The sequence below is a fragment of the Anaerobacterium chartisolvens genome (assembly GCF_003337415.1).
Taxonomy (GTDB): Bacteria; Bacillota; Clostridia; order Acetivibrionales; family DSM-27016; genus Anaerobacterium; species Anaerobacterium chartisolvens.
The window spans coordinates 15,974-73,644 of sequence record NZ_QPJT01000002.1 but is presented as its reverse complement, the minus strand read 5'-3'; the positions used below and the strand labels follow the sequence as shown (position 1 = coordinate 73,644).

The 57,671-nt window shown below is 42.6% G+C and carries 53 protein-coding genes (1 of these 53 cut by a window edge); 10 read left to right on the top strand and 43 right to left on the bottom strand.

The genetic code is table 11. The features are described from left to right. Nucleotides 1-345, top strand: the 3' portion of a protein-coding gene (locus DFR58_RS01930) for an L-lactate dehydrogenase (RefSeq protein WP_114296126.1). The gene continues 606 nt to the left of window position 1, outside the view; the window shows 345 of its 951 coding nt (coding positions 607-951); its start codon lies beyond the left edge, outside the window; the stop codon is at nt 343-345. Between the two features lie 47 nt (nt 346-392). Here the strand turns inward: DFR58_RS01930 and phoU are convergent, their stop codons facing one another. The 6 genes from phoU to pstB form a co-directional block, all read right to left on the bottom strand. Next, nucleotides 393-1,046: a phosphate signaling complex protein PhoU gene (gene phoU / locus DFR58_RS01925; RefSeq protein ID WP_114296125.1), complete on the bottom strand. Its 654-nt coding sequence runs from the start codon at nt 1,044-1,046 to the stop codon at nt 393-395. Nucleotides 1,047-1,088: 42 nt separating this feature from the next. Continuing rightward, nucleotides 1,089-1,850 (bottom strand): phosphate ABC transporter ATP-binding protein, encoded by a 762-nt coding sequence (locus tag DFR58_RS01920; RefSeq protein ID WP_114296124.1) that lies wholly within the window; start codon nt 1,848-1,850, stop codon nt 1,089-1,091. Nucleotides 1,851-1,860: 10 nt separating this feature from the next. Then, entirely contained in the window at nt 1,861-2,697 is an 837-nt protein-coding gene (pstA, locus tag DFR58_RS01915; protein ID WP_114296123.1) for a phosphate ABC transporter permease PstA, read from the bottom strand. 7 nt (nt 2,698-2,704) lie between these two features. Next, entirely contained in the window at nt 2,705-3,550 is an 846-nt protein-coding gene (gene pstC, locus DFR58_RS01910; protein ID WP_114296122.1) for a phosphate ABC transporter permease subunit PstC, read from the bottom strand. After that, complete coding sequence (locus tag DFR58_RS01905; RefSeq protein WP_114296121.1) at nt 3,547-4,395, bottom strand: phosphate ABC transporter substrate-binding protein; 849 nt, start codon at nt 4,393-4,395, stop codon at nt 3,547-3,549. Before DFR58_RS01905 ends, pstC begins: the two co-directional genes overlap by 4 nt. 169 nt (nt 4,396-4,564) lie before the next feature. Further along, complete coding sequence (gene pstB / locus DFR58_RS01900; protein ID WP_114296120.1) at nt 4,565-5,362, bottom strand: phosphate ABC transporter ATP-binding protein PstB; 798 nt, start codon at nt 5,360-5,362, stop codon at nt 4,565-4,567. A gap of 417 nt (nt 5,363-5,779) precedes the next feature. Between pstB and DFR58_RS01895 the strand changes: the two genes are divergently transcribed. The 3 genes from DFR58_RS01895 to DFR58_RS01885 are packed head-to-tail and all read left to right on the top strand — an operon-like array spanning nt 5,780 to nt 10,554. Continuing rightward, nucleotides 5,780-6,721: an AAA family ATPase gene (locus DFR58_RS01895; RefSeq protein ID WP_114296119.1), complete on the top strand. Its 942-nt coding sequence runs from the start codon at nt 5,780-5,782 to the stop codon at nt 6,719-6,721. A gap of 21 nt (nt 6,722-6,742) precedes the next feature. Then, nucleotides 6,743-7,942, top strand: a complete 1,200-nt coding sequence (locus DFR58_RS01890) for a DUF58 domain-containing protein (protein ID WP_114296118.1) — start codon at nt 6,743-6,745, stop codon at nt 7,940-7,942. A 2-nt stretch (nt 7,943-7,944) separates the two neighbouring features. After that, nucleotides 7,945-10,554, top strand: a complete 2,610-nt coding sequence (locus tag DFR58_RS01885; RefSeq protein WP_207659094.1) for a transglutaminase-like domain-containing protein — start codon at nt 7,945-7,947, stop codon at nt 10,552-10,554. A gap of 43 nt (nt 10,555-10,597) precedes the next feature. Here DFR58_RS01885 and DFR58_RS01880 read toward each other — a convergent pair whose 3' ends face one another. The 8 genes from DFR58_RS01880 to DFR58_RS01845 all read right to left on the bottom strand — a co-directional run bounded on the left by DFR58_RS01880 (nt 10,598) and on the right by DFR58_RS01845 (nt 20,142). After that, complete coding sequence (locus DFR58_RS01880) at nt 10,598-10,795, bottom strand: PspC domain-containing protein (RefSeq protein WP_114296117.1); 198 nt, start codon at nt 10,793-10,795, stop codon at nt 10,598-10,600. Between the two features lie 109 nt (nt 10,796-10,904). After that, nucleotides 10,905-11,336, bottom strand: a complete 432-nt coding sequence (locus tag DFR58_RS01875; protein WP_114296116.1) for an ACT domain-containing protein — start codon at nt 11,334-11,336, stop codon at nt 10,905-10,907. Between the two features lie 32 nt (nt 11,337-11,368). Further along, entirely contained in the window at nt 11,369-12,670 is a 1,302-nt protein-coding gene (locus tag DFR58_RS01870; RefSeq protein WP_114296115.1) for a phenylacetate--CoA ligase family protein, read from the bottom strand. A 23-nt stretch (nt 12,671-12,693) separates the two neighbouring features. After that, nucleotides 12,694-13,266 carry an indolepyruvate oxidoreductase subunit beta gene (locus DFR58_RS01865; RefSeq protein WP_114296114.1) on the bottom strand — a complete coding sequence of 191 codons (573 nt, stop codon included), beginning with the start codon at nt 13,264-13,266 and terminating at the stop codon, nt 12,694-12,696. Continuing rightward, nucleotides 13,253-15,004: an indolepyruvate ferredoxin oxidoreductase subunit alpha gene (gene iorA, locus DFR58_RS01860; RefSeq protein WP_114296321.1), complete on the bottom strand. Its 1,752-nt coding sequence runs from the start codon at nt 15,002-15,004 to the stop codon at nt 13,253-13,255. Before iorA ends, DFR58_RS01865 begins: the two co-directional genes overlap by 14 nt. A 339-nt stretch (nt 15,005-15,343) precedes the next feature. Next, nucleotides 15,344-16,642: a phenylacetate--CoA ligase family protein gene (locus DFR58_RS01855; protein WP_114296113.1), complete on the bottom strand. Its 1,299-nt coding sequence runs from the start codon at nt 16,640-16,642 to the stop codon at nt 15,344-15,346. 95 nt (nt 16,643-16,737) lie between these two features. Next, nucleotides 16,738-18,330 carry an L-lactate permease gene (locus tag DFR58_RS01850; RefSeq protein WP_114296320.1) on the bottom strand — a complete coding sequence of 531 codons (1,593 nt, stop codon included), beginning with the start codon at nt 18,328-18,330 and terminating at the stop codon, nt 16,738-16,740. Nucleotides 18,331-18,516: 186 nt separating this feature from the next. Beyond that, nucleotides 18,517-20,142, bottom strand: a complete 1,626-nt coding sequence (locus DFR58_RS01845) for an MBL fold metallo-hydrolase RNA specificity domain-containing protein (protein WP_114296112.1) — start codon at nt 20,140-20,142, stop codon at nt 18,517-18,519. Between the two features lie 391 nt (nt 20,143-20,533). On the opposite strand from DFR58_RS01845, the gene DFR58_RS01840 reads away from it, so the two are divergent. Then, complete coding sequence (locus tag DFR58_RS01840) at nt 20,534-20,926, top strand: helix-turn-helix domain-containing protein (RefSeq protein WP_170137997.1); 393 nt, start codon at nt 20,534-20,536, stop codon at nt 20,924-20,926. A 144-nt stretch (nt 20,927-21,070) separates the two neighbouring features. On the opposite strand, the gene DFR58_RS01835 is transcribed toward DFR58_RS01840, so the two are convergent. The 7 genes from DFR58_RS01835 to xylB form a co-directional block, all read right to left on the bottom strand. Beyond that, on the bottom strand, nt 21,071-22,531 hold the full coding sequence (locus DFR58_RS01835; RefSeq protein WP_170137996.1) for a xylulokinase: 1,461 nt from the start codon (nt 22,529-22,531) through the stop codon (nt 21,071-21,073). A 141-nt stretch (nt 22,532-22,672) separates the two neighbouring features. Then, the gene (locus DFR58_RS01830; RefSeq protein WP_170137995.1) at nt 22,673-23,458 is read right to left on the bottom strand and encodes a DeoR/GlpR family DNA-binding transcription regulator; all 786 of its coding nucleotides are present in this window, start codon (nt 23,456-23,458) and stop codon (nt 22,673-22,675) included. 269 nt (nt 23,459-23,727) lie between these two features. Beyond that, nucleotides 23,728-24,045, bottom strand: a complete 318-nt coding sequence (locus DFR58_RS01825) for a type II toxin-antitoxin system RelE family toxin (RefSeq protein WP_114296108.1) — start codon at nt 24,043-24,045, stop codon at nt 23,728-23,730. Further along, nucleotides 24,045-24,374, bottom strand: coding sequence for a type II toxin-antitoxin system Phd/YefM family antitoxin (locus DFR58_RS01820; RefSeq protein ID WP_114296107.1), 330 nt, complete (start codon nt 24,372-24,374; stop codon nt 24,045-24,047). The genes DFR58_RS01825 and DFR58_RS01820 overlap by 1 nt, the downstream gene beginning before the upstream one ends. 204 nt (nt 24,375-24,578) lie before the next feature. Then, entirely contained in the window at nt 24,579-25,898 is a 1,320-nt protein-coding gene (xylA, locus tag DFR58_RS01815) for a xylose isomerase (RefSeq protein WP_114296106.1), read from the bottom strand. Nucleotides 25,899-25,925: 27 nt separating this feature from the next. Continuing rightward, entirely contained in the window at nt 25,926-27,122 is a 1,197-nt protein-coding gene (locus DFR58_RS01810; RefSeq protein WP_114296105.1) for an ROK family transcriptional regulator, read from the bottom strand. An 87-nt stretch (nt 27,123-27,209) separates the two neighbouring features. Continuing rightward, nucleotides 27,210-28,742: a xylulokinase gene (xylB, locus tag DFR58_RS01805; RefSeq protein ID WP_114296104.1), complete on the bottom strand. Its 1,533-nt coding sequence runs from the start codon at nt 28,740-28,742 to the stop codon at nt 27,210-27,212. Between the two features lie 308 nt (nt 28,743-29,050). Between xylB and DFR58_RS01800 the strand changes: the two genes are divergently transcribed. Next, complete coding sequence (locus DFR58_RS01800) at nt 29,051-29,221, top strand: DUF1540 domain-containing protein (RefSeq protein WP_114296103.1); 171 nt, start codon at nt 29,051-29,053, stop codon at nt 29,219-29,221. A gap of 47 nt (nt 29,222-29,268) precedes the next feature. On the opposite strand, the gene DFR58_RS01795 is transcribed toward DFR58_RS01800, so the two are convergent. Then, nucleotides 29,269-30,942 carry a nucleoside kinase gene (locus tag DFR58_RS01795; RefSeq protein ID WP_114296102.1) on the bottom strand — a complete coding sequence of 558 codons (1,674 nt, stop codon included), beginning with the start codon at nt 30,940-30,942 and terminating at the stop codon, nt 29,269-29,271. A gap of 253 nt (nt 30,943-31,195) precedes the next feature. Here DFR58_RS01795 and DFR58_RS01790 point away from each other — a divergent pair, with 253 nt between their 5' ends. Beyond that, a complete protein-coding gene (locus DFR58_RS01790; protein WP_114296101.1) occupies nt 31,196-32,791 on the top strand; it encodes a peptide chain release factor 3 in 1,596 nt (531 codons plus the stop codon). 89 nt (nt 32,792-32,880) lie between these two features. On the opposite strand, the gene DFR58_RS01785 is transcribed toward DFR58_RS01790, so the two are convergent. The 16 genes from DFR58_RS01785 to speE all read right to left on the bottom strand — a co-directional run bounded on the left by DFR58_RS01785 (nt 32,881) and on the right by speE (nt 48,044). Next, entirely contained in the window at nt 32,881-34,920 is a 2,040-nt protein-coding gene (locus DFR58_RS01785; protein ID WP_114296100.1) for a bifunctional 4-hydroxy-3-methylbut-2-enyl diphosphate reductase/30S ribosomal protein S1, read from the bottom strand. Beyond that, a complete protein-coding gene (locus DFR58_RS01780) occupies nt 34,921-35,505 on the bottom strand; it encodes a lysophospholipid acyltransferase family protein (protein ID WP_114296099.1) in 585 nt (194 codons plus the stop codon). After that, nucleotides 35,502-36,179, bottom strand: coding sequence for a (d)CMP kinase (gene cmk, locus DFR58_RS01775; protein WP_114296098.1), 678 nt, complete (start codon nt 36,177-36,179; stop codon nt 35,502-35,504). Before cmk ends, DFR58_RS01780 begins: the two co-directional genes overlap by 4 nt. Before the next feature lie 109 nt (nt 36,180-36,288). Then, the gene (aroH, locus tag DFR58_RS01770) at nt 36,289-36,645 is read right to left on the bottom strand and encodes a chorismate mutase (protein ID WP_114296097.1); all 357 of its coding nucleotides are present in this window, start codon (nt 36,643-36,645) and stop codon (nt 36,289-36,291) included. Between the two features lie 42 nt (nt 36,646-36,687). Next, nucleotides 36,688-37,107: a HutP family protein gene (locus DFR58_RS01765; RefSeq protein WP_114296096.1), complete on the bottom strand. Its 420-nt coding sequence runs from the start codon at nt 37,105-37,107 to the stop codon at nt 36,688-36,690. A gap of 123 nt (nt 37,108-37,230) precedes the next feature. Continuing rightward, nucleotides 37,231-37,740: a hypothetical protein gene (locus DFR58_RS01760; RefSeq protein ID WP_114296095.1), complete on the bottom strand. Its 510-nt coding sequence runs from the start codon at nt 37,738-37,740 to the stop codon at nt 37,231-37,233. A gap of 87 nt (nt 37,741-37,827) precedes the next feature. Continuing rightward, nucleotides 37,828-39,057, bottom strand: coding sequence for a BaiN/RdsA family NAD(P)/FAD-dependent oxidoreductase (locus DFR58_RS01755; protein WP_114296094.1), 1,230 nt, complete (start codon nt 39,055-39,057; stop codon nt 37,828-37,830). 109 nt (nt 39,058-39,166) lie between these two features. Beyond that, nucleotides 39,167-40,066 carry a MurR/RpiR family transcriptional regulator gene (locus DFR58_RS01750; RefSeq protein WP_114296093.1) on the bottom strand — a complete coding sequence of 300 codons (900 nt, stop codon included), beginning with the start codon at nt 40,064-40,066 and terminating at the stop codon, nt 39,167-39,169. Nucleotides 40,067-40,117: 51 nt separating this feature from the next. Next, nucleotides 40,118-40,285, bottom strand: a complete 168-nt coding sequence (locus tag DFR58_RS01745; protein WP_114296092.1) for a YpmA family protein — start codon at nt 40,283-40,285, stop codon at nt 40,118-40,120. A gap of 343 nt (nt 40,286-40,628) precedes the next feature. Continuing rightward, a complete protein-coding gene (locus DFR58_RS01740; protein ID WP_114296091.1) occupies nt 40,629-42,170 on the bottom strand; it encodes an oxaloacetate decarboxylase subunit alpha in 1,542 nt (513 codons plus the stop codon). A 23-nt stretch (nt 42,171-42,193) separates the two neighbouring features. Further along, nucleotides 42,194-42,574: a biotin/lipoyl-containing protein gene (locus tag DFR58_RS01735; protein ID WP_114296090.1), complete on the bottom strand. Its 381-nt coding sequence runs from the start codon at nt 42,572-42,574 to the stop codon at nt 42,194-42,196. 91 nt (nt 42,575-42,665) lie between these two features. Next, nucleotides 42,666-44,216, bottom strand: a complete 1,551-nt coding sequence (locus DFR58_RS01730) for an acyl-CoA carboxylase subunit beta (RefSeq protein WP_114296089.1) — start codon at nt 44,214-44,216, stop codon at nt 42,666-42,668. A gap of 215 nt (nt 44,217-44,431) precedes the next feature. Next, nucleotides 44,432-44,998, bottom strand: a complete 567-nt coding sequence (gene mnmM, locus DFR58_RS01725) for a tRNA 5-(aminomethyl)-2-thiouridylate-methyltransferase MnmM (RefSeq protein WP_114296088.1) — start codon at nt 44,996-44,998, stop codon at nt 44,432-44,434. 237 nt (nt 44,999-45,235) lie between these two features. Beyond that, nucleotides 45,236-46,117, bottom strand: coding sequence for an N-carbamoylputrescine amidase (gene aguB, locus DFR58_RS01720; RefSeq protein ID WP_114296087.1), 882 nt, complete (start codon nt 46,115-46,117; stop codon nt 45,236-45,238). Nucleotides 46,118-46,132: 15 nt separating this feature from the next. Then, complete coding sequence (locus DFR58_RS01715; RefSeq protein WP_114296086.1) at nt 46,133-47,167, bottom strand: agmatine deiminase family protein; 1,035 nt, start codon at nt 47,165-47,167, stop codon at nt 46,133-46,135. A gap of 49 nt (nt 47,168-47,216) precedes the next feature. Continuing rightward, nucleotides 47,217-48,044 carry a polyamine aminopropyltransferase gene (gene speE / locus DFR58_RS01710; protein ID WP_114296085.1) on the bottom strand — a complete coding sequence of 276 codons (828 nt, stop codon included), beginning with the start codon at nt 48,042-48,044 and terminating at the stop codon, nt 47,217-47,219. Nucleotides 48,045-48,289: 245 nt separating this feature from the next. Between speE and DFR58_RS01705 the strand changes: the two genes are divergently transcribed. Both DFR58_RS01705 and DFR58_RS01700 read left to right on the top strand, forming a co-directional pair. Continuing rightward, entirely contained in the window at nt 48,290-48,763 is a 474-nt protein-coding gene (locus DFR58_RS01705) for a DUF5362 family protein (RefSeq protein WP_114296084.1), read from the top strand. A gap of 179 nt (nt 48,764-48,942) precedes the next feature. Then, nucleotides 48,943-49,119 (top strand): DUF1540 domain-containing protein, encoded by a 177-nt coding sequence (locus DFR58_RS01700; RefSeq protein ID WP_114296083.1) that lies wholly within the window; start codon nt 48,943-48,945, stop codon nt 49,117-49,119. A gap of 77 nt (nt 49,120-49,196) precedes the next feature. Here the strand turns inward: DFR58_RS01700 and DFR58_RS01695 are convergent, their stop codons facing one another. The 3 genes from DFR58_RS01695 to DFR58_RS01685 all read right to left on the bottom strand — a co-directional run bounded on the left by DFR58_RS01695 (nt 49,197) and on the right by DFR58_RS01685 (nt 52,222). After that, nucleotides 49,197-49,952: a pseudouridine synthase gene (locus tag DFR58_RS01695; protein ID WP_114296082.1), complete on the bottom strand. Its 756-nt coding sequence runs from the start codon at nt 49,950-49,952 to the stop codon at nt 49,197-49,199. Nucleotides 49,953-49,965: 13 nt separating this feature from the next. Beyond that, nucleotides 49,966-50,622 carry a PilZ domain-containing protein gene (locus DFR58_RS01690; RefSeq protein ID WP_170137994.1) on the bottom strand — a complete coding sequence of 219 codons (657 nt, stop codon included), beginning with the start codon at nt 50,620-50,622 and terminating at the stop codon, nt 49,966-49,968. A gap of 187 nt (nt 50,623-50,809) precedes the next feature. Then, the gene (locus DFR58_RS01685; RefSeq protein WP_114296080.1) at nt 50,810-52,222 is read right to left on the bottom strand and encodes a cellulase family glycosylhydrolase; all 1,413 of its coding nucleotides are present in this window, start codon (nt 52,220-52,222) and stop codon (nt 50,810-50,812) included. 1,108 nt (nt 52,223-53,330) lie between these two features. Between DFR58_RS01685 and DFR58_RS01680 the strand changes: the two genes are divergently transcribed. Next, a complete protein-coding gene (locus DFR58_RS01680) occupies nt 53,331-54,809 on the top strand; it encodes an Lsa family ABC-F type ribosomal protection protein (RefSeq protein ID WP_114296079.1) in 1,479 nt (492 codons plus the stop codon). Nucleotides 54,810-54,945: 136 nt separating this feature from the next. Here DFR58_RS01680 and DFR58_RS01675 read toward each other — a convergent pair whose 3' ends face one another. Further along, nucleotides 54,946-57,378 (bottom strand): rhamnogalacturonan lyase family protein, encoded by a 2,433-nt coding sequence (locus DFR58_RS01675; RefSeq protein WP_114296319.1) that lies wholly within the window; start codon nt 57,376-57,378, stop codon nt 54,946-54,948. A gap of 74 nt (nt 57,379-57,452) precedes the next feature. Next, nucleotides 57,453-57,671, bottom strand: a 219-nt coding sequence (locus DFR58_RS21725; protein WP_207659093.1) for a dockerin type I repeat-containing protein, incomplete at its 5' end; no start/stop codon positions are given.

Genomic DNA, 57,671 nt, shown 5'->3' with positions numbered 1-57,671 from the left:
TTTAACATATGCAGCGACAGCCTTTCAAAGAATGATATATATGAGAATGTCAAAAACGCGGCGTATAATATAATAGAGCGAAAGGGAGCAACCTATTACGCTGTTGCTCTAGCGGTAAGGAGAATAGTCGAGGCAATTGTAAGAGACGAAAGCTCTATTCTTACAGTATCCAGCCTGCTTGACGGGCAGTACGGATTAAAAGATATATGCCTGAGTGTTCCGACGGTTGTAAACAAAAAGGGCATAGACAGGATACTGGATATTTCGTTAAGTGAGTATGAGTCCGAGCAGCTCGCGAGGTCGGGACAGGCCCTAAAGAATATATTGAAGCAGCTCGATCTGTAAAAACTCAATAAAAGCATAGTTAAAGGAAATAAATTAGAGTCATGACTCTAATTTATTTCCTTTAACTCACCTGTAATCATATATATCGTTCTTTCACATATATTTGTAGAATGGTCAGCCATTCTCTCAAGATACCGCCCTAAGAACAAAAGTTTCATCCCTTGTTTTGTAAGTTCCCTTTTTTCTGTGATGATGTTAAGGATATCATTTATAACGGTTTCATAGAGCCTGTCAACCTCTTCGTCCCTCTTAGCCGCCTCTTCTGCAAGGGCAATATCCTCTTTTATAAAGGCATCAAGACTCATTTTTAACATTTCCCGAGTAATTTCCGCCATCCTTGGAATATCTATAAGGGAATTAATAATGCCTTCCTTGCCTATCTCAAGTGTCACCTTTGAAATGTTTACCGCGTTGTCGCCCATTCTTTCAAGATCCGTTATAATTTTCAGAATCGATGCAATTGTCCTTAAATCCTTGGCGAGAGGCTGCTGAAGGGCAAGAAGCATTATACATTCCTTTTCGATTTCAAGTTCTAACTGATCTATTTCGTCATCTTTATCATAAACCTTCCTTGCAAGATCAATATTTTGTGTCTTTAAAGCAGTCACTGCCATGTCAATAATATTCTCAACCATGGCCCCCATTCTTAATACCTTTTGTTTAACGTCAAATATCTCCTGTGTAAAATGTTCCCTAACCAAAATCCCATCTCCTTTTGCAAAAAATTATAAAACATACACATTTCAGCCAAACCTTCCGGTAAGGTAATCGTTAGTACGATTATCTTTCGGGAATGCAAAAACTTCTTTGGTATAACCCTGTTCTATTAAATCTCCCATAAGCATGAATGCAACACGGTCAGCGATACGCCCAGCCTGCTGAACGGTATGCGGTGCAATGATAATGGTGTATTGCTCCTTAAGCTGCATTAAGGATTCCTCAATCTTGGCTGTTGATATTGGGTCAAGAGCCGAACAGGGTCTGTCCAGCAAAATAACCTCCGGCTCAAGAGCCAAAACCCTGGCAATACACAAGCGCTGCTGCTGACCACCCGATAACCTGGCTGCAGGAGTATTCAGCCTATCCTTGACTTCATCCCAGAGGGCGGACATACGCAGAGCCTTTTCTACTTTCTCCGCCAAATCTCTCTTAGCTTTCATTCCGCCCATACGGGGGCCCAATGCCACATTGTCAAAGATGGACATAGGCAGAGATGTCGGTACATCAAAGACCATCCCTACCCTGCGGCGCAGCTCTGTCATATTAATGTCAGGATCAAAGATGTTTTTCCCATCTAAGAGTATCTCACCCTCCTGACGTACTCCCACAATCAAGTCACTCAGACGGTTTAATGTGCGAAGCAGTGTCGTTATACCACTGTTGGCTGGACCAAAAACAGCCAAAATCCGATTTTCAGGTATCTCCAGGTTAAGTCCTTTAATAACCTGTTTTTGTTGATAATAGAAGCTTAATTCTTTTATTTCCATTTTTGATTTCTGTATCATTTTTCACCTCTTAACGGCCTTTAGCTATGAATCTATTGACCAGCATATTGAAACCAACATTAATCAGAAGAATAAGAATAATCAAGAGCGCTGCTGTTCCATAAGCGTTATCCATGGATATTCCCTCCCTCGCCAGTATATAAAAATGAACTGCCATCGTTCGAGTTGGGGAGAGGAGTGATGCAGGCATACGCAATGCTGAGCCGGCTGTTAAAATAACAGCAGCTGTCTCAGCCACACACCTGCCTATGCTCAAAATTACCCCATTAACTATACCGGGGATCGCTGATGGGAGCACCGTCCTTATTATTGCCTGCCACTTAGTAGCTCCCAAAGAGAAGCCTACCTCGCGGTATAGCTGTGGCACAGTACGAATCGCCTCTTCTGATGTACGTATGATAGTAGGCAGAATCATTATCGCCATGGTTAATCCGCCGGACAAGATTGACCATCCCATTCCTAAGTATATGACAAAGAATATAAAACCAAAAAGTCCATATACAATGGATGGTATCCCTGCCAGTGATTCGGCACTGAAACGGATAATACGGGTGACTCTTCCCTCACGCGTGTACTCCGTAAGGTATATAGCTGTTCCAATTCCAAATGGCGTTGCCACAATAACGGCTACTGCAGTTACAAATAGAGTACCCACAATTGAGGAGGCAATACCCCCAGAACGCCCCATATCCCGCGGAATATCCGTTAAAAACTGCCATCTGAGCATAGGTATGCCCTTGACTAGTATATGAATAATTATGGAAAAAAGAACTACAATAACAAGAAGAGCGGCTGTCCAAATCAAAAATTTTGCTATCTTTTGTGAAGCTCTCGCGTTAATTTTCATAGTGACCTCATCTCTTTCGCGTGATGTATTGGGCGGTAGCATTTAAAATCATGATAATAACAAACAATACAATGCCTGTGGCGAAAAGCGCCTGCTGGTGTTCGCCAGATGCATATCCCATCTCAATGCCGATATTCGTGGTCAGCGTCCTGACAGGGTCAAGAACTGATTCAGGAAGTGCGACAGCATTGCCCAGAACCATAATCACCGCCATAGTCTCACCAATTGCCCTGCCTAAACCTAAAATTATGGCGGCAACAATACCCGAGTTAGCCGCAGGCAACAGCAATGAACGTATTGTTTGCCAATGTGTAAGCCCTAGTGCAAGTGCCCCATCTTTATAATGGCGCGGCAACGCAAGAAGAGATACTTCGGTTATGCTGATGATGGTTGGCAAAATCATAATACCCAAAATGATGGAACCGGCTAATATGCTTAAGCCCGGCCCTCCCAGATAATTACGTATCATTGGTACAACGAACAATACTCCCCAGAACCCATATACCACTGAGGGTATGGCAGCCAATAACTGGATGGAAGGTCTGAATATGTTTCTAAGCTTTGCAGGAGCAAACTCAGCCAAAAAAATACTACAGCAAATAGCAATGGGAACTCCCAGAATTGCTGCTCCCAAAGTGACCGATACAGATCCCACTATCATCGGGAAAATACCGTAGGCACCCTGGCTTGGAGCCCATTTCATCCCAAAAACAAAGTTTATTATACCAACCTCAGCAATAATAGGTACACCTTTTATAAATATAAACACAGTAATGAGCGCCAGAACCGATAAAGTCGAAAGAGCAATTAAAAGAAACACATGCTTAGATAATTTTTCCTTAAAACCCTTCATTCTCCCACCCCCTCTGCTGATGGAATAAGTCCCTCATTGATCAGTAATTTTTGCCCCTCTGAAGAAAGGCTAAAATCTATGAATTTCTTATCTAACCCCGAAGGCTCACCGTTAGTGACAAACAAAAACTGCCTGAACAGTGTGTAGCTGCTATTCATTATATTTTCTCGTGTGGCTTCAACACCATCTAAATGTAAAGCTTTCACTTGATCCGTAATCAAACCCAAAGAGATAAATCCTATCGCATTGGGGTCATCCGCAACCAATTGCAGTACCGCCCCATTTGAATCCTGAACTATAGCTTTCGGGGTTATCTCTTTATCGCCCATCACCATCTCGGTAAAGGCACTTCTTGTACCTGATCCTTCTTCACGCGATATTATATTGATTTTTGACTTTGAGCCTCCCAATTCACTCCAGTGGGTAGTTGCAGCTGAATAAATATCGCGAATCTGCTCTGAAGTAAGGTTTTGTATGGGATTCGCAGGGTTCACTATTAATACCAATCCATCCTTGGCAATTTCTACATTCCACAGACTTTCCTCATCATCCTTCAATGCACGGGAGGACATTCCTATATTAGCACTATGTGTCTTTGTTGCCGTAATACCGGCCGAAGATCCTCCACCCTGAATATCAATCACAGTGTCTGGATTTAAAGTCATGTACTCTTCAGCCAGAATCTCAGCATAGGGCTGTACAGAAGTTGAGCCCGCAATAATCGTCGCTGAGCCCGGTGCTTGGCTGCAGGCAGACAGCGTACCCATAGAAAGGGTCAATATCACTACGCTGACAGGAACTTTTATTCTTCTTAATAATTTGCATTTTATAATCTTTTTCCTCATAATCTCATATAAAAATCAAGCATCAAAATCGTTAACTGTCATAAAACTCCAATGCCTAATTTCCTCCATTTCATAAGAATGTATTAAAGAACTACAAAAGAATGTATTAAAGAACTACAAATTCTATGGTGTACTTATCATCCCCATCGGCTCCACCTTTTAAAAATTCCTATCCGAACCGGCCTGTAATATAGTCCTCGGTGCGTTTATCCTTAGGATTAGAAAAAATTTGTTCTGTTGGAGCGTATTCGACCAATGTCCCCGCTCTGTCATCCTCCATCATCATAAACGCAGTCATATGAGACACCCTTGCCGCTTGTTCCATGCTATGAGTCACAATAATAATGGTATATTTTTGGGCCAGTTCCTCCATTAACCCCTCAACCTGCATTGTAGATTCCGGATCAAGAGCGCTGCATGATTCATCCATTAACAAAACCTCAGGCTCCACAGCCAATGCACGGGCAATACACAAACGTTGCTGCTGTCCCGGGGAAAGCACAAACGCAGATTCTTTCAGCTTGTCCTTAACTTCGCCCCATAAAGCCACCTGATTCAAGTTCCTCTCCACAATCTCATCAAGACGAGCCCTTTGCTTTATTCCATGATGCCTTGGGCCAAAAGCCATATTATCATACACAGACATTGGAAAGGGATTAGGTTTTTGAAAAACCATACCAACTCTTTTTTTCAGTGCAACAACATCCATATTCTTATCATAGATAGAAACACCATCAAGCATAATTTTCCCCTCTACCCTAACTCCCGGTATTGGGTCATTCATACGATTAAAAAGACGCAGAAGAGAAGATTTACCGCATCCCGACGGCCCAATTATGGCAGTAATAGCGCATTCCGCAATATCCATTGTAACATTCCTCAGCGCCTGAAAGCTGCCATAAAAAAGAGCTGCCGCATCTGTCTTTATCTTGGCTCTCTGCCCAGACTTTAACATAACATCATCCATTCGTCACCCTTACTAATCGACTCCTTATTAAAGCTTTAAATAAGAAGCTCTTAGCCTTTATAATATTTTAAATTTCTATCTTCTTCGACAGCAAATATTCAACTACACAACAAATATTAATTATACATTAACTAAGTGTAATTAAATCATTATCTATGTTAATTATACGTAAAATTTTTGTAAAATTTTTTACCTGCGCAACATTCGAGGGCAAGGTAATATAAATCTCTTGAATATATACTGTTCAATTTTGTGAAATTTTAGTTATTAAATAGAGGGACATTCCGCCATCCTCTTCAATAGTACAAATGTCTCATACATTTTAATAAAATATTCACTTTTATTTGCAGTACAAAAATGTTAATATTAACTTAATAATGTCTCTAAATACTTTAATCGGAAAGGAAAAGTCACGTCATGGAGCAATCTTCGAATGTAATTAAAAAGGTTATTGACAATGTTGAAAAGGTTATGGTAGGGAAAAAAAACTGTATTGAGCTTGCATTAATCTCTCTTATATGCAAGGGGCATATACTTATAGAGGACGTGCCCGGCGTCGGAAAAACCAGCCTCGTTGCTTCTATAGCCAAGTCCCTTAACGCATCCTTTAAAAGAATACAGTTTACTCCCGATATACTGCCCTCCGACATAACCGGCTTTTCTATTTTCAACCAGAAAACATGTGAATTTGAATACCGTCCAGGTGCGATAATGAGCCAGATAGTGCTGGCGGACGAAATAAACAGGACTTCTCCCAAAACTCAAGCCAGCCTGCTTGAGGTAATGGAGGAGGGGCAGGTGACTGTTGACGGAACGACCTACACGCTGCCCAAGCCCTTTATGGTGCTTGCAACACAGAATCCCATAGAGTACCTTGGCACCTTCCCTCTTCCCGAGGCTCAGATTGACAGGTTTTTCATGAAAATATCCATAAATTACCCGCTTCCCGGAGAGGAAAGCTATATGCTTTCCAGATTTCAGCATTCAAACCCTTTGGACAAGCTGGAGCCCGTAGCCGACAGCAGTGAGATAATAAAGCTTCAGCAGAGCGTTAGGGACATTCATGTGGACAGAAGCTTAAACAGTTATATAGTAGATATCGTAACCGAGACACGCAGGCATCCCGACATATCCCTCGGAGCAAGCCCCAGAGGCTCAATGTCCCTTTTCAGGGCAGCTCAGGCATGGGCTCTTTACAATGAGAGGGACTATGTTATTCCCGATGATGTAAAAAAGATGATTATACCTGTGCTTTCCCATAGAATTATCTTAAAGCAGGAGGCCAAGCTGAAAAAGATTACGGCAGGGGATATTCTGTTTTCCATTGAAGACAGGGTAAGGGTTCCTGTAATCGACTAAATATAAAACGCTGAGGTATATATGAAAAAAAACAGGGCGCTTTATGCCGCTTTACTTGTAATGTCTTTTATTTTTATATATTTTTATGGGGGCAAAATACCTTACACTATTTTTTTCATTGTTATATCGCTTCCTATTGTGTCATTCATTTATACACTGATTGTATATGTGCGTTTTAAATTCTTACAGACACTTGATAAAAAGACTGCTGTCAAGGGCGACACAGTAAGCCTTACAATAAATATAACTAACGAGGATATTATGCTTTACCCCTATATAAGGGTTAATTTTTACGGTGCCGATTCGCTTTTTGCAAATCAGCTTGCGCCTGAGAGCTTTTCCTTAAGCCCTTTTAAAAAAAGCAGCTTTATTTTTAAATTGGAGTGCAGATACAGAGGCTGCTATCCGATAGGAATAAAATCTTTTGAGATAGAAGATCTTTTGGGAATATTCAAGCTTACCTATTTGTTCTCCGAAAGCAAGGATATAACCATTTACCCCAGGATAATACACCTGGAAAAATTCAACATAGGGTCTGTTTTTTTATCGGACTCACACGCAGCCTTAAACTCAGGCATAGAGGATATGTCCACAGTTTCAAGCATCAGGAAATATGCCGGAGGAGACAGCTTTAAAAGGATTCACTGGAAGCTTTCGGCAAAGATGGGTGAGCTTTATGTGAAGAACTACCAGAGCACTACACAGACAAATGCAATTCTTTTTCTTGACCTCGAAAAAAGCGATTACTCATTTGAAGCCGGTACAATAATTGAGGATAAGGTTATTGAGTGCGCCGCGTCAATTGTCTATTATTGCTTGGAAAACTGGCTTCCTATTGATTTTGTATATTATAGCTCCGAGATAGTAAGCGTTGAGGCAAAAAACCCCGGGGATTTTGAAGGCATTTACAGCCTGCTTTCAAAAATAAAATTCGACCAGAGCGTGGGTATTAAGGACCTGCTTCAAATATATCTTTTGGGAGGAATAAAAAATACCAATATAATAATTTTTACATCTAAAATAAATTATGACCTTTACAACGAGCTGTATAAAATAAATTTTCTGGGATACAAAATAAGCCTTATATATGTTTCGCCCCAATCGCTGACCGGCGAAAGCAACAGTGAAGCCGACAGCATTGTTTCCTCCCTTCCCGAGCTAGGCGTGAATACATACAAGGTGGGTATTGAGGATGATATAAAACTTATTCTGGAGAGGTAGCTATGGTTGATTTAAAAAAGCTTTTGGGAAAACTTGCGGATTTTGCTCTGTCGTCATTGTTCAGCTTCAGCATTATATATGCTTTGACTACTTCGCTTTTATTTGACTACAGTCCCTATGTCCTGCTGCCGTTTATATTTTTGATGAGCTGCCTGTTCGGGCTTGTCTTTTTAAATAAAATCAGCAAAATAATATCCGCCGGAATGTTGGTAACACTTCCTGCTGTCTTTATTATATACCTTGTGTCGTCACATAGGCTGAATGCCCTGCTGGTTCAAATATCCCTGTTTTCTTCATGGATTTTCGATTATACCCACGGAATGGATGTAATAAACCCCGTATACATGCCGTACCTGACCTTGCTGATATGCATTCCCATAACCCTTTTGATATTTATTTTTACTGTAAAAAGGTTTAACTTTTTTATGCTTCTGGCAGGAGGGCTTTCCGTCTACGTTATTCAATGGATTTATGATATATTTGTGAGCTATAACTCTTTTTATCTCTTTATTTCTCTCATGCTACTTTATTATTTAAAGCATATTTATACCGGCAAATATGCGGGAGCTGCCGGACAGCATGTAAGCTCCTCTTATTTTTCAATACTGATTTTTCCTGTATGTGCCATAACGGTTCTTTTGTCAATAAGCCTTCCGGCAAGCAGCAAGCCTCTGGAAATAAAGTGGCTGGACAAGGGCGTTAACTCAGTATTTAATTTTTTCAGCAACTCTTTTTCACGCTACAGCTCTTTTGAATATTTCTCTATCAAATCATCAGGCTTCGGACAGAGAAGCGATAGGCTAGGAGGTAAAGTAACACTTGACAACACACTGGTAATGAAGGTTAAATCTCCAAGGGTGGTGTACCTTAAAGGGGCTTGCAGGGAAATATACACCGGCTCTAGCTGGCTGGATCTAAAAAAAGACCAATCCCCTGTCAATTCTGAGGATATACGTAAAAAATACAGTGATTTTAATGAGGCCTATATTCTTTTAACCAATAGCACTTCTTTTATGGACAACTATTTCTATATGGACAACATTGAAGTGTCATATAATAATTTAATGACCAAATCCATTTTTACACCCTTAAAAACAAGCAGCCTGAGCTTCCCCGGCAAAAAAGCCGCACAGATATTTGTAGACCATAACGGTATTGTTTCGGGGAGCCAAGTATCCGACAAGGATATGTCCTATACCTTGACTGCCTATACTGTAAAAAGCACCGACCGGGAGCTTCAGGATATATTGAGGAAAAGCAGAACAAGAATGTACGAAGAAATACTTTCAAGAACAGAGCTGTTAAATGATTATATCTTCCGCAAATACAGCAATGACTATAAAGCATTTAAAGCCGGGGACAGCACGCAGACTCAAAATATTGAGGTTGATCTAAACTATAGCTTGAGTCTTGCGGATCTTGAGCATATGCTTGATGCCGATACAAGCGATCCCTCGTCGATGATATCGTCTCAGACATTAAAAAGACAGCTCAATTATTACGCCCGCCGCTCCCTCATACCAAGAATGAGGGTTGGCGTCATAGGAATATTGGATTATAGACGCCTGCAGGCTTTGAAGGAAATGTCCGATGCGGTATATGACAGGTACCTTCAATTGCCTGAGAATTTGCCGGAGCGGGTTAAAGCACTTGCTTTGGAAATCTCCTCTCCATATCTCAACAATTATGACAGAGTTAAGGCCATAGAGGAATACCTGTCTTCAAATTATATATATACCCTGTCTCCTAAGCCCATGCCCAGAGACAGAGATTTCGTCGACAGCTTTCTTTTTGAATCCCAGGAGGGATACTGCACCTACTATGCAACGGCAATGGCCGTGCTTGTGCGGAGCCTCGGCATCCCTGCAAGGTATGTGGAGGGCTTTATCCTGCCTCCGCAGGCCGATGAAAATTCTGTATATAGAGTTACCAACGAGCAGGCCCATGCATGGGTTGAGGTGTATTTTGACGGGTTCGGGTGGCTGCCCTTTGAACCCACAGCTCCCTTTAGATCGGCATTCTATTCTGATACCGGCTCCAATGCCGTATACAGCGGCGATATGACTTCTGACCCCTCATACGAGGATTATATGAAGAGAATCATGGGCTATGATCAATCATCTTCGGTAATTGACCCGGGGGTTATGGATACTGCCTCGGAAGTGAATGACGAGGCACCTCCGTATATGCTCTATTCCATCGTGGGAATTTCTGCACTGCTTATACTTGCTTTTGCAATTGTTGTGGCGATTAATGCTGTGAGGCTTAAATTCAAAATGTTTAAAGCAAGAAGGCTTCCTCCCCGCGAAGGCATTGTTGAGCTTTACAGGTATTATATGAGCATACTCGCGCTTTGCGGATATGCCATTAGTCCCGGCGAAACCCCCTCACAGTATTCACAGAGAATAGATAAATATATAATTTTAGCCAAGCCCCACAGCTTTATAGAGGTCACCAAAAAATTTATAATTTCAAGGTATAGCACTTTAAATATCACAGATGAGGACAAGCTGCTTGTGCAGAGCTTCCATCAGCCTCTGATAAGGGAGGCAAAAAAAGATTTAGGAAAGCTTAAGTTTTTTATGCTGAGGCATCTAATGGGAAAATTATAAAAAGCGCAAAAAAATAACGCATAACGCGTTATTTTTTTGCGCTTTAAAATTTAGGATGCTGGGGTATTATGGCCCATGCCACTATATAAGCGATAACCCCTCCCATTATAGCGGTCATAAAGCTGATTATTACAACGAGAAGTCTTATGAGAGTAGGGTCAATTCCTAAATATTCGCCTAAGCCTCCGCAAACGCCTCCTATTTTTTTGTTCGTATCAGAAAGATATATTTTCTTACCCATAATTATTATCCCTTCCTTCACACCAGACTTGTATCAGATTATATATTTATTTATACGCCAGTTTAAAATTTATGTCTGATACAAATTATTGATGTCACTATGAAATTTATTACAATCCATAAACAGTGTGACAGGATAAAACCTTAATATTCCTTTCGGTTAATACCTTTATTGCTCTTTCCGGTTCTTCAACCCTTAGTATCACAAGAGCCTCGTCAGATGCCTTTCCTATAAACGCATACATATACTCTATGCCTATGGACTCCGCCTCCATAACCTCCAGTGCTTTTCCAAGCCCTCCCGGCTTATCCGGCACCGCTATAGCTATTACATTGGTACCGCTTACTGTAAAGCCGCTCTCCTTCAATACTTTTTCAGCTTCCTCAGGCTTGTTGACTATCAGCCTCAAAATTCCAAAATCGGTTGTGTCTGCTATTGACAACGCACTTATGTCAATATTATTTTGTCCAAGGGCTTTTGTGACCTCTGCCAGCCTTCCAGATTTGTTCTCAAGGAATACCGATATCTGTTTTACTAACATTCTCTTCTCCTCCTTGCTTATATAAAAAAGTATTATAATTTCCTCTTGTCTATGACTCTTTTTGCCTTGCCTTCGCTTCTCTCTATGGTTTTTGGCTCCACCAGCTTAACCTTTGCGCTGACTCCCAGAGTGCTTTCTATTTCGTGCCTTATTTTCCTTTCCAAATCCTCTATCCGCCTTACTTCATCAGAAAACAGCCCTTGAGTCATTTCAACCCATACCTCAAGCGTGTCCAGATTGTCCACCCTGTCAACTATAAGCAGGTAGTGGGGAGCGGTTTCGCCTATCTCAAGGAGAACGCTCTCTATTTGTGACGGGAAAACGTTGACGCCCCTTATTATAAGCATGTCATCAGTTCTGCCCTGAACCTTGCTCATTCTTGCCAGAGTTCTTCCGCACTCGCACTTTTCATATGTCAGAGAGGATATGTCCCTTGTTCTGTATCTTATAAGAGGGAAGCCCTCCTTGGTTATGGTTGTAAAAACAAGCTCGCCCTTGCAGCCTTCCGGCAGCACCTCTTCTGTTTCAGGGTCTATTATCTCAGGAATAAAGTGATCCTCCTGAATATGCAGCCCGCATTTACAGATACATTCCGTCGCAACTCCCGGTCCTATAATCTCACTTAAGCCATAAATATCAATAGCTACTATTCCCAATCTCTGCTCTATTTCATCTCTCATATTGGCCGACCACGGCTCAGCTCCAAACACACCCGCCTTGAGCTTCAAATCTTCCTTCTTAATTCCCGCTTCTTCAAGCTCCTCCGCTATAAACAAAGCATAGGAGGGAGTACATGCAAGGATGTTTGTGCCGAAATCCTTCATTATCTGGATCTGTCTTTTAGTGTTTCCTCCCGAAATAGGAATTACAGAGGCTCCGATTCTTTCGGCTCCATAGTGCGCTCCAAGCCCTCCCGTAAACAATCCATAGCCATATGCAATCTGAACAAAGGATTCCTTTGTGGTACCCGCGGAGGTTAGGGTTCTGGCCATAACCTCTGCCCACGAATCAAGATCTTTCCTTGTATAGCCCACAACTATCTGCTTGCCTGTTGTGCCTGAGGACGCATGAAGCCTTACTACCTCGCTCATTGGAACGGCAAACAGTCCATAGGGATATGTATCCCTTAGATCCTGCTTATAGCTGAAGGGCAATTTCTTTAAGTCCTCTACCGTCTTGATGTCTCCCGGCTCAACACCTTTTTTCTGCATCTTTTCCCTGTAAAACGGAACATTGTGGTATATCCTTTTGACGGTATTAGCCAGCCTTTCAGTCTGAACTCTGTTCATTTCTTCCCGGGACATGCACTCATATGTCCTGTTCCAATACTGCATAAATCTACTCCCCCCTATATGCCTTAAGTATTATACCCTCTTTCAAAGGCATTTAAATTAGATTCTAAAAATCTTTCAGGTACTACCTCTTTTAAGGCCTCAATCCAAATATCCTTCTCTATATCGGTAGACTTTGCCAAAATTCCCAGAAGCACTACATTTACTGCTTTGGCATTCCCGCATTCCTTAGCTGTCTCGAGCGCGTCAGTGGCAATAATATCCACACCGGTTTCGCTTATCTTTTCTATAATGCCTTCAGGATATTTCGCCTTTCCTGTAATAACAGGCATGGGGTCAATTCTTTGCCTGTTTATAATCATCCTTCCGCCTTCCTTAAGATACTCAAGCCATCTGTATGCCTCAAGCTGTTCAAAGGCAAGGATTATGTCCGCTTCACCAGCCTCTACAAGAGGAGAATATACTCTTTCCCCCATTTTAACATAGGTTACAACGTTTCCTCCCCTCTGGGACATGCCGTGTACCTCTGAAACCTTCACGTCAAAATCTCTCTTTAATGCCACATTTCCAAGTACCCTGCTGGCCAGCAGCGTACCCTGTCCGCCAACACCTACCAGCATTATATTAAGCCCTTTCATTACTGTCACCCGCCTTTTCAAACGCATTAAAGCTGCAAACCTTCGTACACAGTCCGCATCCTACACACAATGCCTCATTAACCTTTATAAACCCTCCCTTATCGACTATGGCAGGGCAGCCTACCGAAAGACATTTTCTGCATTTTTTGCATAAGGCATCGTTAATCCTCAGCGGGCCCTCAAACTTAACATTTTTCAACAAGGCGCAAGGACGCTGCGAGATAATAACCGAAGGCCCGTCGGCGTTAATTTCCTCCTTAACAGCACTCTCAAACCCCGATATGTCAAACGGATCCTCAACGCGAACTCTTTCAACACCCACCGCCTGTGCCAGCTTAACTAAATCAACCTGCTTTGTGGGCTCTCCCTTTATTGTAAAGCCGGTAGTGGGGTTATGCTGGTGCCCCGTCATTCCGGTAATGGAATTATCGAGTATTATTACTGTAGAATTACCCTTATTATATACGACGTCAATAAGTCCCGTTATGCCTGAGTGTATAAACGTAGAATCCCCTATTACAGCTACAGTCTTATTTGAAAAATCCCGTCCCCTCGCCATTTCCATTCCGTGAGCAACCCCAACACTTGCACCCATGCATATGCATGTGTCCATAGCCTCAGTAGGAGGAAGCGCACCTAAGGTATAGCACCCTATGTCTCCGCTGACGTTGAGCCTTAGCTTCTTAAGAACATAAAACATTCCCCTGTGAGGACACCCGGGACACATTACAGGTGGTCTGACAGGGACTGCTTCCTTTGCGGGAGCATTTGCCGGGGGCTTTTGTCCTAAAAGCCTTTCCCTTATAATTTCAGCGCCTAATTCTCCTGTAACAGGAAGACATTCCTTTCCTATTACCTTTATACCCATCTTTTTAATTTGATTTTCTATGAAAGGCTCCAATTCCTCAACCACATAGAGGGTCTTTACTTCCCCTGCAAATTGTGCAATCAATTTCTCGGGCAGAGGATATACAAGGCCTATCTTAAGATAACAGACATTGCCGAATGCCTCTTTGGCATACTGGTACGCTACCCCGCTGGTTATTACTCCTATGCTTTTGTCTCCCCACTCTATGGAATTTAAGGAGGAGGAATCAGAATATTCCTTAAGCGCGGACATTCTCTTTTCTACCTCCAAATGCCTCTTTCTGGCCATTGCAGGCATCATTACATATTTATTAAAATCCTTGATGTATGGCTTTAGATGATAATTAAGCCTCTCTCCAAGCTCAACCGTGCTCTGTGAGTGAGAAATCCTTGTAGACAGCCTTACCAGTACAGGGCAATCAAATTCCTCACTTATACTGAAGGCCTCCTTTACATAGTCCTTGCATTCCTGGCTGTCTGAAGGCTCAAGCATGGGAACCTTCGAGGCCCTTGCATAAAATCTGCTGTCCTGCTCATTTTGCGAGCTGTGCATTCCCGGATCATCGGCAACCATTATTACAAGGCCCCCGTTTACGCCGGAATAGGAAACGGTAAACAATGGATCTGCCGCAACATTAAGTCCTACATGCTTCATTGAGCATATGGCCCTCGCTCCTGCTATTGATGAACCAATTGCAACCTCAAGGGCAACCTTTTCATTAGGAGCCCACTCCGAGTATATATCGTCATATTTTGCTATATTTTCCGTGATTTCCGTGCTTGGAGTTCCCGGATAGGCTGAAGCCACACTCACCCCTGCTTCATATGCCCCTCTGGCAACCGCCTCGTTGCCAAGCATAAGCTTTTTCATGTTTTCTTCCCCCTGTGTAATATAAAGAAGCTGCAAAAGTAATTTCTCCAATTTTTGCCGCCCTTAAAAGTTTTATTTATATATGTAGCGATAAAGATTTTACATGGAGGATATAGTTTGATGGAAGAAATTTTTTTGACCCGTAAGGAATACATCTAAGAAAAGCGCCTGATGACATACCCGTGAGACATTTCCCCGCAAGGCGTCTTTTCGTTGTAGTTAAAAATTTCTGTAAGCAATTATATCCTCTATGTTTGTAAAATCTTTATCGTATCCTATATAAATACTGAAAGTCATTAATATAAATTATAAATTATAAAGGTTTTAATGTAAATTACTTTATTTGCTTCTTAAGTCAATAACTCTTTTGGCCTTTCCGACGGATCTCTCAATTGATTTGGGCTCAACCAGCTTGACCTTTGCGTCTATCTGAAGCACCGTTTTTAAGCTGTGCCTTATTGTGCTCTCAATTTTCTCCAATTGGCTGAACTTCTCAAGAACTGTTCCGTCTATAACCTCAACCTGAACCTCTATGTCATCCATGTAGCCCTTTTTTGTGACAATAATCTGATAGTGCGGCCCTATATGCTCCATCCCCACAAGCACACTTTCTATCTGAGAAGGAAACACATTCACTCCCCTTATTATAAGCATATCGTCGGTTCTTCCAAGCACCTTATGCATCCTCATGGTGCTTCTTCCACACTTGCAGGGCTCAGGGTCCAGTATGGTAATGTCCTTTGTCCTGTACCTGAGCATTGGGATTCCTTCCTTTGTAAGAGTGGTGAGCACAAGCTCTCCCTTTTCTCCGCAGCCGAGAGTTTCTCCGCTCTCTGAGTTAATTATTTCAGGGTAAAAATGATCCTCATTAATATGCATTCCGCACTGAAGGAAGCATTCTCCCGAAACTCCCGGGCCGACTATCTCACTGAGCCCGTAATTCTCAGTAGCTAAAATGCCCCATCTTTTTTCTATCTCAGCTCTCATTTCAGGCGTATGTCCCTCTCCCCCAAACAAGCCCAGCCTTAATTTATGCTTTCCTTTGGTTACTCCCATTTCCTCTGCTATCTCGGAAAGGTACAGTGCATATGACGGCGTACCCACTATTATAGTGGTTCCAAAATCCTGCATAAGCATCATCTGTCTCTCGGAGTTTCCGCTGGATGCCGGAATCACAGTGGCTCCCAGCCTTTCAAGCCCGTAATGGAGTCCGAAGCCTCCCGTAAAAAGGCCATAGCCGAAAACAATCTGTGCAATGTCATCCTCATTCGCTCCCGCAGCCACCGCCAGCCTCGCTATAGACTCAGACCAGTTATCCATGTCTCTTTTTGTATACCCCACAACTATCGGCTTTCCCGTTGTTCCGGAAGAGGCATGGAGCCTTACTATTTTTTTCATGGGCACGGCAAAAAGGCTGTACGGATAATTGTCTCTCAAATCGTTTTTTGTAGTAAAGGGTATTTTTTCTATATCCTTCAGAGCTTTTATATGCTCCGGCCTAAGACCTATTTCATCAAGCCTTGACCTATAGAAGGGTACATTGTCATATGCCCTTTTAACAACATCCTTTAGCCTCTCCAGTTGAAGAGCCTCCATATCCTTTCTGCCAAGACATTCAGCCTCTTTGTTCCAAATCATTTTTAAAGCCCTCCTTGTTTAGCGGGACAAAGCCTTTGTCCCTGTTCATTAATTATAATACCTTACGTATCTTAAATCCTAAAAAAATATATGCATTATAAAACTCCTGTTTTCAAGAACAGCATAACAAACACCGAGGTTATTGTCGTCAGCAGCACTGAAAACACAAATGCAGTCCTTATTACCTTGTTTTCCTCTCCAAGCTTATCAATTGACGCAGCGGCATTCTGAAGCTTTGCGGGAGAAACTACGCTGGCCAATCCTCCCCCAAAAGCCAGACCTGCGGTTATTATTATCATACCCGTCAAGCCCATATTTAAATTTTTACCGGTGGTAAGGCTGTATTTGGCAAACATGGCTATTGTAGAAGCCTCGCTCCCCGTTATAAATCCCCCGAACAGCCCTATAAACGATACCACAGCTCCATAAGCATCCTTAAACAGGTCTGCCGAAACGCCTGCCAATACCTGCACCATGCTTGCGACAGCCTGCTTGCCCGATGCCATATCCCAGCCCGACATGTTCATTATCTCTCCTATTGAGAAGAATATGGCCGCTGAAAACACCGGTCTGGGAGCCCTTTTCTTCCATACCCTTAAGGTATCCTTTATCTGAGCCGATGTAGGGCGTATAAAAGGCATAGATAAAATCATGCTTACAAATATCCAAGTATATGCATTCCACAAGGCTCTGGTAGCAATCGGAGATCCGTCTGCCGTCAGCCCGTTTATTGGAAGCAGCTTTTCATAGTACAGGAATTTGAACATGCCCTGTGGAACATTTAAAGCCAGAATGACTACTATAAGCAAAATCCACGGCATAAGAGCTCTCCACAGTGGATATTCCTTCTCATACTTCAGCTCATCAGGGGTGAGCCTGCTCCTGTCTATCACACTTTTGCCGGAGACCTTAAGATATAATGCCATAACCGCTATAACCCCTATGCCGCACAGTACGCCTGTGAGTGCTACAAGATTGTCAACCCTGTTTGTAAAAAAGGAAACCGCTGCCACAGTCATGCCTGTTATAACACATGGAAGCCAGCCTTCCCGGATTGCCTTCCATTTCCCCACAATCCAAAGCATACAGAAGCCTATGAGCGTTGAAACTATAGGAAGAAACATAAAGAAAACACGGCCCGCCTGAGATAGTGTAATCTCATTTCCCACTCCAAGAAATTTGTTGGCTATATCTACAAACACTACTATGGGCGCACCTAAAAGAGCGTATGTACACAAAGAATCATAGCCTATTGCGGGGAGTGCAATAGCCACATAGGTAGAGTAGCCCATTGCAATAAGAATTGGCGGAAGCAGCGATACAGGAGTGGCTCCCACTGCAACCATGAGAGTCCCAAAGCCTATATTAATCATCATTATTTGCACTGCCCTGTTTTCGCTTGCAATTGTTTTCATAAAGATTATTACTCTTTTAAGCGCACCGGTTTTTTCCATATACGCCATTTGAAGAAGAGAGGTTGCCACAATCAGTGAGACTGGAAAAGATTTTATAAGCCCTGCCACAGATGATCTTAAAATTACCTCAAGACTGGTCTGAAAGCCTAAAAAGGCAATCACACAAACCACTGCCCACCCGGCAATTCCGCTTATATCCGCAGGCTTTCTCCAGATAATAAGCATACATAGGATTACCGCTATTGGAAGCAGCGTTAATAATAGTGTCCCCATTGACCACATTTTCTACCATCCTTCCGAAAAATTAAATTCAATACCTACCATACTACAGCTTACCCCTGCAAGATGTGTATTAGGAAATTGTTATACAAGTATTTTACCTTAATAAAGTAAAAAAATAAACAGGTTTTTGTCGATTACAGTCAGGAAGCATCCTTTACCAGCACGGCTCCCTCCATTCTAAAGAACGTCTATCATCATTTTCCCAAGGTTTTTAAGCCTTTCATACAGCATGTCTACCTCGGTATCGCTCTTACCCTGCTTTAAATCGGATTTAAGAATATCCGCAAGCTCGTCAAACTCCTCCTTAAGCGTTTCAAGAATATCTATAACAGCCAGCCTCTTGAATTGGTAAGTCGAGGTACCCTCACGTACAGACTTTATAAACTCTGACGAATTAATGGTGAAGGACTCGCCTTTGTCAGGTATTACGGTATCAATGTTGAATTGCTTCTCTATAAGCTCTGAAAACTCGTCCATAACCCGCTCTTCGCCATGCACAATAAAAATTTTCCGCGGCTTTTTCTTTCTGAATCCCCCAATCCAATTAACCAGTCCGTCTCTATCGGCGTGTCCTGAAAATCCGTCTATCATTTCAATCCTTGCGTTTACGGTGATATCCTCCCCAAAGATTTTAACCTTATTTGCCCCGTCTACCAGCCTTCTGCCCAGAGTTCCCATAGCCTGATATCCTACAAAAAGTATTGTCGACTCGGGTCTCCACAAATTGTGCTTGAGGTGGTGCTTAATCCTCCCTGCCTCGCACATTCCGCTTGCCGAAATAATTATTGAGCTTTCCTTTCTTTCATTAAGGGCTCTGGATTCATCAGGCGTTTTTGTAAACTGCAGCCCGGGAAAGTCCAAGGGATTTTCGCCGTTTTCTATATATGCCCTCGCCTCGCTGTCATAGCAATCAAGGTTTTTTCTGAATATCTCGGTTGCGGATATTGCCAGAGGGCTGTCTATAAACACCGGCACATTCATAAGGCTTTCAATTTTTGAATTATAATCATCCCTCTTTTTTCTAAGGTCATATATTATCTCCTGAGTTCTTCCCACCGCAAAGGAAGGAATTACTACATTTCCGCCTTTTTTTACGGTATCGTTTATTATATCTACAAAACGCTCCACCTTATTTTTATTATCAACGTGAAGCCTGTTTCCATAGGTGGATTCAATTACAAGATAATCGGCCTCCTCTATTATCGAAGGGTCACGCAGTATAGGAATATCCCTGTTTCCTAAGTCTCCCGAAAAAACTATTTTTGAGTCTCTTCCCTCCTCCGTAAACCATACCTCAATTATTGATGAGCCCAGAATATGGCCGGCATCATTAAACCTGAACCTTATGCCGCAATTCAGTTCTATAATCTCATCATATTCCTCACTTCTGAAAAGGCTCATGGAGTCAAGCGCATCCTGATGGGTATACAGCGGCTCTACCGGTGGTCTGCCGGCTCTTTCCCTTTTCCTGTTGAGCCACTCATTTTCAAATTCCTGTATATGCCCGCAGTCAGGAAGCATTATGCTACACAAATCCGCAGTGGCCTTGGTTGCGATTACCTCCCCCCTAAATCCGTCATTATAAATTTTAGGGATCCTTCCGCTGTGATCAATATGGGAATGCGTAAGTAATATAAAATCAATTTCGGAGGGATTAAAAGGAAACGGCTCCTGATTTAAGGCATCCTCCTTTGAACGTCCCTGAAATAATCCGCAATCCACAAGAAACTTTACATCCCCCGTCTCAAGCAGGCAGCATGAGCCTGTAACGGTTTTTGCAGCGCCTAAAAACGTTATCTTCATATCAAGCACCTCTCAATCATTATATATCAGGGCTAAACGGCATATTAAAACTTTTCTGCTTATCTATATATTTAGCAATAAAGATTTTACATGGGGGATATAGTTTGATGGAAGAAATTTTTTTCACCCGTAAGGAATACATCTAAGAAAAGTGCCTGATGACATACCCGTGAGACATTTCCCCGCAAGGCGTCTTGAAGACTCTTAGAGTCTTTTCGTTGCTATTAAAAATTTCTGTAAGCAATTATATCCTCCATGTTTGTAAAATCTTTATTGCATCCTATATAATTTCTACATTATGCCGATGATATCCTTTAATTTTTACATATTTCATCTTTCTGCTTTTTATGATAAGATTATCATACAGCATTTGACAGGTAGGAGGGCTGATATGTCAATTTTTAGTGACAATCTAAAAAGGTTTAGAAAAAAAAGAGGTGTGTCTCAGCAAAAGCTGGGACAAGCAGTAGGTAAGAGCCGCGATGCGGTAGCCAAATATGAATGCGGGGAAAATGAGCCGGATATACAGACGCTTATAAATCTCTCCAGATATTACGGCTTGCCCGTGGATTCAATGATTACAAGCGATGAATATGTGGTTTTTAAAAATCATCCCGGGCTTGCCGAATTTGAAAAGCACCTCAACGACCCCGACTTTATCCCTTATTTCCGCCTTGCCGCCAAAATCATGGATTATGGCATTGATGTGCGCGACATGGATAATTATGCCGAGGCTATGGTAAGGTATGCTAATCAAAGCAGGAAGGCTAAGAAGAGATCGTAAAAGCTTATCTCAAATCATGTTTATACCGCTCCCGCACATTCCCGGTTAAAGGTTTACTGCAAATATTTACAAAGCAAGCTACGGCTTGAGGCACTGATTTCTGTTATTTGCAGTATATCCTTTTCCTTAAGTCCTCTAAAGCATTTACCCTAAAATTTTGTTCTGAATTTCCCTGTATTCCAAATAAGCTTTTCTGTAAATTTCCGCTGCCTCTTTGCCGGGCTTGTACGTTTTTTCTATAATCTTTATTCGGGAAAGCAGGTCTTCAAATCCTCCGTATATACCGCTTCCCGTACCCGCTATAACAGCCGCGCCCAGATTGGCGGCTTCATTTGTGCAAAGTATGCTGACATCCTTTCCCGTCACATCGGCAATAATTCTGCACCATACGCCGCTTTTTGCACCCCCTCCGAAAACCCTCAGCTCTCTTATATCCTGCCCCATTTCCTCCAGCACGCCTATATTTTCCCTTATCTGAAATGCAACACCCTCATAAAGAGACCTTAATATTTCATTTGCTGAGGTAGACAATCCCAACCCGTATATAAGACCCTTTGCGGTAGGCTTCCAATGCGGAGAGGAAGCACCCTCCATATGAGGCAGGAAAAATACCCTTCCCGAACCCGGGGGTACCGACTCAACAGCTTCATCTATCTCCCGGTAGGACTTATCGCTGAAAAATGTATTTTTAAGCCATTTTAAGCCAACCCCTGATGTAGTCAGAACAGCCTCCAGCACCCACCTGCCTTCATCCAGTGTAAAGCATGGAATTCTCATATGCCGGTCAAGCATGGGTTTATTTCTCATGGAGGTTATAGCTGTTGCGGTGCCAAGTGACACAGTACAAATCCCTTCATTTATTCCCGCACCAACCGCCGCGCACTTCTGATCCTGAGCGCCCAGTATTACCGTTGTTTTTTCAGACAAGCCCGCTTCCCTCGCAGCGTCAGGCAGCACGGGCCCAACGGTACTGCCGAGAAATCTTACCTCAGGAAGCTTATTTATATCAATTCCGCACAGCCGGAGAATCTCTCTGTCCCAGTCACCCTTTGAAATGCTGTAAGCCATAGTTCCGCTCGCCATAGAATGGTCGGTAACGGCTATTCCTGTGAGCTTATAGGTTAAGTAGTCCAGACCCATTAAAAGCTTCCACGCCTTTTTGTATATATCCGGCCTGTTCTTTTTAAGCCACATCATTTTTGGAAGGGAATATGCCTGATTTAAGCGTTTTCCTGTTCTTTCAAATATCTCCCTCTCTCCAAAAATATCTCTTATTTGGCAGGTTTCCCCTCCTGCTCTGGTGTCAAGCCAGCTTATTGCATTGCCAAGGGTATTTCCCGACTCATCCACAGGTACAAACGCTATCCCCTGCGAGCTTACGCTGAGTGCGGTAATCTCCCCTGGGGCTATACCCGATTTTAAAATTGCTTCCTTAATAGCTTCCTTCGCAAGCCTCCACCACAAGTCGGCATCCTGCTCAATATAGCCTTCAGGCGTATAAATCAAGGAATATTCTATATACGCCTGAGAAACAATCCCTCCCTCAGGGTTAAAAATAATACTCTTACAGCCTGTTGTTCCCAAATCCAAACCCAGCAAATACATGCTCCCACTCCCTCTATGCACCATGTCTAATGCACTTTATATAAATTAGGATGCAAACTATCTAAAAAGGATATAAAATAATTTCCGGAAGAAAAATTTCCCCGGAATGCGTGACCGGGATATAATTTAAGCTAACTAAAATCACACCAGCCTTATCTCTATACCCTTTTCCCTGATCAGAGCTATCTCATTCTGATTTGAGTTTTGGTTCGAAACCAGCAGGTCTATACTATCCAGCGAGTCTATCCGTGCAAAGCCCGCTCTTCCGATTTTTGTGTAATCCACAACCACTATTGTTTTGTTTACACGGGCAATCATTTGTCTGTTTACTTCGACCTCCAGATGGTGGTATGTCGTTATGCCCTCTTCCACACTTACACCATCGGCTGCAAGAATAAGCTTATCGGCCTTATATCTTTTTAGTTGGTTAATGGTGTCATCTCCGTAGGTAAACTGATATTGGGGGTTAAAATTGCCCCCCAGAAGAATTACATGAATATTGCTGAAGTGCCCAATCTCCTCGGCGACCGACAATGAATTGGTAACTATGGTCAGGTTCTTTAAGCCCTTCAGCTCCTGGACAGTGAAAAGCGTGGTTGTCCCTGAGTTGATCATTACCGTATCCCCGTCGGATATCAGAGATGCGACCTCAATAGCAATCTTCCTTTTTTCATCCTCATTCGTCTTCATTCTGTCGTGAAAGGACATGTTATAATATGCCTTGCCTGTGCTCACGGCTCCGCCGTGTACACGCTCCAAAACCCCTGTGTTCTCAAGCTCAGACAGGTCGTTCCTGATTGTAACCTCAGAAATTCCGAACAGCCTGCTCAAATCTACTACCTTTACCTTCCCTTCACGGTTTAATAGCTCAAGTATTTTTTTCCTTCTGTCATCAACACTCATATCATTAATTTTTAAATCCGGCATAAAATTTTTTCTCCTCGAATTATTCCCCTGCATACAAAATAACCCTATTTCAAATCTGCATGTTTCGTATTTGTTATATATCTATTTCATTTATATTATGATTGAATAATAATACTTTTCGATTAAGTTGTCAATATGCCGGCTGTAAATTTCCCTTAAGCCTTGATTACTTTATAAAATGCTTCTATATTATATATTTAAATTATTTTTCCTGATAAATAAAAGAATTTTATTAGATATAATTCACCGGAAGTGGCTATGTTATTGATTTATTTGTCTTTACGTCTGTTGGCAAGGATATAAACTTCGTCATCCGCCCTTGCAGAAACAATAATAACTTTCATTATATTGCTTTCCCTAACAATATTATAAACAACTCTAAGCCCTAACTTTAAAAGCTTAATTTTACAGTAGCCCGTTAAATTAACTCCGTTTTTGTTTCCAAGAGGCTTTCCATATCCTCCTTCAGCTTGCGGCAAAGGGTTGACGGATACCTTGATTACAGCTTTAATTACTTGAATCCGCTGTTCTTGATCTAGTCGTTTAATATCTTCAATTGCTTCTCTTAAATATTCAACAGTCCACATTATCCAATCTCCACATCATCATTATCTAAATCTGCACTTTTGATCCCGAGTTCATTCATAACCTCATCAGCAGAAACAAAATCCTCAGATTTAGCTTTTTCAATGCGCTTTTCAGCTTCAACCAACAGGCGATAGTTTTCAACTGTTTCCATCAATTCATCATAAACCTCTGGAGTTAAAAGTATGCAAGCCGGAGTATTATTTTTTAATACAATTTTAAACCCTGTTTCTTTAACTTCCTCAAAAATTTTATTTGCCTCTCCTTTATTAAATCTGGAAATTGGAACAAGAGAATTTACAACATTTCCTATGGTAATATTATCAATCATATACTTTTCTCCTTTACTTTATATTATAACGGTATTTAATCTGCTCTAATAACATGCTATGACATATCTATAAATTTGTCAATATGTTTGTTGATATCTAACAAGCTATAATAATATAAATTAAGTGTATATAAAAAAACCTGCCTCAAAACCGGCAGGTTTTTTATACAAAAATATTTTTACCCTTATTAATGCATAGTGTCCTTAGCCCTCAAGAATGTACTGGTTCAACAAGGACTCAAGCATTTCCTGTCTTCCCGACACATTCTTTATTGCGCCGTTGCTGAAAGCATAGCTCTCCAATTCCTTAAAGCCTGCCTTCCCTTCCACTATATCCTTTCCTATTCCATTTGTATAGCTGGAATACCTGTCGGATACAAACTTATCCATTTTGCCATCCTCGATAATTTTGTATGCAATTCTTAAGCCCTTTGCAAAGGTATCCATTCCCGCAATATGTCCATAGAAAAGATCCTCAGGTTCAAACGAGCCTCTCCTTACCTTGGAGTCAAAATTCAATCCCCCAGTGCCAAGGCCACCCGCCTTTAATATTTCGTACATTGCAAGGGTTGTGTCATATATATTCGTTGGGAATTGATCGGTATCCCATCCCAGAAGCATATCTCCCTGATTGGCATCTACGCTTCCTAACATTCCGTTAATGGCAGATACTCTAAGCTCATGCTGGAAGGTGTGAGCCGCAAGGGTTGCATGATTGGCCTCAATGTTGAGCTTAAAATGCTTTTCCAGACCATAGGTTTTCAGGAAGCCTATTACAGTTCCGGCATCAAAGTCATACTGGTGCTTGGTAGGCTCCTTAGGCTTGGGCTCAATAAGGAATTGGCCTTTGAAGCCTATCTCGTTTGCATACTCTACTGCCATACGGAGAAATCTTGCAAGGTTATCCAGTTCCAGCTTCATATTGGTGTTCAAGAGAGTCTCATAGCCTTCTCTCCCTCCCCAGAATACATAGTTTTCTCCTCCAAGCTCCATGGTGATTTCCATTGCCTTTTTAACCTGTGCAGCCGCAAAAGCAAAAACGTCAGCATTCGGAGAGGTTGACGCTCCATGCACATACCTTGGATGTGAGAAGGCGTTGGCGGTACCCCACAGCAGCTTTAAGTCGCTTGTCTTCATAAGATCCTTTGTCAAAGCAACAATTTCATCCAGATTTTTATTGCTGTCCTTCAAGGTCGCGCCCTCGGGAGCTATATCCCTGTCATGGAAGCAGAAAAACGGTGCTCCCAGCTTGCTGCAAAATTCAAAATTTGCCCTCATTTTTTCTTTTGCAAGTTCCATAGGGTCTGTTATATTATCCCAAGGCCTCAGGGCTGTGCCCACTCCGAAGGGATCTCCCCCTGTGGCTTGATATGTGTGCCAGTACGCCACGGCAAACCTTAAATGCTCCTTCATTGTCTTTCCGCCTATTTTTTCATCGGCATTATAATACTTGAAGGATAACGGATTGTCCGAGACCTTTCCCTCATACTTGATTTTTGGTACGCTCTTGAAATATTCCGACATTTTAAAAAACCTCCTGATATATTTTTATTATTTCCCAAACAACACCTTAAGCGGTACAATTGCCGCTCCCATTGTTGAGGATTTCTGCCCTATTTCCGACGCTATAATTTCAACATTCATTGCCGGAAGCCTTAAAGCCTTTGCCGACACTATGCTTTTAATATGCTCCATAACCAGATCGGCATATTTTACAAACTCCTTGCCTATTACTATTTTTGAGGGATTGAGTGTGTTCACAATGCTTGATATCGCTATCGCCAGATATCTTGAGGACTCGCTTAAAATTCCCCTTGCAGCCTCGTCTCCCGCCCTTGCGCACTCTACTATCTGGTCAAGTCCTATTTCATTAACATCCTCAAAGCTGTTCATACGAGACACCACGCCCTGCCTTACAAGCTTTCTGGCTGTTTCAACCATGCTGACTGTTGAGGACAGCGTCTCTAAGCATCCATAATTTCCGCATCCGCATTTGGGCCCGTTTTCATGGACTGAGATATGCCCTACCTCTCCCGCACTTCCCCCCGTACCTCTATAAAGCCTTCCTCCCGTGAATATCCCCGCGCCTATGCCCGATTTCACATTAATGCATACAAAGTTGTCAATCCCCTGACAGGCGCCTATCCAATTTTCACATATCGCCGAGGCCATTGCTTCATTCTCTACATAAACGGGAATATTGGAAAACCGCTTTATATAATCCTTTATAAAAATGTTTTCCCATTTAAGGTTTGGTGCAAGTATTATTTCATGCGTTCGGGAATCCACCATTCCGGGTATAGATATTCCTATGCCCAAAATCTTGCTTGAATCAATATGCAAAAAATCCAGAGCAACTTTTATATAATACTCAATCCGCGATACCGTTAATTGGCACATGCAGGTATATGCCATAAATTCAGCCTTTTCATATACTACATTTCCCGTTATATCGACAACCATAATATTGACATAATCAATATCAATATCTACGCCTACCGAGTAAAACGAATCCGGCCTTAATTGAAGCATTACAGGCCGTCTTCCTCCCTTTGACTTTCCCGTTCCCGTCTCAAATATATATCCCTGCTCCAAAATTCCCGACACAATAATTCCCGTAGCAGTAGGAGAAAGTCCTGTGATTTTGGAAAGCTCCGCTCTGGAAACCGGGCCATGAATCCTTATAAGATCAAGGATTGCCGTCTGATTAAATTGTTTCAAGAACTGATTGTTTCCTGCCCTTTTCATTGCTTGTCTCTCTTTCTCAACTGATATGTGCAAAGCTATACAGGCTTTTAATCCCTAAATATTGCATCAGCCCGCGAGACAGTATCTTCAGTTCTTAAGGAGTGCCGCAAGATCAACAAAATCCTGCTTCAATGATCGGTACAACTGCGCGTATACAGAATGAAATTTGCTGTACACAGGCACTGCGGCCGCATCCGGCTCCTGCCGTGTCTTAACCTTTATAACGGCATCACACGCCTGAGGCACATTGTCATAAAGTCCGACACCCACACCCGCTAAAAGTGCCACTCCAAGTGCTCCGCCCTCGCTTGAGCTTATTGTATTGATTGACGTCCCAAAGGCATCTGCCTGCATTTGCCTCCATAGGCGGCTTTTCCCGCCTCCTCCTGACGCTCTTATTTCCCCTACGTCTACTCCCATTTCCTTTATAATGTCCAGACAGTCCTTGAGGCTGTATACAACCCCCTCCATTACAGCCCTCAGCAGGTCTTGCTTTTCGTGCTTTGCTGAAAGCCCGAAAAATACACCCTTTGCATTGGGGTCAAGATGAGGGGTTCTTTCTCCCATCATGTATGGAAGATAAATCAGGCCTTCACACCCCGGCTTTACCTTCTCCGCCTCCTGATCCATAAGAACATACGGATCTATCTTCATAAGCTCGGCAGTCCTTTTCTCTTCTATACAGAAATTATCTCTAAACCACTTAAGTGAAAGCCCTGCCCCTTGAGTAACACCCATTATATGCCAGGTGCCCGGAACAGCGTGGCAAAAGGTATGCACCCTCCCTTTAGGATCTATGCTTATATTTTCCGAAAAAGCAAATACAACCCCCGACGTGCCTATGGTGGAGGATATAACTCCCGGCCTTACGATCCCGTTTCCGACCGCTCCCGCCGCCTGATCTCCTGCTCCGCCTGCCACAGGAGTACCTTCCTTCAGCCCCGTAAGCTCAGCAGCACTTCTGCTTACCCTTCCGCTGATCTCCGGCGATTCATACAGGTCTCCTAAAAGGTCCTTTTCTATGCCAAGCTTTTCTAAAACCTCCCCGCTCCACTGCCTTTTTGAAATATCCATAAACTGCATTCCACTTGCATCCGAGACCTCTGTCGCAAACTCCCCAGTCAGCCTAAACCTTATATAATCCTTAGGCAGAAGAATCTTTCTTACCTTTTCAAAAATCTGGGGTTCATTGTTCTTAACCCACATTACCTTGGAGGCAGTAAAGCCTGTAAGCGCAGGGTTTGCAGTAATCTCAACCAGTCTTTCCCGTCCGACAAGGGAGGTTATCTGCTCGCACTCTGCCCAGCTTCTCTGATCGCACCATATAATTGCCTTCCGCAAAACGTTTCCTTCCTTGTCAAGAAGAACCGCTCCGTGCATTTGCCCCGATAAGCCTATCCCTTTTATATCGGACGGCTGTACGCCACTTTTAGACAATACCTCTCTTATTGTCGTCCGAGTGGCCTCCCACCAATCTTCAGGCTCCTGCTCGGCCCATCCTATATTCGGCTGGTATAGAGGATATTCCCCAAGGGCGCTTGATATAGTATTTCCCTGTTCATCAAACAATACCGTTTTTGTACCTGATGTTCCGATATCAATGCCTAATAGAAATGCCATGCATTTTCCCTCCTGTTAATCAATATACTTTGTAATATCATATTATAAAGTATATATTATATGCACTACAATTTCAATGAATTAATAGTATTTTTTATTAGTTTTTAATGTTAAGTTATTATGTTTTGACAGATAATTCAAAAATACCACTTCAAAAAGCATATATTTTACACAGTATATTTTTTTTGCATTTACTAATAATAAATTTGACAGTTTTCAAGGATTTATTATCTCCTGTTAACTGTTTAATATTTATTTTTTAATTCTACAAAATTTTAAATCAAAACATATTACGGAGGAATTGAATTATGAAGGCATCTAAAATGAACCATCCTAACGATGGTATAAAATGTGTTGTAAACTCATGCTATTTCTATATGTCGGGAGACCACTGCTCGGCCGAAAGGATCGAGGTTCAGCCCCGAAATGCTTCCAGCATTGAGCAGACTGATTGTGCAACATTTGCACCCAAGAGCTAAAAAAACAGGCCCATCTTAAGATGGGCCTGTTTTTTTTTTAGCTCCTTTTATTTATAGAAGCAGCTTCCCCCTATAAACTCTCTTATTATAGAATTATGGGGTATGTCATGGGTGGCTATGGGAAGAAAATAGCTTAAAAATTCTGTAAGCCTTTTGGCCTCCGAATATTCGGGATTAGATGGCCCTACCTCGCCGAGAAGCGGCTCCGCAAGAAGCTTCAGCACCCCAAGCTCGTATGCAAGTGAGGAATTGAACATAACATCCGCCTCCTCCTGATAAGGAAATATATTGCGCTCCTCACCCCTTCTGACGGAAGGCCACCATCTGAGAGTATTTATAGCAGAACATCCTCTGAACTGGTGGTCCCTCACCATTCTCCTTATAACCCTCGTGTCTGTTGTCGGTATTCTGTTGTGATCATCTATATTCATAGACGTAAGTGCGCTTACATATACCTTGAATTTGCTCTCCCTTGGAATTGAGGAGGTCAGCCTCTCATTAAGCCCGTGAATCCCCTCAATAATTATAACCTGATCCTTTTCAATACAGAGCTTTCTTCCCGCTTCATCCCTCATTCCTCTGGGGAAATTGAATATGGGTATCTCAACCTCACATCCGCAAATCAGCTCGCTTAAGTGCCTGTTGAACAACTGCACATCAATAGCCTCCAGGGCTTCATAATCATATTGTCCGTTCTCATCCTTAGGAGTGTTGTCCCTGTCTACAAAATAGTCATCCAGAGATATTGTCACCGGTCTTACGCCGTTTACCCTGAGCTGTATGGCAAGCCTGTTTGCAAAGGTGGTCTTTCCAGAGGAGGACGGCCCCGATATAAGCACTATCCTTTTCCTGCTTTCGCTGCCCGTTATCATATCAGCTATATGGCCTATTTTTTTCTCCTGAAGAGCCTCAGCCACTCTTATAAAGCTTCCTATTTCCCCCGAATCAACAATGTCATTAAGCGCACCCACATTACCCACACCCAGAATTCGTCCCCAATGCTTGTATTCCACAAAAATGTTAAACAGCTTTTTTTGCTCCTTAAATGGAGGAAGAACGTCAGGATTTGATCTGTCCGGGAACAACAAAATAACTCCGTAAGTGTAATGCCTTACCCCAAATACCTTAACATACCCCGTATGAGGAAGCATGTACCCATAGAAATAGTCGTTTAAGCCATCACAGCTATAGATTGTAACATAATCCTTATCTCTGTACTGTATAGCATGGCATCTGTCCTGCCTTCCCTCTTTTATGAACATAAGCCTTGCCTCCTCGGCAGGCATAATATGCCTTACAAAGGGAATTTCCGCATCAACAATTTCCCTCATCCTTTTTTCTATGAGCTCTGCCTCATGCGGCTCAAAATCACTGTCTCCCCTTATCTCACAGTACATTCCCTTACTTATTGAGTGGCTTATAACCGTCTTCCTTTCAGGGAAAAGGTCATTGACAGCCTTAATAAGTATAAAATGCAGACTTCTTCTGTATATTCTGGCTCCATCCTCATTTGTTATATCTATAAATTCGACTCTGCAGTCACCCGTTAACTCAAAATTCAGCTCTTTTATATCGTTATCAACCTTTGCAGCTACTATAGCCGATTTAAACTTTTTCTTGAAGGATTCACTCAATTCGTTTAATGAGATCCCCTCTGGCACACTCCTTCGGCTGCCATCCGAAAAAGAAATCTCTATAAGCCGGGAACTATTATTTACCATATAGCTTAAGCACCTCGTTTTTAGTAGTTTGCATTGCGTGTATTATATTTATTCTATGCATAAGCTGCAAATTCCTCCATAAGGCATGAAATTGCAGTTCATGCCCATTTTCAGGATTGAGGTGATAACATAATAGTATGAATAATGATATTTGACAGAATACGGGGCTATAATATAAAATAAATCGGATGCCTTTATAAGCATCAGTTCATAGCCAGCCACCCGTAATTATAATTTTTAAGGAAGGTTTAATATGAAACAATTGAAGGATGAAATAATATATGAAGTAAACAGAAGAAAAACCTTTGCTATAATATCCCACCCGGATGCCGGTAAAACAACCATGACGGAAAAGCTGCTGCTTTACGGCGGAGCAATCAGGCTGGCGGGATCGGTAAAGGCAAGAAAAGCCAGCAAGTATGCCGTTTCCGACTGGATGGACATAGAAAAGCAAAGGGGCATATCCGTTACATCAAGCGTTATGCAGTTTGATTATAACGATTACTGTATAAACATACTGGACACCCCCGGACATCAGGACTTCAGCGAGGATACATACCGGACCCTCATAGCCGCAGACAGCGCCGTTATGCTGATAGACGGCGCAAAGGGCGTGGAGGAGCAGACTATAAAACTGTTTCACGTATGCAGAATGAGGGGCATCCCCATATTTACCTTTATAAATAAAATGGACAGAGCCAGCAAGGACCCCTTTGAGCTTATGGAGGAGCTTGAAAATGTTTTGGGAATCCGCTCCTTTCCTATGAACTGGCCCATAGGGATTGACGGGGATTTCAAGGGCGTATATAACAGAAAGCTTTCTCAGATCGAGCTGTTCGGAGGAGGAAATCACGGTCAAACCGCGGTAAGCTCTACTATAGGCAAGGTTGATGATAAAATCTTTGCAGATCTTTTGGGAGAGCACTACCATAAAAGGCTGTGCGAGGAGATAGAGCTTCTTGACATGGCAGGGGACGAGTTTGACAAAAAGAAGGTTTTAACAGGAGAGCTTACGCCGATATTTTTCGGCAGTGCCATGACCAACTTTGGAGTTCAGCCCTTTTTGGAGGAATTTCTTTTGATGGCCCCCTCTCCCGGAATCAGGCCCGCCTCCGGCATTGAGGTAGATCCTGAAAGCGAGAGCTTTTCAGGCTTTATATTTAAAATACAGGCTAATATGAATCCAACCCACAGGGATAGGATTGCATTTATGCGAATATGCTCTGGGCGCTTCGGAAAAGGAATGTCGGTATACCATGTTCAGGCAGGGAAGGAAATCAGGCTTTCCCAGCCTCAGCAGTTTATGGCTCAGGAGCGCACAATTGTGGAGCAGGCATACGCGGGGGATATAATAGGGCTGTTCGATCCGGGAATTTTCAATATAGGCGATACGCTTTGCGGAAACGATTTAAAGGTTAAGTTTGACGGCATTCCCATTTTCCCTGCCGAACACTTTGCAAGGGTATCCGCTGCCGATTCAATGAAGCGGAAGCAGTTTTTAAAGGGAATTACCCAGCTTTCAGAGGAGGGGGCCGTGCAGGCCTTCAAGCAGATTGATATAGGTATAGAGGCCCTTGTAATAGGAGCAGTCGGGGCTTTGCAGTTTGAGGTGCTTGAGCACAGGCTGAAAAAGGAGTACGGAGTTGACTTAAGAATCCAGCATCTGCCCTATAAAATGGCGCGCTGGATATCGAATGAGGAATTAGACCCCAGAAAGCTCAGCTTAACAAGCAGTACAATGATTGCCACCGATAAGCTGGATCGCTATGTTCTTTTGTTTGAAAACGAGTGGTCTATACGGTGGGCCGAGGAAAGAAATAAGGGCTTAATTCTCACCGACATAGCATAACTCTTAAAAAACTAAATTTCCAGTATACCAAAAATAAGGACCCGTTTAAACGGGTCCTTATTTTTGCATTTATCTATATTCCACACATGCTATTCGTCCTTTTTATCTTCATCCGAAGACTCGGCGGCATCAGCTATGGTAACATTCATATCCTCTTTATGCTCGGTAGGAACATCCTCACCCGTACCTCCGGCAGCAGCCTCATCCTTTTCCTTAACAGGATCTATTGGATTGACCTCTTTAATGCTTAAGCTTATCCTGTTGCCTTCGGCATTAACTTCAGTAACCTTAGCCTCAATTTCCTGCCCTGCCTCCAACACATCAGAGGGCTTTGCAAGCCTGACACTGGATATCTGAGAAATGTGAACCAGTCCGTCCACTCCCTTTTCAAGCTCTATAAAAGCTCCAAAAGGCACAAGTCTGGCTACTTTTCCCTTTACCACATCCCCTACCTTATACTTCTCCTCTATGTTAAACCATGGATTGTCTTCCGCTCTTCTGTATCCTAAGGAAATTCTCTTTTTGCTTCTGTCAAACTCTAAGATAACTACTTCAATGTTGTCTCCAATATTCAAAACCTCTGAGGGGTGCTTTACCTTTGTCCATGACAATTCAGATATGTGAATAAGCCCGTCAACTCCTCCAATATCTACAAAAGCCCCAAAATCAGTAAAGCTCTTTACAACACCGCTGTATTTTTTACCTGTTTCCATGGACTCCCATAAGTCACTTGACAGCTTTGCCTTTTCCTCTTCTAAAATAACCCTTTGAGAACCAACTATCTTTCTCTTCTGCTTATTATATTCAATAATTCTTACGTTAACTGTCTGTTTTAAAAACTCTCTCAAATCCTTAACAAATTTATCGCTGATTTGAGAAGCCGGTATAAATATCCTTATCCCGTTTGCACTGGCAATGACTCCCCCATTTACAACCTCAACCACCTTAGCCTTGACAGGAGTTTTGCTTTCATATACTTCCTCAATTTTGTCCCATGACTTTAGTGCGTCCACTTTTTTCTTAGACAGCATAACGCTTCCTTCAGCATCATTTACTCTGACAACAAACACCTCAAGCTCATCGCCGATTTTTATTGATTCTTCAGGATTAAAATCAGGGTCATCAGAAAACTCCCCTATAGGAATAATTCCGTCACATTTAAACCCCAGATTTACATATACCTCCGTATTGTTAAAGCCAATAACTGTGCCCTTTACAACCTCTCCACTACGCACAGTAACAAGAGAACTTTCAAACGCTTCCTTGAAGCTCATTTCGTTTTCCTGTCTATTTAATTCATCCATTTTTCCTATAACCTCCTTGATTATCCAGTCAGGCGTTGATGCTCCAGCAGTGATACCGACTTTTTTATATTTATTTATATCTTCCAGTGGCAACTCACTGGGCATTTCAATTTTTATAGTATTGAAACAATACTTTTTACAGATCTCATAGAGCTTCTGTGTGTTGGAACTGTCTCTGCCTCCGATTACTATCATGCAGTCGACAATTTTCGCTATTTGCAAAGCTTCTTTTTGCCTTTGACTAGTCGCACTACATATTGTATCAAATTTTATGATATTTTCAAATTTATTTTCTAGGCATTTATTAATATTTTCCCATTTTTCTTTTGTAATAGTAGTTTGAGCTACTACACACACCTTTTGCCTGCTTTCTTTCAATGCCTGTACTTCCTCTTCGCTGTCCAGTATAACAGCCGTATTTTCGCACCAGCCATTTATACCCTTCACCTCAGGATGATCTTTATCTCCAATTATAATTATGCCGTAGCCCTCTTTATACTTTTCCTGAACTAAATTATGTATTTTTTTCACATAAGGACATGTAGCATCAACTACATTCACACCTTCCCTGATTAACCCTTCATAAACATCTTTAGCAATTCCATGTGCCCGCACAACTATATTTCCGGGCAACTCCGCTTCCTCGATACCGCTAATAATTTTAACTCCCCTTGAAGCAAAATCGTCATTAACCTGAGGATTATGTATAACCGCTCCAAGCGTATAAATTTTTCCGGCACTGCCCTCTATTAAACGGCGAACCGAGCTAACAGCCCTGTCTACTCCAAAACAAAAGCCTGCCGTTTCAGCCACTATAATATCCAACTACCTTCCCTCCAGTAATCCGTATACTTTCTTCATTATATCCCTGCTTATCTCTGTAAATTCTTCATTCATATATTTCTTATTTTTATCGGCCTCTATATAATAGGGCTCTCCGAACACCACCCTGACCTTGCTGAACAGCTTATACCGGCCCTCAACGCCTACCGGTATTACAGGCACCTGCTTTTTAACCGCAAACATTGCGGCTCCGGGGTTTACTTTTGCCACGCCCGCCTTGCCCCTTGTTCTTGTTCCCTCGGCAAAAATTCCAACTATATGTCCCTCGTCAAGCAAATTAAACGCCGTCTTTATTGCCCTCACATCGGCTTTCCCTCTTTTTACAGGAAATGCCCCAAGCCATTTTATCAAGCCTCCCAGAACAGGATTTCTAAACAGCTCCTCCTTGGCCATCCACCGAACCAGCCTTTTTATCCTAAAGCCTATAAAAAACATATCCAGCTCTCCGACATGGTTTGCACATATTAAAGCCGAGCCTTTCTTTGGAACATTTTCTATTCCCTTAATCTCAACCCTGTAAAAAACAGAAAAAAACATATTCACAAAAAACCTTAAGACATCTATCATGTGCTTTGCTCCTTTATCAGTGAAATAATTTTGTTTACAACCTCCCGCACACTCATATGGGTGGTATCAATCTCCACAGCATCCCCGGCCTTGACTAAAGGAGCAAATTCCCGGGTGCTGTCGTTCCTGTCCCTGTATTCTATATCTTTCATAACCTCTTCAATAGAGGCAGCTTTAATTCCCTTATCGGCCTGTTCATTAAATCTTCTCAGCGCTCTGGCCTCAACTGTAGCCGTCAGATATATTTTCACATCGGCATCAGGAAGCACATAAGAGCCTATGTCTCTTCCATCCATTACAACATCGTTGGCTTTTGCAATATCTCTTTGGAGTTCCACCATCTTAATCCTGACCTCAGGCACTGCCGCCACATCCGACGCAGCTATTGAAATTTCAGGTGTCCGTATCTCACAAGTAACATCTTCGTTGTCAAGAAGGACTCTTTGCTCATTAGCGGCATAAAAAATTCTTACATCAATGTTTTTAACAAGCTCCGACAACGCGTTTAAGTCACGGGTGTTTATTCCCTGCCTTATGGCCTTTAAAGCCACAGCCCTATACATTGCGCCGGTATCAAGATAAATAAATCCCAGAGTCTCCGATACTGTTCTTGCAATGGTGCTTTTGCCAGCACCTGCCGGTCCGTCAATTGCTATATTTACCTTCTTCAAAATTATTCCTCCAAATAGTGTTTAAGGGTCGTCTGGCATAATATTGATACCGCATTTCTTAATAAGTATTCTATAGATTATGTCGAAATTCCTCTTTTGCACAGCATAAAAGTTATAAATCCGGACGCAGAACCTTTGCCCCTTTAAGATATATATTCTTTATTTCACTATTTGACTTTTCACTGTTTATATGAAGCAATACCCGTATACAGCTTTTAAGGCTTCCCGGCACATCTATCTCGCTTGTACACATAAGCGCAACCCTTGTCCATCCCAACTGTCTGGCGGCCACTGCCGGAAAAGCGGCGTCAAGATCCTTTGTGGCTGTGAATATTATGCTTATTATATTATCTTGCTCAACATTATTTTCTTTTATGATTTCAGTCAACAGAGCTTTTGTCTCATCTATTATTTCGAACGCACTGTTATTTTCAACCGTTACGGCTCCTCTTATAGCCCTAACTGTCATATTAATCCCCCATTCTACCCTTCTGCATATTATAAAGCCTCTTTAGACTACTCGGTGTCCGAGGCCTATTGCCACCTCGTTCAAATGCAGCAGTCCTATGCCAAAAAATATGGCGACGCTTATATGGTCATTAAACCGTGCTATCCCTATCTTTCCTCCTACATTGAGTCCTATAGCCTTGGGCATTATCTGCGATATAGCTTCTCTGGTAGCCCCCGCAACAGCACCCTCTTCCACATGGCTGTCGGTGATGACGCCCTCTCTTTTAGCAGACACAACAGCCCTTTCAACTATTTTCATAACGGAATTTATAAACTCTCCCCCATAGTCCACCGCGGCAGTATAAACCCCTGTCTTTACAAATTCCGACTGCAGCAGCTTTTCCTGATGCCTGTCCGATGTAAGAGCAACTTTTATAGCCGCACCTGCAATATCCTTGCTTCCAAACTGTTTACCATCCATATTATTCTATTCCCCGCTATAGCCAGTCAATTAGAGTTTATTTACAAACAATAACTATTATATAGGAAGTAGGGTCTTAAAACAACATAAAATAATAGATAAACAGTATGTTTATCTATTATTTTATTGAATTTTAATCTGTGTAAGCTTTTTAACTCCGTATTTCACCCTGACTCTTTTATTGGCACAGTCATTATCTATATTGCCGCTCCTTGTAACTATAACCGCCTCAACCTCATCGCCTGTACCGCTCCCGTCAACCTCAACCACATCTCCGTCTCTCACCTTAAGCGTCACTATACCGCCTGTAAACACCCCTGCCTCATCACCGTTCACCAAAATTTTTACCTTTCCGTCTGCATTTCCGTTTAAAAGCTTGACACCTATCTCTCCTTCATCATAAAGATACTCTTCCCTGCCCAAAGGTATTCCCTCCGGCTCGCTCCTTCCAGAGATAAAGGTTCTTGCAACAGGGCTTATTAAAATAGTTTGTACCACAATCAGAAAGGTGAATGCCAGTATGAAGGTTAAAAAAATTATTCTCTCGAATGACAGCTTTCTGTTTTCCGTATATTTCCCCTCTCTCCATCTATTTTTATTAATGGATTTAATTCTGCGAATAAATATCTTCAAAGCCCGCCCCCCTGATATTATTATTTGTAAATAATATGCACGGATTAAGGTAAAAATACACACTACCTGGGGCTGTCTGTAAAAATATCAGCAGCTTGCTCCCGCTAAAAATCCCGTTGAAAACGCAATTGTAAGATTAAATCCTCCCGTATATGCATCTACATCTATTACCTCCCCTGCGAAAAACAAGCCCTTAACAAGCTTAGATTCCATAGTAGAAGGGTTTATTTCATTTGTACATACTCCTCCCGCAGTGACAATTGCCTCCTTAATAGGCCTCGCCCCCGTTATTTCCAGCTCAATACTTTTGAGCAGTCTTACAAGCCTTCTTCTCTCTTCTCTTGTTATTTGATTTACATATTTATAAGGCGAGATTTCCGAGAGCTTTATAAAAACAGGAATAATTTTTTGAGGCAGCAGCTCCCCCAGAGAATTTTTAAACTGCTTTCTGGAATTTTTCTCAAAATCCCTTTGTACCCTGTCGTCAAGCTTTTCCTCCGTCAATGCAGGCTTCATGTCTATAAGCATTCTGATATTCCTGTAATCATAATTCAGCAAATGCCTGCTCGCGCTTAATATAACAGGCCCGGACACTCCGAAATGAGTAAATATCATTTCACCGAAATCACTGTATATTTTCCTGCCCTCTTTATTAATAAAGGTTACGGATATATTCTTTAAGGATAAGCCCTGAACCTCCCTTACCCATTCCTCCCTCACCAGCAACGGCACAAGAGACGGCTTTAAATCAGTCACTCTATGTCCAAGGCTTTTCGCCATGATATAACCGTCACCCGTAGATCCTGTTCCGGGGTAGGAGGCTCCGCCCGACGCAATTATGACAGCATCACAGTCTATTCTCCTCCCATCTTTTAAAACAACGCCCCGTACCTGTCCCAAAGCTTCGTTAATACATTTTACAGCGGAATTAAAATGCACCTGTACCCCGTGTGTGTCTATAAATTTTTTTAATGCCAGAACCACATCCTGAGATTTATCCGATACGGGAAAAACCCTTCCTCCTCTTTCCACCTTTGTATTTAAGCCATAACCCTTAAAAAATTCTATCAAATCGGTATTTGAAAAGGTATAAAAAGCCGAATACAGAAAGCTGCCGTTTCCGGGAGTATTTTCAAGCAAGCCCTCTATATCCATATTATTGGTTATGTTGCATCTTCCCTTTCCTGAAATGAGTATTTTTTTACCCAGCCTGTCGTTTTTCTCAAGAAGAATAACCTCATTTCCCTTCTCTGCCGCCTTCCCGGCAGCCATAATTCCCGCCGCCCCTCCGCCTATAACCACAACTCTTTTTGCCATTGCAATAGCTCCTTAAGCTTAATATATATATTATTGCCAAATTCAAAAAAATAAGGGCGAATTAACATTCACCCCATCTTACATCTGACACACTATGTCCTGGCAATGCTCAATAATCCTCTTTTCCGGCAGCATCCCCACTGTCATATTTTTCGTATACCTGATACTCATCCCATATCTTTTCAAGCTTTTCAAATGTGCCGTAAATCTGATCCCTCTTTTTCATCCCAAGAGCCACAATAAGAGCATTTATAACACTTAATGGAGCAACAAGCGAATCTACAAAGGATGCCATATCGCTCCTTGCTATAAGAGAGTGATCGGCACATGCCGCAAGAGGAGACTCGCCACTGTCTGTAATAGCTATAACCGTAGCACCCTGACTTTTTACAAATTTCATGGCGTTTATTGTTCTTTTGGAATATCTGGGGAAGCTTATGCCTATTACAGCATCCCCTTCTGAAACCTTGATAATCTGTTCAAACATTTCACTCACGCTGGTGGTATGCACAAGCCTTATGTTGTCAAATATTATATTAAAATAAAAGCCCAAAAAGCTCGCTAAGGGCGCAGAGCTCCTTACCCCCAGGATATATATTTTTTTTGCCGTCAGAAGGCTTTCGATAACCTCGTTAAACACCTCCTGATTTATTTCCTCGAGAGTAATCTTTATCTTCTCCATATCCAACTGCAAGACACTCTTTAAAATATTATCCTCGCTTATCCTGTTTGACGATACCTCCATCCTTTGAACCGATGTAAGCTTGGTTTTTATAAGTTCCTGCAAAACCTTCTGCAGCTTGGGATAGCCGTCAAAGCCCAATTCTATGGCAAACCTTACAACGGTAGACTCACTGACCCCCACAACCTCTCCTAACCTTGCTGCAGTCATAAATGCAGCCTTTTCATAATGATTTATTATATAATTTGCTATAAGCTTTTGTCCCTTGCTCAAAGCCGACATGTTTTCCTGAATATTTTTAATAAGATCCTGCATTTTACTTTCCATCCTTTAAGCCTCCTTATATATGTAAACACCCAAAGCAATCAGGTATATGCATCACGTCTCATATATTGAAACAACCATTTTTTCTCCTTTTTTACTCAATCCGAATATGACATCCCTATCCTTGAGATTTTTATTAAGAAAATCCACAATCCTGTATATCTCCAGATTTGCATTTATTTCTAATGTAGCTCTCAATTCCAGCTTATCCTCAAAACTCATTAAAGAGTCCTCCTATGTATTTACTTTAATAATCCTATATCGGTTAAAATATGTACAAGAAATATTTTTATTCTTTACCTGCATTTTTTTATACGAGTTTTTTGTATTTAACCTAATACCATGGAAGTATGAAAAATTGTATTATATATCTATATTACATTTTTGCAGGATAAAAATCAAGCTGCTGCAAAATTATTAACTGCGGCAGTCAAACTATTTTCGTTCCATATAAAAAATGCAAAAATCCCAATACCTTCAAAAAGGCCGTATGATTGGGGCTTATTCCCAGTCATACGGCCTTGAAATTATAAATATTTAGTTCAGGCAGCGGCATGCAATGAAGCTACAGCTTGGTCTGAAACCTTTGCAGCCTTCCTGCCGTGCTCCAGACAGGAGCCGTCTGAGGAACACGTCTAAAAGACCTTACAACAAGATTATATCCCGGCTTAGACTCCATCGAGGCCACAGCCGCAGTTATGGCAGCCAGTATCTCTCCGTTTGCCTCTCCGGCATTTTCCTCAGGTGCGCCTTCCTTCTTGCTTTTCATATCCTTGCGGTATTTAAAGAACTTTTCAGCCACCTGAGGCAGCAGTGCATACGACAGCACATCCTCATCCTGTTCCATAAATTCCTTTATCTGCTCTCTTATGCTGTCAAGCTCGGGAGCAATTAAGTCTGCGGGCCTGCAGGTTATGGGCTTCTCTTCTCCCAGTATCTGCTTTGAAATGGCATCAGGCACCGGAGCGGGAGTTTTTCCGTACTCACCCTTAACCACTGCCTTTGACTCCTTTGGAACCATTTTATACCTTTCTCCCGTTACAATGTTCAAAACAGCCTGAGTCCCAACTATTTGACTGGTAGGAGTTACAAGTGGAGGATACCCAAAATCTTCCCGCACTCTCGGTACCTCCTTCAGAACATCCTCATACTTATCCATGGCATTTGACTGCTTAAGCTGCGAAACCAGATTGGAAAGCATACCTCCCGGAACCTGATATATAAGTGCGTTAACATCAACACCCATCATTTTGACATCCAAAAGCCCGCTCTGCACATAGCTGTCCTTCAAAGGCCTGAAGTAATCTGCAATTTCACTCAAAAGGCCGAGATCGTAGCCCGTATCATAGGGAGTTCCCTTTAATGTAGCTACAAGAGGCTCTGTCGGAGGCTGGGACGTTCCCATAGCCATAGGCGAAATAGCGCAGTCCACTACGTCTATTCCCGCCTCTATTGCCTTTAAATATGTCATAGAGGCCACTCCGCTGGTATAATGGGTATGAATCTGCAAAGGAATTTTGATATTTTCCTTTATCGCCTTTACAAGCTCATATGCTTCATATGGTATAAGCAATCCCGCCATGTCCTTTATGCAAATTGAATCGGCGCCCATTTCCTCCAATGTCTTTGCATCGTTTACAAAATGCTGGAGCGTGTGCACCGGGCTTATTGTGTAGCAAACCGTCCCCTGTGCGTGTCCCCCCTCCTTTTTGCAGGCCTTTATGGCTGTTTCCAGATTTCTAACATCGTTTAAAGCATCAAATATTCTTATTATATCCATTCCGTTTGCTATAGCCTTGCGTACAAAATACTCGACCACATCGTCGGCATAATGCTTGTACCCAAGCAGGTTCTGCCCTCTTAGAAGCATCTGGAGCTTTGTCTTTTTTACACTTGACCTTATCTTTCTCAATCTTTCCCACGGGTCCTCGTTCAAAAATCTAAGGCATGCGTCAAAGGTAGCGCCTCCCCACGCCTCAAGCGAATTATACCCTACATCGTCAAGCTTCTCCAATATGGGAAGCATATCCTCAAGCTTCATTCTTGTGGCGATTAAAGACTGGTGTGCATCTCTTAAAACCGTTTCCGTGATTTTAACCCTTGCCATAATAATACCTCCTTCCGGCTGCCTTATGCTATAGACACCATTACATCTCCCGCATTGACCGACGAGCCCTTGGCAACATTTACCGCCGCCACCTTGCCGTCAGAAGGAGAAACAATCTCATTTTCCATCTTCATGGCCTCAAGCACCAAAAGTATCTGCCCTTTTTTAACAGTATCCCCGGCACTCACGTTTACCTTAAGTATTGTACCCGGCATGGGAGCCTTTACAGAAGCCGCACCCTCCGGTGCAGGTGTCGGCGCCTCCACGGGCTTAGGAGCGGGTGCAGGAGCAGACGACGGTGCAGGAGCGGAAGCCTTTGTCTCTGCAGGGGCTACCTCCGCCTTTACCTCTTCAACCTCTACCTCATACTGAGTTCCGTTTACCTTTATCAGAAATTTTTTCATAATCCACATCCTCCTGTTTTTGTATCATTTTATTGTTTTACTTCGTATCAATAAAAGCTTTTATATAATTAACTCACTGAATTTATATATCCTAAAGAGGTATATTTCCATGCTTCTTGGTTGGCCTGCCCTCTCTCTTTCCGGCAAGCATCTGAAGTGAATTTATAATTCTGGGCCTTGTCTCAGAGGGCTCAATTACATCATCCACATAGCCTCTTGCTGCCGCAACATACGGGTTGGAAAACTTGTCCCTGTACTCCTGTATTTTGTTCTTTCTTTCCTCAGCGGGGTCCGCCGCCTCTGAAATTGCCTTTCTGAATATAAGGTTTGCCGCCCCCTCGGGCCCCATAACGGCAATTTCGGCTGCAGGCCATGCCAGCACTACATCCGCACCTAAGTGCTTGCTGTTCATTGCAATATAAGCACCTCCGTATGCTTTTCTTACAATAATGTTTATCTTAGGCACAGTGGCCTCCGAAAAAGCATACAGCAGCTTTGCTCCGTGCCTTATAACACCGCTGTGCTCCTGACCGACTCCGGGAAGATAGCCCGGCACATCGGTAAAGGTGACAAGAGGTATATTAAACGCATCGCAGAAACGTACAAACCTGGCGGCCTTGTCGGCGGAATTCACATCGAGAACTCCCGCCGCAAAGCTCGGCTGGTTGGCTATTATTCCTATAGTGCTTCCATCCATTCTTGCGAATCCTATTAGTATATTCTGTGCAAAATGCTTTTGAACCTCAAAGAAGTCCCCTCCGTCAACAATTTCGCCTATAACCTCCCTCATGTCATAGGGCTTGCTTGCCTCCTCCGGTATCAGCGTGTTAAGCCTCTCCGACATTCTGTTTACATCGTCTTGATTGGCATAAGCCGGTGAATCGGTAAGGTTATTGTCGGGAAGAAAGCTTATAAGCCTTTTTATGTCATCCATACATTCCTGCTCGCTTGAGTACTTGAAATGCGCTACACCGCTTACTGAATTATGAATGTCAGCCCCTCCGAGCTGCTCGGTGGTGACGGCCTCTCCGGTAACCGATTTTATAATCTCCGGTCCCGTAATGCACATATAGCTTGTCTTCTCAACCATGAATATAAAGTCCGTAATTGCCGGGGAGTAAACAGCCCCGCCCGCGCAGGGCCCCATTATTACCGAAATCTGCGGTATTACACCCGATGCAAGAGTGTTCCTGTAAAATATGTCTCCATAGCCGCTCAGCGAATCGACACCCTCCTGCACCCTGGCACCGCCGGAGTCATTCATGCATATAAAGGGCGCTCCCATTTTTATAGCCATGTCCATTGCCTTTGTTATTTTTCTGGCATGCATCTCACCCAGAGAGCCTCCTATAACAGTAAAGTCCTGCGCCGAAGCATATACAAGCCGCCCGTTTACGGTACCATAGCCCGTCACCACTCCGTCTCCCGGAAGCTTTTTCTTCTGCATGTCAAAGTCTATTCCTCTTGTTTCCATATAAGCGTCCGTCTCAACAAAGCTGCCTTCGTCAAAAAGCATCGTCATTCTTTCCCTTGCAGTCATCTTGCCCGCCTTATGCTGCTTTTCAATTCCCGCACTCCCGCCGCCTAAAGCAACCTTGGCTCTTCTCTCATGCAATTCCTTTATTTTGTCAGCATTACCCATTGTTAAAACACCTCATATTCTTTATTATATATAAGCATTTTTATCATATGATATTATCACCTGGTGCTAATTATACTAAAAATTATATATTACTTAAGCACTTTATGCAATAATTTCCTTGTAAAAATTTTTATAATATAAAATTATAAAATTTTTACAAAACAGGCTGCTTAAAAAAGGATATCATTTTCGATCGCCCATTTAAGCAGCCCGTTTCATTTCAGCCTCTCTATGCAAACAAGTATGGGAGGACAATTCGGCTGATTGACAAATTCCGTTTTCATAACCTTAAAGCGCCTGTAGTCTATCTCCTGTATATACCTCATAAACGCTTCCTTCTCATCAAAGCCGCTGTCTCCCCCGTAGTAGACAACAACGGATATTATCCCTCCAACCGCTATAAGCCCCATGCCATTTTCAACGGCCTGTATTGTGGTTTCGGCTCTTGTGCCTATGCTGTGGTCTCCGCCGGGAAGATATCCAAGGTTGAACATTACGGCCTTCACATCCCCCGAAACATAGCGATCCATATTCTGGTGCCCGTCCCTTATAAGTGTTGCCCTTTCCGAAAGCCCTCTTTTGTCCAGGAGAGCGGCGGTTTTTTGCAATGCCTCACTCTGTATGTCAAATGAATATACCATTCCCGCTTCTCCCACAAGCTCCGCGAGAAAGGCGGTATCATTTCCATTCCCCGCCGTTGCATCTATTGCGCTGTCTCCCTTTTTAACAATACTCCGTATTATATCGTGGGACTGTCCCAGTGAATTTTTTATTACCTCCATACGCAATGCCCGCCCTTATATCACAATTATATATTTAGCAATAAAGATTTTACATGGAGGATATAACTTGATGGAAGAAATTTTTTTTGACCCGTAAGGAATACATCTAAGAAAAGTGCCTGATGACATACCCGTGAGACATTTCCCCGCAAGGCGTCTTTTCGTTGCTATTAAAAATTTCTGTAAGCAATTATAGCCTCCATGTTTGTAAAATCTTTATTGCATCCTATATAGCTTTTAGAATATACTGCCGTCGCTTGTCAATATCTGCCTGTACATTTCAGGCCTCCTGTCCCTGAATACTCCCCACGAGGCTCTGTGTCCGGCAATTTCATCAAGGTCGAATTCCCATGTAAGAACAGCTCTGGACTTCCTGTCTGCTTCTGCCACCTTTTCCCCGGTGTGGTTTGTAATAAAGGACGATCCGTAAAAGGTCACCGCGGTCTGACCCTCTCCTTCGGTTCCGATCCTGTTGGAAGCAATAACAGGCATGATGTTGCACGCAGAATGTCCCTGCATACACATCTGCCAATGGTTTTTGGAATCAACCCCCGCGTCGGCCGAGTCCTCGGGCTCTGAGCCTATGGCGGTAGGGAAAAGCAGAAGCTCCGCGCCCATCAGGGCCATGCAGCGCGCAGTCTCGGGGTACCACTGATCCCAGCATATTCCCACCCCTATTTTTGCATACCGCGTATCCCACACCTTAAAGCCTGTGTCACCGGGATTAAAGTAAAACTTTTCCTGATACCCCGGCCCGCATGGAATATGTGTCTTTCTGTATACTCCAAGAATGCTTCCGTCGGCATCTATCACCGCCACTGAATTATACCTTGCATTGTTTTTTCTTTCATAAAAGCTGATGGGTAAAACCACCCCGAGCTCCCTTGAAATGGCTTTGAAATGCCGTACAGCCTTGTTCTCCTCCAGAGGTGCGGCATAGCCATAGCATACAGTGTCCTCCCTGCTGCAAAAGTAAGGCCCCTCAAAAAGCTCCTGCAAAACTATTATATGAGCGCCCTTTGAAGCGGCCTCACGAACAAGCCCCTCAGCCCTCATTATATTTTCATCAGTATCCGCGCCGCACTCCATCTGTGTGGCTGCAACCACAACCTTCAACAGCCCTTCCTCCCTTCTTTAAAAAATTCCTGCGGGCACTCCCCGCGGCATCTGCTGGGTTATGCAGTGTACATTCCCTCCTCCTCTTGCAATAGGCATACCATCCACAGCTACAATCCTTCTGTCCGGGAAAGCTCTTTGCAGGACATTTTTTGCGTTGGAGTCAGTTTCACTGTGCTTCCCTCCAAAAACCGGAAGAATAATACCTCCGTTTACAAAATAGAAATTTATATAGCTGAGTGTCAAATACGCGCCGTCATAAAGCTCTTCTCCCGGCTGCTCAATTTCTATTATCTCAAGGAATCTCCCTTGTGCGTCGGTACAGCCTTTAAGAATTTCAAGGTTCTCCGCCGATCTTTCATAATTGGGGTTATTTTTATCCGAGGATATCTGCACAATTACCTTTCCCGGCCCTGCAAAGCAAGCGACATTATCTATATGTCCGTCGGTATCATCCCCGTATAAGCCGTTCTTTAGCCATATAATCTTTTTGGCTCCAAGATATTTCTTTAGCATGTCCTCTATTTGATCTTTATTCATATGAGGATTCCTGTTTGCATTTAACAGGCACTGCTCGGTAGTGAGAACAGTTCCTTCACCGTCTACATGAATCGAACCTCCCTCCATAATCAGAGGCGCATCAAAGCATGGTATTTCAAGGCAGTTTAAAACCTTAAACGCAACCATGTCGTCATAATTAAACGGGTATTTTCCCCCCCATGCGTTAAACCTCCAGTTTATTCCCGACAGCTCTCCCCTGCTGTTAATCACAAAGGTCGGCCCATTATCCCGCATCCACGAATCATCATGCAGCATTTCCAGTATTTTTATACCGCCCCCGCAAAGCCTTTGTGCCTGTTCTGCAAGCTCGGGCCTTGCTATCATAATAACAGGCTCAAATTGAGCAATACTTTTGGCAGTATTCGCAAAGGCCTCAAGCACCTCCTCAAACGGCTCCGGCCACAGGGCCTCCTTAATGGGCCATTCCATAAGAGTTCCCATGTGCTCCGACCACTCGGGGGGCATTGCAAAGCCTAATTCCGACGGAAACATACCACACCTCCCAAACACTATATTTATAAGCCCGCAAACAGAAAAACAATCACTTTACAAGCTCCGCGGCAAACCTTGGCAGGGCAAATGCTGCCTTGTGAACATCCGCACAGTAATACTTTGTGTCAAGCTCAGGAATTTTAGAAGTGTCTGTCTCTATCGGGTCATACTTTTTAGAGCCCATGGTAAAGCTCCAGTACCCGCTGGGGTATGTAGGAATTGCGCAGGTATAAAGCCTTGCTATGGGGAAAACCGACTTAACATCCCTGTATACGCCTTTTATAAGCTCCTTATGGAAAAAAGGAGACTCAGTCTGCGCCACAAATATCCCGTCCTCCTTCAAAGACTCATAAATAGCCCTGTAAAAATCAACCGCGAATAATCCTACCGCCGGACCCACAGGATCGGTAGAATCAACCATAATTACATCAAATTCGTTCTTATGCTCCTGCACATACTTGATACCGTCGGCTATTTGCACATCCGCCCTGCTGTCACTAAGCGCGCAGCTTATCTCAGGCAGGTATTCCCTGCACAGCTCTACCACCCTTCCGTCTATTTCACATAAAACAGCCTTTTCAATTGAAGGATGCTTTAAAATTTCCCTTATGGCCCCGCCGTCTCCTCCGCCTACAACCAAAGCCTTTTTGGGGTTGTTATGAGTAAACAAAGGCACATGGGTTATCATTTCGTGATAAACAAACTCGTCCTCAATAGTGGTCTGGACAGTACCGTCCAAAACAAGCATTCTTCCGAATTGCTCCGTTTCAATCAGGGCCATTTCCTGAAATTGAGTCTTCTCCGTGTGATACGTTTTTTTTGTCTTGCAGGTTATGCCAACTCCTTTTGTTTGAAATTCAGTATACCAAAGCTCCATATCATCCACTCCTAATGTATTTATTTTTTATACCGTTTACAAGGCCAATCTAACAAAGCCGTTTTACCTCTATTTTTAAACACTATCATTGTAAATTGGAAAATTTATTTTGTCAAAATAAATTTATATTCAGTATAAATAAAATTTGCCCACATTGAATAAAATTATTTATGTACTCTGTGTCGGTTATGATATAATATTTTTGTCAAAAAATCCTATGACTATTTATAAGGGGGGATCGTTTTATGGAAAACAACAGCGATAAGGATCTTGAAAATGAATTAAGTCCGCAGCAGTTCAGTAGTCCGGAATACCCAAACGCGCAGTCCGGACAGCAATATTTCTCTATTAACATGAGTATGGGTGATTTAAAAAGCTTTACAGGGTGGGCCACTTTCAGAGCTATTATAGATATAATAGCAGGAGCCTTTTCATGTCTGGGCATAATAACCGCGGCATATGGAGTACCTATGATAATGGCAGGGGTCAAGCTTTTAAACGCGGTGGATAATATGAAGAGATATATGATGGAAAATGACGCTCAAAATATATCCCTGTGCTATTACAATCTCTTGAAATATTTTAAGCTAAATGGAATATCTACCATAGTCAAAATAGGATTTAGCATATTGATTATAATTATATATATAATTTTAATTGCCGCCATTATATCTAACGGAGGAGATACCTTTTTCCGCGATTTCAGCAATTATTACTAATTTTAACCAGAGTACTAAAAAAGCAACGATATATTTCCTTAAGACGCGCGTTATTTGTAATAAACCGGCGATATGCTTCAATTTCCGCATATTGCCGGTTTATTTACATATATAAAGCATATTTTCTGAGCAAAATATATCTTGAGAACAAATAATCTTTATAGGAGGCTTGAATCAAAATGTCAACTTGTCAGAGAATTATGTGTTCGGTAGGAAGCTGTATTTATAACACTAACAAAGACAATTTATGCACATTGGATGCAATACAGGTAAGCGCATCCGCAAAATCGGACAGCGGAGCGCCTTATGATGAAACGCTATGCGCAAGCTATAAAAATCACGACAAAAAGAAGTAGCAAAAGCATCTCATTATTTAATCTCCAGTTTGTTGAAGCAAAAAGCCCTTCCGTTTAAAGTCAGGCAGGCTGCAATTTCATTCCTTTGCAGCCTGCCTGGCTAAATTTTGTTTATACCTTAGGCTTTTTACCTCTTCATCACTTAAATATCTCCATTTTCCCTCGGGCAGCTCTCCAAGCCTCAGCATCCCTACAGAAATCCTTTTTAATTTAATAACCGGATGTCCTATTGCCTCACACATTTTTCTGATCTGCCTGTTTTTGCCTTCGTGAATTTTGATTTCAACAACCGCGTTTATGAAATTCCCGATTTTTTGTTCTTCAACAATTTTAATTTTTGCGGGGGCAGTTATATATTCCTCAATCCTTATTCCCCTCCTGATTAAATTCATCTCCCTCTCAGCCGGTACCCCCTTCACCTCCGCAACATACACCTTCTCGGTCTCATGACTGGGATGGGTCAGTTCATGAGCAAGCTGCCCATCATTGGTAAGAAGCAGCAGCCCTGAGGTATCATAATCTAACCTTCCTACCGGAAAAACGCGGTGTCCCTTATCGTCTATAAGATCGATGACAGAAGGTCTGGAAAATTGATCCCTTACTGTTGTAATATATCCCGGGGGCTTATGCAGCATTATATATATTTTATTTTTATCCCGGCACATCCTTCTTCCTTTAACCTCGAGGACGTCGCTGTCGGATACCTTAACACCCATATCGGTGACTGTCCTTCCGTTCACCGACACATATCCTTCTTTTATAAGCTCTTCACATTTTCTTCTGGACGCGACGCCGGCCTCCGCCATATATTTTTGCAGCCTTATTTCCTCCATCAGTACCGATCCTTTATATTAATCCGTCAATATGCTTGCTTTCATCGGAGCTCAGCAAAAAGATAAGCCTGTCAAGCAAATCCTTGCTTCTTGCACTCATATATATAAACTCCATTCCATACTCATACCCGTTATCCTGCGGAATACTCCTTGTTACTCTGGCCTTCAGCTCCAACGCATCTCCTTCTCCCGTATCGAGAGGCACATTTAAGTCTACCAGCGTGCCGTTGCTTATAAATGTCCCCATTTCCATAGCTGCACCTATAACGCTTATATTTTTGATACGGGCGTTATATACCTTCCGGTCGCTTGAAAGCTGCGCCTCAGCGGTAAAATCCACACAATATCTTTTAAAAGCCCTGCTATTTTCATATTTGCTTATGCTGCTGACACAGATACATATACCGGCAGGGTTCACGGCACTAAAATCCTCTACACTGCCGCAGACATCATATTCATACCTTCCGTCAACAAGCCTGCAGGATACCTGTTCTCCTTTGCATGGGTTATACTTCTTAAAGTCTCCGTTAACACAGATATATATAAGCTTCCCCCTTATATCCCGTATAATTCCCATAGCCGGTTCATCTGCATACTGATGCCTTATAAATGCCACAGCGCCCTTTGGAATGATCGGCTCCGATTCACCCCGGCATTCTGCATAGAGCATATTTAACCCCTCCATTAAACTAAATTGCAACCTCACAAAATATGTACGCCGCATGGCTGACAGGATAATTTTATCATTAAATCGTATTAAATGGCAATGGGGTACATAAAAAGCGGGCCGGAGTTTTTACGCCCCAGTCCGCTAGCACCTCGCAACAGAATTGATCTTTGGCAGTCAGGGTACTGGTTTAATTTACGGGAATGCTGCCTATGATACCAAGCAGGTACTGCTTCATAATGGCAAAGTCGACTGAATTTACTGCATTGTCGCGGTTGAGATCCAGCACCTTATTATATGTACTCTCAGAATCCAACAAATACCTCTTAAACTCTGCAAAGTCCGTAGAATTAACTTTTCCGTCACCGTTGCAATCCCCATATACCAATTCAGGCCCCTTAAGAGCATACTTTAGCATTCCATCTACAATTTCAGGATATCTAATCTGGCAAGCCGCTCTGTCGAAGAAGCCGAATAATTCACCGGTACCTGTAAATGCATTATTATCCCACAAGAAGCAGCTAATTCCCCGTGCCGTAGCTGCAGCAACATAATAGGAGGAATATTCTACTCTTGACTGTAGATTATCATTCTTATTTCTTGCTCCGAACTCACCGATTACTACCGGGATGCCCTTGCTGGTATACTTGCTGTATAAGGGATCCATAAAGCTTGTCACACCGCTGACGCTTGTGGGATCGTTAACACTCCAATAGTTGATTCCGCCCTCGTTCTCTGCCTGCAGCGCAAAATTATACGGTGAATATGCATGTACTGAAACTATCAGCTTGTTTACATTGCTGGAAATATCATTAGGCAGTCTAAAATACTGGTTTGTCGCTCCGTCGGGCGATGCACAATACCCCGGGCACATAAGATACCTGCTGGCATTGTTGCCTCCTGTTGCGCGCACCGTATCAACAAACGCCTGATTTAAGGTATTGATGGTATTTATAGAGTCGATTACATCCGCATTGTTTATATCAATCCACCATTCGTTTACATGACCGACAAGGCGAGGCTCATTAATTGATTCAAAAATAAGGCGGTTGTCATAGCTTGCAAACTTTGCCGCAAGCTGTGACCAGATAGAAGTCACATAGCGTCTGGAGCTTTCCCTGTAAGCACTGCTTGGAAAGTAATATCTCCTGTCAATATCGTGGTGAATATTTAAAATGACATACATATTATTGTCAATACAATAATTCACCACTTCCTGCACACGGTTCAGCCATCTGTCACTGATTTTAAAATCTGTGCCGCTTACGTGGTTATGCCATGAAACCGGAATACGAATGGCATTAAAGCCTTTTTGCTTTAAAAAGTCTATCATTTGCTTGGTGGTATATACTCCCGACCATGTTGCTTCATACTCCATTTCATCGGTCAGCCAGTTGTTGTCAATAGCGTCAAACGTATTACCTAAGTTCCATCCGAGCCTCATGTTGTTCACAAAGCGCATTGCATCGTTATCCGGAATATTTTTCTTTGGAATATTCAGCTCGGGGATTACCGCACCTCCGGCCGCATAAGCACTTAATACCGGCATGACTGTCATAAGAACAATTAAAATGCTCATTAAAAAAACCATAGTCTTTTTCATTAAATTTACCCCCTCAATTTAGTCACAGCTAAAAAGCTATGCTATTCACAATAACAGACATCCAAAAAGTCGAGCTTTTCGTTTTAATTCATCTTTTGTAAAATCCGAAATTAAGATTAACTAATGCCAATGTGGCAGTTACCAATTAGATACAGGAATTATTAAGCCTGTGTGCTGTATATGTAAATAGAAAATGTACAATAGATATGAGGGCTTGTAGAATTATATAAATTCCCTGCAAATATGAATTCAGCTTAAAGGAAAAATAATAAAATACACTTTACGCATTCAGGTTGTGACAAGTAATTTACTCTATGTTACCACATCGGAAATCCTTATTATTCTGTTATCTTCACCTGCCTTTCATCCCTGAGGCTTGTACTGATTTACCTGCTGTTTTCTGCCGGCACAACGTTGCATGCACCGCCACCCGGTTCCCAGAGTTGCTGCAAAAGCAGATAGTCCCGCACACAAGTTTTCCATTTCTTATATGCTATTGATAGTATACCTTATTATGGCTTAATTTTCAAATATTTTTTGTAGACGGATAATTATTCAAAAAAAGAATTACAGCTTTTTCTTCAACCCGCATTAGAAGGCGATAATGTGTCCAGCTCAATTGGCTACGCAGTGCGTAGCTATTTGGAAAAGTCATATATACTATTATTAGATAAATATTCCATCATAAATTCTCCTTTATCCTCAAGCAGCAAATATAGTAATAATCTATCTGAATTATATAGCATAATGAAAATTTGCGCAATTGAGGGAAATTGAGCATCTCACAAAGCTTCCACACGTATTTGTTGAATCTTTAAAATAAATATGGTATAATTCATTAAAAATGATGCGATTGGAGTTGAAAAAGTGTTTAACCTTTCTTGCTGATTATTTATATAAAACATAATAAAATAACAGTGCATATAAACATTGCTTATTTTGTTATGCTTATGCGGAAGGTTAATTATTTTTCACTTGTAGGCACTTATATATGATCGTCACACCCCTTGACAGGGTCTGGCTTTGCTAAACTATTTGAGCTGCGAGAATTAACTTTCTTGCAGCTTATTATTTTTGCTTCTTAACTATTTTTTAGGAGGATAAAATTATGTCTTTAATAAATGTCACAAATCTGACCTTCAGCTATGACGGCAGCTACGATAACATATTTGAAAATGTAAGCTTTCAGATAGATACAGATTGGAAATTAGGCTTTACCGGAAGGAATGGGAGGGGGAAAACAACATTTCTTAATTTGCTGCTTGGTAAATACGAATACAGGGGCACTATTTCTTCAAATACCTGCTTTGAATATTTTCCCTTTGAGGTAGAAGATAAGGAAATCATAACCAGCGATGCAGTAAATAAAATTTTCCCCGAATATCTGGAATGGAAATTGATGCGTGAGCTTTCATTGCTGGAAGTATCTGAGGATGCTTTGTACCGCCCTTTTAAGTCATTATCCGACGGAGAACAGACCAAGGTACTGCTTGCCGCTTTATTTCTTAAGGAAAACAGCTTTCTGCTGATTGATGAGCCAACCAATCACCTTGACATAAATGCAAGAAAGCTTGTAAGCAAGTATCTTAATTCTAAGAGCGGTTTTATTCTGGTATCACACGACAGAGCCTTTCTTGATAACTGTGTTGACCACATACTTTCAATCAATAGGTCAAATATAGAAATCCAGAAGGGCAGCTTTTCAAGCTGGTGGGAAAACAAAAAAAGGCAGGACAGCTTTGAGCTTTCAGAAAACGAAAAGCTTAAGAAAGATATCAGCCGCCTTTCGGAGGCCGCAAAACAAGCAAGCGACTGGTCAGACAAGGTGGAAAAAACAAAAAATGGAACAAGAAACTCCGGCTTAAGGCCAGACAGAGGATATATCGGCCACAAGGCCGCCAAAATGATGAAGCGCTCAAAGTCCATTGAAGACAGGCAGCAAAAGGCTATTTATGAAAAATCCAAGCTTCTTAAAAACATAGAAGACTCCGACAGCCTTAAGCTTTGTCAGCTTGCTTATCACAAAAGCCGGCTTGTGGAGCTTGAGAATGTTTCAGTTTTTTATGGGAGTAAAATAGCTTGTAAGGATATCAGCTTTACTATTGAGCGAGGTGACAGAATCGCGCTTACAGGTAAAAACGGTTCGGGGAAATCAAGCATTATAAAGCTTATTCTTGGAGAGGATATGGATTACACAGGCACTTTCAGGAAAGGCAGCCGGCTTAAGATATCCTATGTTTCTCAGGATACGTCATATCTTCAAGGCAGTTTAACCGACTACGCTTTAAATAACGATATTGATGAAAGCCTCTTTAAAGCAATTTTGAGAAAGCTTGATTTTTCAAGAGCTCAATTTGAAAAGGATATATCTGATTTCAGCGGAGGCCAAAAGAAAAAAGTGCTGATTGCGGGAAGCCTTTGTGAGAAGGCCCATTTGCATATATGGGATGAGCCCCTTAACTTTATAGATGTTATCTCGCGTATGCAGATAGAGGAGTTACTGCTTGAGTACTCACCCACTATTCTGTTTGTAGAGCATGACAGTGAATTCTGCAAAAATATCGCGACAAAAAATTTTGAGCTTTAAGCCTGCAATATCTCCCACAAGCCTATAGGGCTGTTTAATTTCGGTATTGTGCAGCGGATTTACTCCCGGAATTGTAACGGCGCCGATGACTTTATAAGACATCGGCGCCATCATAATCCCGAATATAAAGAATGTGTCAGAACTCTGAAATCATCTCAAGCAGGTACATCCTGATTTTCAGGTAATCAAGGGTGTCAACGGTACCGTTTCCGTCAACATCCGCCGCTTCAAACGCATTACCTGTTAAAATTTCATATTCCAGTATATGCCTTTTTACAAGGGCAAAGTCTACTGTGTTCACGCTGCCGTCATTGTTGACATCTCCCTTTTTCACCGTCGACACTTTAACATCCAGTTGGTCTATATTTGCCAAATCCTGCCCGGTGCTTTCTATGCGTATTGTGTTGGCAGTCCCTGCGGACAGCGTTGCATTTACCTCGTGTACAGCCCATGTCGTCCATGAGCCTGTGGGACTGAAGGTTATATCCTGCCATGCCCCTCCGTTTACCTGCATCCTTCCTGTTCTGGAGGTATCGGCTCCCAGAGCGTTCCTAAGCTTGATCACCGTCGCACCGCCTGAGCCTCCGTCAACATTCCTGAATTCAAGGTATCCTCCGCTTACCGACATATTGACATAGCCAGTACCGTAATAGCCTGTGTGCTTGTTCTCAAAGGTTGTCTCATTTCCGCCGTACACCGCGTCCTCCGCTTGATACAGGCTGCCTCCCGGCACCGGCTCAAGTATACCCCCCGCCATATAAATCTCAGGCACAGGAGGCTGGGCCATTCCGCTGCCTAAGAAAAATCCTGTGTGGGGAGGCTGGTTATACGCCACATTCTGCCAGGCAACCCCCATCCGGTAAACCGGGTCGTGCATAAGGGTATAAATCCGTCTGTTGGTGCTTGCCGTAGTTGTATAGATACGCAGATATTTATTGTCGGATGTCCTCCAAATCACTTCCTCACGCCAGTCTCCAAGAATATCTGCCTGCAGGCAGGGAGTGGCTTTTGTGCCGTTATTGGAATCGCAGCCGACCGCGGAAAGCAATGTTCCCCCGCCGTATTTGCTTATGGTTATTCCGTCCAGAAGCTCCCTTAGCTCATCCCCGTCCCACCATATGGCAAAATTCGTGGGTGAAGGGGCCGAACCTATATTCTGGCCTGTGCTGCTGTATAAGGGAGAGCCTGAAGCCCATACCTCCTCTCCGGGATAGCTTGCCGTCAAATCCGCCGAACACGCCCTGCCTATGTCACGCGAGGCACTATAGCTCCATAATACCCTCCCCGTTTTTGCCTCACGGAAGGATGCTCCAATACCTCCGTTGCCTGCGGTATCCTCATGACAGCTCCATACCTCAAGCCCGGGGGAATTTGGATTAAGATCCCCCAGATGCATTGCATCCCCATGCCTTAAGTTGGTATTATAAAGACCCTTCCCGTTATCGTCAATAGTGCATGAGCCGTATACTATCTCATCCCTGCCGTCACCGTCCACATCGGCCACACTGAGGTTATGGTTCCCCTGCCCCGCATAGCCGGAATTGCCGCTGCTGTTGCTGTCAAAGGTCCAGCGCTTTGCAAGAGTGCTTCCGTTCCAATCATACGCCACAAGCACCGTTCGTGTGTAATATCCTCTGCACATAACAAGGCTTGGGCGTACACCGTCAAGGTACGCAATGCACGCCAGAAATCTGTCCACTCTGTTTCCATACGAATCCCCCCAGCTTGATACCGTGCCTCTGGCGGGCTCATACTGAGTTGTATAAAGCGCCTTTCCTGTAGCTCCCTGGAATATCGTAAGGTACTCTGTGCCCGACAATACATATCCCGATGAATTACGGTGATCCGCACTCGCGCTGCCTATGACAGCCCCTGCCGCATCCTTTGTTCCGTCGGCGGTTTTACAGGCTATCTCGGCCTTTCCGTCACCGTCAAGATCATAGACCATGAATTGAGTATAATGCGCTCCTGCCCGTATATTCCTTCCAAGATCGATTCTCCATAAATGTGTTCCGTTCATTTTATACGCATCAAGGTATACATTCCCCGTATATCCGCTTTGCGAATTGTCCTTAGCGTTTGAAGGGTCCCACTTGAGCACTATTTCATATTGTCCGTCTCCATCCAAATCTCCCACACTACAGTCATTGGCACTGTAAGTATAAGCAGCCCCGTCAGGGGTAGTCCCTCCTGCAGGTATTTGCAAAGGAATAGAAAGATAATTCTGGCCCCATACTCCTACAGGTATTGATTTCGCGCCCTCTACCCCACCGATTACAGTACTTACGGCATATTTGGAGCTTGAAGTCCCTCCGGAATCGCTATAATTGCTGGCTCCTGTAACAGTAGCAATCCTGACAGAATCACGGTACAGGTTGTAGGCAACACTTGAAGCCTCTGTCCCTAGTACACGCCAGCTAACAAATACGCCGTTGCTTATTTTTACAGCAACCACTCCGCGGTCAAGACTCTCCATCTGGCGTGCAGCCGCCCGCACACTTTGCTGGGGAGAGAGAAATATAATTATTTGGGCAAAAATCAGAAAAGCTAAAGCTAATTTTTTAAGCATTTTCATACCTCCTATAATTTTTGTTTCTTCCATGCCATATCCTAAGAAAATAGCAACAAGCACCTCATGTGTTTTCAAAATTCCGAAATCATCTCAAGCAGGTACATCCTGATTTTCAGGTAATCAAGGGTATCAACGGTACCGTTTCCGTCAACATCCGCCGCTTCAAACGCATTACCCGTTAAGATTTCATATTCCAGTATATGCCTTTTTACAAGGGCAAAGTCTACTGTGTTCACGCTGCCGTCATTGTTGACATCTCCCTTTTTCACCGTCGACACTTTAACATCCAA

Excerpts from the sequence above, each read along its gene's own strand:
- DFR58_RS01695 (WP_114296082.1), bottom strand. The coding sequence starts at position 49,952 with ATGGAGGAAATAAGGCTGCAAAAATATATGGCGGAGGCCGGCGTCGCG.
- DFR58_RS01830 (WP_170137995.1), bottom strand. The coding sequence starts at position 23,458 with ATGCCGGATTTAAAAATTAATGATATGAGTGTTGATGACAGAAGGAAA.
- DFR58_RS01865 (WP_114296114.1), bottom strand. The coding sequence starts at position 13,266 with ATGAAAGGGCTTAATATAATGCTGGTAGGTGTTGGCGGACAGGGTACG.
- DFR58_RS01790 (WP_114296101.1), top strand. The coding sequence starts at position 31,196 with ATGAAACAATTGAAGGATGAAATAATATATGAAGTAAACAGAAGAAAA.
- DFR58_RS01700 (WP_114296083.1), top strand. The coding sequence starts at position 48,943 with ATGTCAACTTGTCAGAGAATTATGTGTTCGGTAGGAAGCTGTATTTAT.
- DFR58_RS01800 (WP_114296103.1), top strand. The coding sequence starts at position 29,051 with ATGAAGGCATCTAAAATGAACCATCCTAACGATGGTATAAAATGTGTT.
- DFR58_RS01920 (WP_114296124.1), bottom strand. The coding sequence starts at position 1,850 with ATGATACAGAAATCAAAAATGGAAATAAAAGAATTAAGCTTCTATTAT.
- DFR58_RS01825 (WP_114296108.1), bottom strand. The coding sequence starts at position 24,045 with ATGTGGACTGTTGAATATTTAAGAGAAGCAATTGAAGATATTAAACGA.
- DFR58_RS01685 (WP_114296080.1), bottom strand. The coding sequence starts at position 52,222 with ATGAAAAAGACTATGGTTTTTTTAATGAGCATTTTAATTGTTCTTATG.
- DFR58_RS01905 (WP_114296121.1), bottom strand. The coding sequence starts at position 4,395 with ATGAGGAAAAAGATTATAAAATGCAAATTATTAAGAAGAATAAAAGTT.
- DFR58_RS01705 (WP_114296084.1), top strand. The coding sequence starts at position 48,290 with ATGGAAAACAACAGCGATAAGGATCTTGAAAATGAATTAAGTCCGCAG.
- xylA (WP_114296106.1), bottom strand. The coding sequence starts at position 25,898 with ATGTCGGAATATTTCAAGAGCGTACCAAAAATCAAGTATGAGGGAAAG.
- DFR58_RS01845 (WP_114296112.1), bottom strand. The coding sequence starts at position 20,142 with ATGAAGATAACGTTTTTAGGCGCTGCAAAAACCGTTACAGGCTCATGC.
- DFR58_RS01820 (WP_114296107.1), bottom strand. The coding sequence starts at position 24,374 with ATGATTGATAATATTACCATAGGAAATGTTGTAAATTCTCTTGTTCCA.
- DFR58_RS01895 (WP_114296119.1), top strand. The coding sequence starts at position 5,780 with ATGGAGCAATCTTCGAATGTAATTAAAAAGGTTATTGACAATGTTGAA.
- DFR58_RS01715 (WP_114296086.1), bottom strand. The coding sequence starts at position 47,167 with ATGTTTCCGTCGGAATTAGGCTTTGCAATGCCCCCCGAGTGGTCGGAG.
- DFR58_RS01850 (WP_114296320.1), bottom strand. The coding sequence starts at position 18,330 with ATGGGGACACTATTATTAACGCTGCTTCCAATAGCGGTAATCCTATGT.
- DFR58_RS01765 (WP_114296096.1), bottom strand. The coding sequence starts at position 37,107 with ATGGATGGTAAACAGTTTGGAAGCAAGGATATTGCAGGTGCGGCTATA.
- pstB (WP_114296120.1), bottom strand. The coding sequence starts at position 5,362 with ATGGATGATGTTATGTTAAAGTCTGGGCAGAGAGCCAAGATAAAGACA.
- DFR58_RS01735 (WP_114296090.1), bottom strand. The coding sequence starts at position 42,574 with ATGAAAAAATTTCTGATAAAGGTAAACGGAACTCAGTATGAGGTAGAG.
- DFR58_RS01680 (WP_114296079.1), top strand. The coding sequence starts at position 53,331 with ATGTCTTTAATAAATGTCACAAATCTGACCTTCAGCTATGACGGCAGC.
- DFR58_RS01745 (WP_114296092.1), bottom strand. The coding sequence starts at position 40,285 with ATGAGTTTTGAGGATAAGCTGGAATTGAGAGCTACATTAGAAATAAAT.
- pstA (WP_114296123.1), bottom strand. The coding sequence starts at position 2,697 with ATGAAAATTAACGCGAGAGCTTCACAAAAGATAGCAAAATTTTTGATT.
- speE (WP_114296085.1), bottom strand. The coding sequence starts at position 48,044 with ATGGAGCTTTGGTATACTGAATTTCAAACAAAAGGAGTTGGCATAACC.
- xylB (WP_114296104.1), bottom strand. The coding sequence starts at position 28,742 with ATGGCATTTCTATTAGGCATTGATATCGGAACATCAGGTACAAAAACG.
- aroH (WP_114296097.1), bottom strand. The coding sequence starts at position 36,645 with ATGACAGTTAGGGCTATAAGAGGAGCCGTAACGGTTGAAAATAACAGT.
- iorA (WP_114296321.1), bottom strand. The coding sequence starts at position 15,004 with ATGAAAAAGCTTATGCTTGGCAACGAGGCGGTTGCCAGAGGGGCATAT.
- DFR58_RS01835 (WP_170137996.1), bottom strand. The coding sequence starts at position 22,531 with ATGTATTTGCTGGGTTTGGATTTGGGAACAACAGGCTGTAAGAGTATT.
- DFR58_RS01755 (WP_114296094.1), bottom strand. The coding sequence starts at position 39,057 with ATGGCAAAAAGAGTTGTGGTTATAGGCGGAGGGGCGGCGGGAATTATG.
- DFR58_RS01795 (WP_114296102.1), bottom strand. The coding sequence starts at position 30,942 with ATGGTAAATAATAGTTCCCGGCTTATAGAGATTTCTTTTTCGGATGGC.
- DFR58_RS01675 (WP_114296319.1), bottom strand. The coding sequence starts at position 57,378 with ATGCTTAAAAAATTAGCTTTAGCTTTTCTGATTTTTGCCCAAATAATT.
- pstC (WP_114296122.1), bottom strand. The coding sequence starts at position 3,550 with ATGAAGGGTTTTAAGGAAAAATTATCTAAGCATGTGTTTCTTTTAATT.
- DFR58_RS01880 (WP_114296117.1), bottom strand. The coding sequence starts at position 10,795 with ATGGGTAAGAAAATATATCTTTCTGATACGAACAAAAAAATAGGAGGC.
- mnmM (WP_114296088.1), bottom strand. The coding sequence starts at position 44,998 with ATGGAGGTAATAAAAAATTCACTGGGACAGTCCCACGATATAATACGG.
- DFR58_RS01885 (WP_207659094.1), top strand. The coding sequence starts at position 7,945 with ATGGTTGATTTAAAAAAGCTTTTGGGAAAACTTGCGGATTTTGCTCTG.
- DFR58_RS01810 (WP_114296105.1), bottom strand. The coding sequence starts at position 27,122 with ATGAAAAGGGCAGGAAACAATCAGTTCTTGAAACAATTTAATCAGACG.
- DFR58_RS01875 (WP_114296116.1), bottom strand. The coding sequence starts at position 11,336 with ATGTTAGTAAAACAGATATCGGTATTCCTTGAGAACAAATCTGGAAGG.
- DFR58_RS01740 (WP_114296091.1), bottom strand. The coding sequence starts at position 42,170 with ATGGCAAGGGTTAAAATCACGGAAACGGTTTTAAGAGATGCACACCAG.
- DFR58_RS01730 (WP_114296089.1), bottom strand. The coding sequence starts at position 44,216 with ATGGGTAATGCTGACAAAATAAAGGAATTGCATGAGAGAAGAGCCAAG.
- DFR58_RS01890 (WP_114296118.1), top strand. The coding sequence starts at position 6,743 with ATGAAAAAAAACAGGGCGCTTTATGCCGCTTTACTTGTAATGTCTTTT.
- DFR58_RS01780 (WP_114296099.1), bottom strand. The coding sequence starts at position 35,505 with ATGATAGATGTCTTAAGGTTTTTTGTGAATATGTTTTTTTCTGTTTTT.
- DFR58_RS01870 (WP_114296115.1), bottom strand. The coding sequence starts at position 12,670 with ATGCAGTATTGGAACAGGACATATGAGTGCATGTCCCGGGAAGAAATG.
- DFR58_RS01750 (WP_114296093.1), bottom strand. The coding sequence starts at position 40,066 with ATGGAAAGTAAAATGCAGGATCTTATTAAAAATATTCAGGAAAACATG.
- DFR58_RS01690 (WP_170137994.1), bottom strand. The coding sequence starts at position 50,622 with ATGCTCTATGCAGAATGCCGGGGTGAATCGGAGCCGATCATTCCAAAG.
- DFR58_RS01855 (WP_114296113.1), bottom strand. The coding sequence starts at position 16,642 with ATGATTTGGAACAAAGAGGCTGAATGTCTTGGCAGAAAGGATATGGAG.
- DFR58_RS01840 (WP_170137997.1), top strand. The coding sequence starts at position 20,534 with ATGTCAATTTTTAGTGACAATCTAAAAAGGTTTAGAAAAAAAAGAGGT.